We start from the raw sequence: 43,326 nt of genomic DNA, 5'->3' as shown, positions 1-43,326 counted from the left end.
AGAATTAGGGCAAAATAGTTCACAAATTCCCAGTTTATACGCTTATTTTGTGGAAGATGATCAATTTTATTTAGTGCAAGAATATATTGAGGGAAAAAATTTAGCAGAATTAGGGGTAATTAATTGTAGTCAATGTGAGTCTATATTGTCATCATTACTAAATACTATCAAATATGTTCACGGTAATAAAATCATTCACCGAGATATTAAACCAGAAAATGTTATTATCCGAGACTCAGACAGATTACCAGTTTTAATCGATTTTGGAGCGGTAAAAGAAAGTATGGGGGCGGTAAGTTTAAGTAGTGGTTCAACGGTAAGCTCTGTAATAGTTGGTACCAGAGGCTTTATTCCCCCTGAGCAAAGTTTAGGGCGTACGGTTTTTAGTAGTGATTTATATGCCTTAGCTTTGACGTTGATTTATAGTTTGACGGGTAAATATCCTATCGAAATACCTAGTAATCAAATTACAGGAGAATTAGATTGGCAAAGTTTAATCCCTAATTTATCGCCTAATTTAAGAATAGTTTTAGAAAAAGCGACAAAAATGGATATAAGTAACCGTTATCCTACCGCTCAAGCTATGTATCAAGCCTTACATAGTAGTGATATGCAAACTATGGCGGTTGTGCCTCGTGTTAATAATATTGATTTATCAAAAACTGTTACTTCTAATTCACAAGCAACGGTTTTAATTCCCAATTCTGCATCTAATTATTCTATTAGTAATGTTAGTCAAAATCCTGTTAATAATCCGCCCAAAAATAATTTTATACCTCTTTTAGTTACAGGAGTATTGGTTGCATTGGGAGTGTCAGGAGGATTTATTATTACCCAACAAAGAGCGGAAACTCTGGCAAAATTAGAAGAAGTTGAGAGAGAAAAAGAGGAAGCGGAAGTAAAACTGGCACAAGAGCAAGAAAAAAGAGAGCAGGAAGAAGTTAAACGTCAAGAATCAGAAAAAATGAGGTTAGAAGCTGAACAAGCAAGGGTTAGGGCTGAAGAATTACGCAGACAAGCGGAAGTAAAGGCTAAAAGTCAACCTCAAATTAGAACCGTTGTGGTTAATCCATCTTCTATGTCGTCTAATACTTCAAGTGATACGTCTTATGCTACCATAGCAGGTCAATCAGGAACTAAAAATATTCGCTCAGGACCAGGTACAAATTATTCGATTGTAGGACAAGGCTATACAGGAGAAACGATAGAAATATTAGAGAGTGGTTATGATCAAGGCGGTTATAAGTGGTATAAAGTATATCATACTCCTTCAGGTACAACAGGTTGGATTGCTGCACAGTTAATTAATTTTTAGCTTTAAAATTCAAAAAATATTATGAAAATCATCAAATCATTACTCTCTAATTTTCAAATACTTAACTTTTTTCTCGCTTCAGTTATTCTAGGTGGCATTTTCGGCTGGTGGTATATTCCTCAATCTTCTAAATCTTCAATTAAAGATAAAGAATTAACTTCTTCTGTCAAAAGTACTTTAGAAAATTCTTCAACTACTGAAAATAAATCCCCTGAAATTTCCTCATTACCTACACAACCAAATAATCAATCTCAAATCACTGAATCTCCTATAATTCCCCCTGTCATCGAATCTCAAAATACTACTGAAACATTCAAAATTTCTCCTGTTGATCAAGTACCAAAAATTGAGAATAACCCTCCTGAGACATTTACCAATCAATCATCTGCGACCACTGCACAATCACAAATTCCCTCAATTAATTCTCTTTTATCTAATACTTATTTTGGTCATTTTCCTTTTCAAGAAGCACGTCAACAAAGTTTAGTTAATATGGGAAATTACTATAATCGTACAGAATTTTTACACGAAGATGCAGGAGACGCTTTTAAGCGCATGAAAACAGATGCTAAAGCCCAAGGGGTGCAATTAGTCTTAATTTCAGGTTTTCGTTCTATACCAGATCAAACAAAATTATTTCAAAAACAAATTCAAAAACGAGGTAGTAAAGAAGCCGCATCGAAGTTAAGCGCACCACCTGGACATAGTGAACATCATACAGGATATGCCTTAGATATTGGTGATGGAAAACAACCTTCTCTTGATTTAAAATTTCAATTTGAGTCTAGTCAGGCTTATTCTTGGTTAACAAATAATGCTCATAAATATGGTTTTGAGTTGTCTTTTCCTAAAGATAATATACAAGGGGTGAGTTTTGAGCCGTGGCATTGGCGTTATGTGGGATCAAATCAAGCTAATTCTATTTTTGCCATGCCTAGAAATTTACTATATTTCAATAAAAAATAACACATCATAGTATTAAGTTTTGACGACAGTTTAACTTTATCCTGATTCTTTATATAACTTTACACAACAAAATGAAGTTAAAATCTGAAATAGAGAATAAATAATTAATCCCTAAAAATATCATCTTTATTTGATGTCTTCCATGATTGATTTTTTTACTAAATACTGTCCTTGTCTATATTTAGGATTGCAATAGTTTATGATTAATTATGAATTATTCATGATCAATTATTAATTATTCACCATGTTTTTAAGTTCTACTAACAATAAATGGCAACCTATATTCAAAGAATTAGAAGGAATTTTAGGTAAAAATGGTGTAGTTAAACGCAAAGACGAACTTTTAACCTACGAATGCGATGGATTAACGGAATATCGTCAACGCCCAAGGTTAGTAACATTACCGAAAACCACGGAAGAAGTTGCCGCCATTGTTCAAATTTGCAATAAATATGAAATAAAATGGGTTGCAAGGGGTGCGGGTACGGGTTTATCAGGAGGTGCATTACCTTTAGAAGATAGTCTTTTAATCGTTACCGCTAGAATGCGTCAAATTTTGGATATTGACTATGAAAATCAAAGAATTGTTGTGCAACCCGGCATTATCAATAATTGGGTAACACAAGCCGTTAGCGGTGCAGGTTTTTATTATGCTCCAGATCCTTCTAGTCAGATAATATGTTCTATAGGTGGTAATGTGGCAGAAAATTCGGGGGGTGTACACTGTTTAAAATATGGTACAACTACTAATCATGTTTTAGGTTTAACCATCGTTACCGCACAAGGAGAGATATTGAAAATAGGGGGAAAAGTACCAGAAATGCCCGGTTTTGATCTTACAGGCTTATTTGTAGGCTCAGAAGGCACTTTAGGCATCGCTACGGAGATAACCTTAAAAATTCTCAAAACTCCTGACGCTATCTGTGTTGTGTTAGCGGATTTTAACAGTATTGAAGAAGCAGGAAGTGCGGTTGCACAGATTATTCGTGCTGGTATTCTTCCTGCAGGTATGGAAATGATGGACAATTTTAGTATTAATGCGGTGGAAGATGTCGTGGCGACTGACTGTTATCCTCGGGATGCCCAAGCCATTTTATTGGTAGAATTAGACGGTTTACAAGTGGAAGTTGACACTAATAAGAAAAAAGTTGATGCTATTTGTCGCTCTTGTGGTGCTAGAAATGTTACCTCCGCTAGTGATGCCCCAACTCGCCTCAAGTTATGGAAAGGAAGAAAAGCGGCTTTTGCAGCCATGGGTAAAATTAGCCCTAATTATTTTGTACAAGATGGAGTTGTACCTCGCTCAAAATTGTCTCAAGTTTTGGGGGAAATAAATGCTTTAGGTGAACAATATGGTTATCGTATCGCTAATGTTTTTCATGCTGGAGATGGTAATTTACATCCTTTGATTTTATATAATAATGCCATAGAAGGCTCTTTTGCAAAAGTGGAAGAATTAGGAGGAGAAATCCTTAAGTTATGTGTGAGAGTTGGTGGTAGTATTTCTGGTGAACATGGTATCGGTAGCGATAAAAAATGTTACATGAGCGATATGTTTACGGAAACTGATTTAGAAACTATGCAATATGTCAGAAGCAGTTTTAACCCTAAAGGCTTGGCAAATCCTGACAAAATTTTTCCTACTCCTCGCACCTGTGGAGAAGCTGCTAATGCTAATAAGGTTGATTATAAAGGATCACAAGCATTTTAAATATTATTAATTAATGCTTTTGCTTTGAGTATTATTTCTTCAAATTCTTTGTCTGGTTGCGATAATGCCGTAATTGCACCTCCAACACCGATGGAGGTTCTTTCTTCGGTTACAATAGCAGTACGAATTACTATATTTAAGTCCATCGTACCATTGAGGGCTAAAAATCCGATACTACCTGAATAAATACCTCTTGCTTCGGTTTCTAATTCGTCAATTATCTCTAGTGTCCTCTTTTTTGGTGCACCTGTCATTGAACCACCGGGGAAACAAGCCTTAATACATTCTATGGGTTTTATTTCTTTCCTAATTTTTCCCTTGACTGTTGACACCATTTGATGTAAGGTTGCGTAAGTTTCAATAGCCATTAATTTAGGAACTGTCACTGTACCAATTTCACAAATTTTACCTAAATCATTACGCAATAAGTCCACAATCATTAGGTTTTCCGCTTTCTCTTTCTCACATTTTTTTAAACTATTTTTTAGTTGTTTATCTTCTTCTTTATTTTTACCTCTTTTTACTGTGCCTTTGATGGGTTTTGATTCTAAATTACCATTTTTTTCTAAGTGTAAAAATCTTTCAGGTGATGAGCAAATTATTGTTGTTTTTCCTAATTTCAAAAAACTGCTATAGGGTGCAGGATTTTCTTCTCTTAACTGTAAGTAAAAATTTAAAGGCTTATATATAGTAGGTAACAAAATCTGATTTGTTAAGCAAATTTCATAACTTTCTCCTTGGGTTATTTTTTCTAAGCAAGTTATTATATTATCTAAATATTCTTTTTTCTCTCGACTTAATTTATAAGACTGTTTTTCTTTATTTCTCTCTAGGTTATTTTTATCTTTTCTTTCTTTCTTATTAATAATATTTTTATCTTTAATTATCTTTACTTCATTATTAATTAATTGAAGTTTATTCTCTATTTCTTCAAACCATTGATTTGCTTTTTTTTCTTCCTTTACTTTATCCATAAATATTAAGTAAATTTCTTGACAAATATGATCAAATATGATCGAGCGATCGCCAAATATAAAATTAGCATCAGGCAAACAAGATTGATGTTTATTTTTATTACCTAATAAGGCTTTTAATTCATAACCAAAATAACCGATAAAACCACCATTAAAATTAAAAGGTAAATCTTGATTATCAAAAGTATAATTATCTAAAGTCTCTTGCAAAAATTGAAAAATATCACCCTTTAAAATTTTTATATTATTATTTTTAGTAACTTTAATTTCTTGATTATTAACGTCATATTCAACTAAAAAACTATGCTCACCTTCACTGTCTCCCATATAAGAAAACCTTGATAAACCTTTTGCTATCATACTACTATCTAACCAAAAACTAGAATTAGATTGACTATAAATTTTTTCAAAAACTAAAGCAGAATCTATAAATATATTTAATTTTTTACTATAAACTTTATAATTTTTATTGTTAGTTATTTCTATATTATTTAGTTGATTTTTTTTAGCTATTTTATCTTTTGTTTCATTTTTAAGTAAGGAGGGTAAATAACTAATTTTATTCACAGATTGATGATAGTCTTTTGTTAAATCACGGAAATTAATTAATAACTCTTTCCCATACTCAGAAGCGATAGATTCTGGATGAAATTGCACACCCCAAAAAGACTTATATTTATGTTTAATTCCCATAACTAAATTATCCTCAGTTTTAGCAATAACTTCTAAATCATTAGGTAAAGGATAATCAATTATTAAAGAATGGTAACGCATCACGGAAAAAGGAGAAGGAATACCTTTAAAAATACTGTGCTGATGGTGATAAATTTTACTAATTCTACCATGAAAAGGCTCAGGCGATCGCCTAATTTTTGCCCCATAAAAATAACCTAAACCTTGATGCCCTAAACATACACCTAAAATGGGAATATTTGCCTTTAATAAAACCTCACCACAGACACCAAAATCTTTTATATTTTCAGGATTACCTGGACCTGGAGATATAATAATATTATCAAAATTAAGCTCTTTTATTTCCTGCCAAGATAATTGATTATTAGTAATAACTATAGGCTCTTTTTGATTAACATCCGCCAATAATTGGTAAATATTGTAGGTAAAAGAATCATAATTATCAATAATTAAACTTTTCATATAATTTTCAAATTTATCAAGCTAACTTTAAATTATAAAACATCTTTATTGATAAGTATTGCCTTTATCTCCTATGCGCTACCCTTACAAAAAAACTTTTTTATTACACCCTAATTAATCACAAAAAAAAGGATAAATATTTATCCCTACAAATAGTTAAATTGATTTTACGGAGGGTTAATGCCATTAACCCCTACTTCTGTGATTATTCTGCAAATAATTTTTTACCAATAACCATTTCTTGAGCGTTACCATTAGTATCAATGCGTAGCTCGTGAATATTACGACTCATTTCTCTAGCTACATGATAACTCTCAATATCTCCTTGCTCAAAATAAAGTAAGGCAGCTTTGCGTAAATCATCCACCGCTTTTTGTTTCGCACCAGTATCGAGATAAAGTACCCCTCTTTTATGATAGGCTTTACTCAGGCTAGAATTTTTCTTAATAGCTTCTGTGTAATCTTCTATTGCACCAGCATAATTTCCTAATTTTTCGTAACTTAATCCTCTTTGATAGAAGAAATCGGCGGAGTCAGGCTGAGAGCGTAATTCTTGGGAAATATTTTCTAAATCTTTAATATTACTAACAATATTATTTAAGTCTTGATGTTGTAATTCAAGTCTTGTAATTTCACTCTTAATATCTTCTTTTTGTTTAGCTAAATTATCTTGCATAGATAACTGTAATTTTTCTACACGATTAGCTAAATCTGTTTGATTTTCTATGAGTTTAGTCGTTAATTCACTATGATTAACCTCTACTTTACCCATCAACTCATCAATTTTTTGTTGTTGAGTATTATGGGCTTCTACTAAACTATCATTAAATTGTTTACGACTAATAACATTACAACCCACCCCAACAGTTAAAAGTACGGAGGCTGGAGCTATATTATTAGTAATAACAGAAACTACCGCACCCAATGCCGAAAGTCCTAAACCTACATAACCGACTATATCTTGTTTTTTTTCCATGATTTTTTACCATCAATAAAAGATTAAAATTTATTATTCTAAAAAGTTTGTAGTAAAGGCTTTAGCCTTAAATTAGCTCCCATGAGCATGAAATTTTATTACCCTCAATGGTAAAACTACTAACTTTGTTTACACTAAAACTGCACAATTAAGCTCAAAAATTGGCAGGGCATATTTAGCTTCTTCTGGAGTTAAAAATTGTGGAATTACTTGTAACAAGACATCATAAGTATCATGATTGTCATCTTCAAAGTTCCAAGATTTAGAAATGGTTTGAAACCATAACAACATATTAGTGCGTAACCGTTCTAAATCATCAAATAATAACGCAGCAGCACAGTAACGAATTAAATCAATTAAATCCCGTTTACAAGTGGCATAATAATCTTTAAATTCAGGATTACGTTTATTTTTACCCACTTTTACAGCTTCTACGATAGCATCAGCGTTATCTCTAATTTTGATATAAGCACTCATTCTTATCTGTTGAGATTCTAAATAATCCTCTAAAAATTTTAACTCAAAATCTTCTGCATAACGCCCGTCAGCTTCGAGAGTTAAATCTGCAAATTGTTTTAACATTTTTCCAAACTCCTTATAATTTTAATAAAATTGTGTTAGACTGCATCACTGGTATTAGATAAATATTGGGCAACTTCTCCTTTCGTATTCTCTAATTGACTAATCATCGAGCGAGTAATTAACTTTCCTTCCTCTACTAAAATCTTGCCAGATATAGGGTGAAGAATATTTTGTTGAGCCCTTCTACCGATTAAGGATTCAATATCATCAATCTCGCTTAAATACATCCCCGAAGGCAATTCCACAACGACTCCTTCACCGATTACCCTAGCTTGACAAGCTAAACGAGAATTAAGTTTACAGGTTGTAATCACTTCTAAAGTCCGTTTTTCTCTACGATTAAGAGGAGATAAACTTTCCATGCCTTCTTTGATATAAACGTGACAAGTAGAACACATACCTCTACCGCCACACTCTTGTGAAACATTTAGTTGACTTTTCAGCAATCCTGATAAAAGATTATCATTAGTTTTAATTGCTGTATCTGTACCTAAAGGATCGAGTCTGATGGATTTTGCCACTATCTTTACATCTGATTTATTAAGGGATTAATTTAAGATTAGCGTATGTTTTTATGAAAATGAAAGATAGTTATCCGTCAATTTTCGATACATTTCTTAAAGTTACCTTTAGTTATCAGTAGAATTACTTTCTAATAAGCGATCCATAATGGTAGAATGATCGTGACCTTCTTCTGACAGTGCCTTAGCTAACTTAAGTCTTTCCTCTAAACCGATGACAAAATAATTTGATTGTGCCCCCATAGACTCGCAACTAAGTTGAACACATCCAAGTTCTTCCCCCGTCAACTGACTGAAAAATGAGCTTAAAATTCCCGCTTCAGGATGACAAGCGAAACCTTTATATTGAGGTGCTGCTTCAGCAAAAGGAGAATTAACGGTATTTACCACGATAAAACCTTGAGAATAATAGTCGAAATTAAAATTAACTACCCCCCAACCGTGAGTTTTCCAACATTGTTTTAAACAACTCAGAAATTGAGCCATTTCCATTTGTGCCAACGGCATTTCATAATATTCGCTGACTTCTTGGATAAAACGGCGATAAAAACTTTTGCCCCACCAACGTCCACAATTATAAAGAACAATCCCTGTAGCTTGACCAATTTCTTCGTCTAAACCAGCATAAATACCCTGTAAAAGAACTTCAGGTAAAGCGATTAATCTTGAGCCTAGTCTTGTTTCTAATAATCCTAACTCAAAATCTCCTTGTACATAAGCAGAAGGCGTAAAATAATTACCTTTTAAGGCTTTTTCTTGAACTAAATTAGCAACGGAAATCATGAATTTTTCCTCTTATTTTTGATATTTTTTTGGGCTTTAATTAGCTAAAATAGGACTATTAATTAAATAATCATTAGCTTGGGCTAAAAATGGTTGAATATGAGCTAATTCATCATTAGAAAGAACATTATTTAATTTAGTTATTAACAATGAATAAATAGCCGTAAAAAGATGTTGAGATTGATGTGCTTGAATTATATCTGTCAGCCATTCTAATAAACGATGTTCGAGAAATTCGTGGTTATTTAACATCATCGCCATACTGCAATATCTCATAATCACTAACCAGTGACGGATACTTGTTTCAATTTTCTTAGGATTTTCTCTAGGAAATTGGGCAACTAAATCATCGGCAATGTCTTGAAAAATGTTAATTTCTTCGTCTCGTAACAGTTTATAAGCGGGGATTCTATCTTTTAGAGAAGAAACCTCTAAGGAAAGTTTATTTAAGTCTTCCCCGTTTAAATATTGAAATTCCGCTTCGTGAATCAGTGCTTGTAATTCTGGATACATAATTTTTTCCTAAAATAAATCAGCTAAATCGTTAACATTCAATGATTGAGATTTAATGTTGGTAACATCAGACATTTGAGGCATAGAAGCGATATGGACTTTTTTATTGATGCCTTGATTTTGCCCATGCCATACCATGCGTTGAAAAAACTCCCCTACTGTCATAGTTAAACCGTAAGTAGGTTGATTTATTTCCCCTGATAATTCTTGATTTTCTTTCGTTACTCCTTGGTAGTTATGAAAAATACCTTGCCAATTATGTAAACCGAAAAAATCTTCTACCGTCAAACCTAAATGAATATTTCTGACTACCTTTTCTACTATCACCTCATCCATATCTGGGATGATTTTTAAACCTTGCCAGTTTGCTTTTTGGAAAAAATTTTCAACGGTGACACAGGTTGATGGTATCATTTTAGATATTCTCCATTGACTAATTTTTTCTGAATATCTTTTGCTCCTGCACCCTCATTTTGCCAGAAAGTCGCTGCATCAATACGATCTTGTTTCCCTAATAAAAATTTACAATAGGTTTCACCCATGGAATAACACTGAATTTCAATGCAGTTAAGTTGTTTTTGAATAAAGCGACTGAAAAAACCAGCCATTAAACCAGCGTAAATGTGACATACGGGTTTGCCCACATCCCCTAAAGTGCGCGCCACCGCCGAGTCAAAAATATTAACAAACATAAAGCCATTTTTTTGCTCACTTAAGTCCACATCCCAGTTACCCCATCCCTGAGTGGTAAAAGGCCACCACCACGCCTCAAGAACGTATAATAAATTCATGTCTTTAGGGTTTTTAGGATATTCATATTCAGTGTTAAACCATTGCTCAAAAAACTCAGCGTCTCTAATTCCCCAAGCCTTACCGATATTATACATTACTACACTAGAAGCAGAACCAACTTCCTCTTCTAAACCTTCGATTAATCCCACGATAAAATCTTCAGTTACAAGAACATTTCGAGATTCATTCCAGTCAGTAATATTTCCATTTTTAGTATCAAAATGAAAGAAGTCTTCTAAGGTGTAATGATCATGTTTTTTAGGGTATTTATTCTTCCAAAGATTTTTGGAAATTTTGTCCACAGTACGACTTGATTTTGTAGGTGTAAAAGTCATCTGGTTTTCAATCCTCTTATCGTTATTATGGTGATTAAATTATTAAATTAGTTGTAAATTAATTTACCTTCTGTATTTATTTTAACCAGTTTTTTTATTTCGATCTATTTTTTAAACATTTCGATACAATTCTGATATTATTTGTTATATATTTTATCGTTTAAATATGGTAGAATTAGACGACTAAAATAAATATTAAAAATTAGGAATTATTACTTATTACTTATTACTTTATTCTCAAGCGGCATTCTTTTTAATTAAATATTCTACGGTAAGATTTTTTTCTTCAATAATATTAGGTAAATCTTGAATAATTACGGAAGATTTTTTGATAAAAGCATTCGTCCATTTTTCAAACCATTTTAATTGCATCATGGTGGCTTGATTACTCATTGTACCGCCGAAGGAAATTTTACCTTTTTTATCCATAGAAAATTGTTGTAACCATTCTACGTCAGGGCGAGAATCTTCAAAGTTTTTAGCGGTAATTGTACCACCTAAATAATGACTTGTAATATTGGCTATGGTTTCAAAGTTAGTAATAACATCACCAATACTGATTTTTTTGAAGACAGAATTTTGAAATGAAGAAATTAAAGTCATTCCCAATGCACAAGGGTCAAAACCTTTATCAAATCTGGTACTATTATCATATACAGCACCTTGAAAAATAGCACCATTTAAGTGTGCACCATTCAAGAAAGTACCTGATAAATCAGCTTTCAAAAAATTGGCTTTGGTGAGAAAACTACCCGTTAAATATGCTTCTTTTAGAATTGCTTTTTTAAAGTCAACTTTGCTTAAGTATGCTTTAATTAAATATGCACCCGATAAATTTGCACCCGATAAATTTGCACCACTGAGATTCCCTTCATTGAAGTAGCAGTTACTCAAATTTGCGTTACTTAAATCAGCATCTCTTAAGTCAGCATAACTCAAGTCTGAACCTGACAAATTAATACTTTTAAGGTTACTACCTTTTAAATCTATTCTTCTTAATTGGAGTTTTCTAAAATCTCTTTCTCCTTGATTATATTCTCTTTGAATATCAACACTTCCTCTATTTCCTAACATTCTTTTCTCCCTAAAAATTAAGTGTTATTTTAGATAGCAATAGTATTAAATAAACGTAACTTTTATTATATATACATATATTTAAAAGCCCTAAAATATTTTTTAATTTCAGCTTTTAGTTACTTTATATTAAGCAGTTTGACAATCCATAGCTAAATTGTAACGATATTTCTGAAAAAAATGTCTTGTTTTTTTACAAAACTTTGTTAAAGTTTAATCATCTTATAAATATTTATAAAATAGTAAAAATACTGAGTATTTATACATACATATTTACGGTAAAACTTTTTTAATTTTTGTAAAGATTTCATAAAGTTTATATTTGTTGACTAAATATAAGTCACCAAGTAGTTAGAAATTAGTAATTAGAAATGAGGAATTAGAAAGGAAACGGGGAGAGAGGAAGAATTATTAATCTTAAGTTTCAGGATATTCTTGTCAATCTTTTAGATTATATTTGAAGTTGTTATGACTTTTTGAAAAGGACTTTATTGTATGTTTAGATACAGAAACTATTAAGTAAAAAGTATCAATATTTAACAGTTAATTGACGAGTCGAATCGTTAATTGTTCAATTCCTGTGTAGTTTTAGATCAAATCTATAATAATTAGTCAAATGATACTAATGTCTAAAAAAACAAATAGAAAAGCTAATCGGTTACAAAACCAAGATAGTTTTATACTTAATTCTATAGCTCGTGTTAAAAATTTATTTTCTCCTTATCAGTTAGCTTGTATCCCTTTAACTGCTCTTATTCTGATGGTGTGGAATAGTGCAGCTAAAGCTCAAGGATTTGGACAACCTGAAGATGTGGGACAACTTAAAATTGTATTAGATTCTGTTTTCTTGTTAATTACAGGAACTTTAGTTGTCTTTATGAATGCTGGTTTTGCGATGTTAGAAACAGGTTTCTGTCGTCAAAAAAATGCTGTTAACGTCTTAGCGAAAAACTTAATCGTCTTTGCCATCGCTTCTATTGTTTATTGGGCAATCGGTTATGGTTTAATGTACGGTAATGGTAACGGTTTTATTGGTTTAGATGGTTTCTTCTTTAATGGTAGCAGTCTTCCTTATAGTGACTCAGAAGCCTTTGAAGTCGCTAAAACAATGGTGGATGGTACAGAAGTTGAAGTTAAAACCTTAACAAAAGTACCTGAATCTATTTCTTTCTTTTTCCAATTAGCCTTTGCGGCAACGGCGGCTACTATCGTATCTGGTGCGGTGGCTGAGAGAATCCGTTTCGATGCTTTTTTAATCTTTAGTGTTTTATTAATCGGTATCGCTTACCCCATTACGGGTCATTGGATTTGGGATGGTGGTTGGTTAGCTTCCATGGGATTTCGTGACTTTGCAGGATCAACGGCAGTTCACTCTGTGGGCGGTTGGGCTGCATTAATGGGGGCAGCAATTTTAGGACCACGTCAAGGTAAATACACATCTGATGGTACAGTCCACGCTATACCCGGTCATAATATGAGTATTGCGACTTTGGGATGTTTAATTCTTTGGATTGGTTGGTTTGGCTTTAACCCCGGTTCAGAATTAGCCGCTACAGCTAACGTTCCTTATATCGCCCTTACTACTAACTTAGCGGCTGCCGCCGGTGGCATTACCGCTACGGCTACCTCTTGGGCAAAAGATGGTAAACCAGACTTATCCATGATTATTAACGGTGTATTAGCTGGTTTAGTGGGTATTACTGCTGGTTGTGCTGACGTAACTTATTTCGGTGCTATTATTATTGGTGCGATCGCAGGGGTAATTGTGGTTTTTGCTGTAGGATTTTTTGATAAAACTTTAAGAATTGATGATCCCGTAGGTGCAACTTCCGTACACTTAGTTTGTGGTGTTTGGGGAACTTTAGCTGTTGGTATTTTTAGCACAAATGGTCATAGTTTCGTTACTCAATTAATCGGTGTCTTAACTGTTGGTGGTTTTACCGTTGTACTTAGTTCTATTTTCTGGTACGCCCTTAAAGCAACTGTAGGTATTAGAGTTCATGCAGAAGAAGAAATCAAAGGTTTGGATATTTCCGAACATGGCATGGAGGCTTATAGCGGTTTTGTCAAAGAAGCTGATATTCTTTCTGGTGGTTTTTCCTCTACGGTGGGAGAAGTAAGTTCTGGTATAGAAATGTAATTAGGAATTAGAAAGGAAACGGGGAATGAAAAATGAGTCATAAGTTAACACTGCTTAATTATTTTGTCCGCTCCCTAAATTTCTTAATACGGCAAGACTTTGACAATTCTAACTCCCCCAAAGTTGGGGGCTGGGGGGCTTAGTCATTAGTAATTAAATTTTGTTTATTTTCCTTATCTTTGCCACAGATAGGGATTTTTTTTAGTTAAATTTAGGCTTTTAGGTTTAAAATTGACTAAAATTACTGTTATTTAACTTAATGATCATTAGTGCTGTTATTTGCTTAGTTTTATTAGTTTTTCAAAGTGTTTGTTTTTTTATCCTCCTCAGTCGTTTATTTCGAGGTGCAACTCGATTTCCTCCTTTAAAGCCTCAATGCCCTAATCCCTCTTTTTTAGCTAAAGTTAGCGTAGTTGTTCCCACTCTCAATGAGTTTGATCGCATCGATAAAATGTTAGAAGGTATTACCCGTCAAAGCTATGAAGTTAAAGAAATAATCATAGTTGATAGTAACTCTCAAGATGGTACAAGAGAAAAAGTGATGGAAGCCTCAAAAAAAGATCCTCGTATTCGTCTTGTCACCGATCCACCTTTACCTAAACAATGGATAGGGCGACCTTGGGCATTACATAATGGATTTTTAAATAGTTCATCTACCAGTGAATGGATTTTAGGCATTGATGCTGATACTCAACCTCAAAAAGGTTTAATCCCTAGTTTGTTGAATTTTGCTAATACCCATAATTATGATGTGGTTTCTCTTTCTCCTCAATTTATCATTAAATACCCTAGTGAATGGTGGTTACAACCAGCTTTATTAATGACTTTAATTTATCGTTTTGAGTCGTCAGGGGTGGATGCTAAAAGTGCTGAAACTGTCATGGCAAATGGACAATGTTTTTTAATTAAGCGCAAAGTTTTAGAAGCTATAGATGGTTATAGTTATGCTTCTAATTCTTTTTGTGATGATGTCACCCTTGCCCGTTATATCGCTAGTCAGGGTTATAAAGTTGGCTTTGCTGATGGTGCAAAAATTATCAAAGTCAGAATGTATGAGGGTTTAAAAGAAACTTGGACAGAATGGGGGCGATCGCTTGATCTTAAAGATGCAGCCTCAAAAAGTCAATTATGGGCAGAATGTGGCTTTTTAGCTTTAATTCAGGCTTTACCTTTACCCATAATCATTACAGGGTTTATATTTTGCTCCTCCCTTAATTTTCTCAGTTTTTATCTATTATTTATTCTTAATTGTCTTTTATTATTTATTCGTTTTGCTTTATTATTGGCGATCGCACCATCTTATAATTTCACAAAATCATACAAAGAATTATTGTTTTTCCTCTCACCAACAGCAGATATTTTGGCAGTGATAAGAATATTTTTATCGGCAATACAAAAACCCCGTCAATGGCGAGGCAGAATTTATAATTAGGAATTAGGAATTAGGAATTAGGAATTAAGAATTAAGAATTAAGAATTAAAAATGAGGAGAGATTGCATCATGTCAAAAATAGTTAATAAGCAAAAGTAGAAAAATCAATTTTAGTATAGTTTAAGTTAATTTTAATCCCTTTGCCCTTTATTTAAAACCTACAATATTACTATAATGAATTCAAGTAAATTATATCAATGGAGTAAATATTTTTTCATAGTATTGATAATTCTGTTTTTGCCATTATTATCCCCTAAAAAAAGTTATAGTGAACAAAAGCCGTCACTAGCGATTCAAGCAAACCGTTGTCGTTATTATTATATTCGTTCTCGTTCGGGAGATAGTTCTGCTAGATTTTTATTAATGACTAAAGATAGCGAAACAAATGGATTAAGTGGTTTAGAAAAATGTATCAACGTTATCGACAATTATCTCAAAGAAACCACCGTAACCACTCAACAAAGAGAAGTTTATGAAAATGTTAGAAATAATATGAGCTTTTTTGTCGAAAAACAATCCTCTGAGTGAACTTTAAAAATCTGCAAATTGCCCAAAACAAGTATTTTCAAAAGTTTTAACGAGGTATCTGTGTTGATTTGTGGGCAATGCCCACCCTACATTTAAAGATGCGTAAGTTTTATTGAGAATTTTTGAAGTATTAACAATTATCTCATCATTCTCTCTCTACGAGTTGGATTCCAATTATATCTAGGAGATTGGGATTGATTAACGGTTACTTTTTCTGAAGTATCATTCACCTTAGATATATTTTTTTCTTTGATAATTTCTTTTTGTGGTTGAATATCTGGGGCAACAATTTCTTGCATCACTCCTTGAGGAGGAATTTCTGAGGGTAAAGTAGTCGGATTATTACCTTCTGTTGGCATTGGCGTTATATTGGGTGCAGTAGTAGAGTCATAACTAAAATAAACATGACCTAATGGTTTACCTTCATAAGTTCTTTTGGTGAAACGCCATCCGGGGTTAAGCTGTATTTTCATGGGTTGACTATTCAAACCTTGGGCTGTACCGACAATAATAGGCGGTTGATTGCTATTTTTACGATTAATACCAATTAGAGTCAAATTACCATCTTTTTCGACTAAATTCAGCAAAATATCTAAACCGTAGTCTTGGCCATCGTAGCGAATAGAATAACCATTAGCATCAGTGCTACGACGACAGTGTCCACTAAAATCAAAGTTTAATAATAATAAATCCACATTGACAGGATTTCCTCCTGTTTCTTTCCAACAACTATTTTTATTCGGTATTTGTTCAATTACAATTAAATTATACTTATTTCCTCCATAGGGTTGTGCTATGGCGATAAAATCTGGTTGATTTACTTCTGATTCTTGAAAAGTTACGGCTTTGACTGCGTTGAAGGGTAAAAAACTAGAGAAGGCAGTTAAGGCTAAAATTGATAATCTGGTTGATAATAATGATTTAAGCATGGTTGGTATTTAAACTTTTTTAGTGACAATATTGCTTTAATTTATGTACATAGATAATTAAGCAGTTAAGGAATTTGTTCAATTTCCCTATTGAATGTTATATCACTTGACTTACAAATCATAAACCATGTTCCGATAATTTTTTTTCTTTATCTTATTAGACCTCTTCCAAAATAAAAAGTAAAATCTATTTTAGGATGGAAAACGTTAATTTCTTAACTCATTACTCATTACTTATTACTCATTACTCCACTTCTGCAAGAAGTCTATTGATTCCATCTCAATATTAAAGACAACCTCAGTTTTACCTGAAAGATGTCTCTAGGATTTTATATTTATTTGTATATTATTTAAGGTCTTTATCTAAGCTGACCTCAATTTATCTCAAAATTATATTCCCATGTTTATAAAGTTATATGGATTTTCTTAATCTTTTCTTTAGATTTTATTAATGAATATCTCAAATTATTACGAAATATTAACTTAAGGTTAACTTTTGTAAAGAGAAACTCCTAGTTTTTGGGATAACCACACTTCAAAATTTCTCAAAGAAAACTTTTTTTTACCTCCTGTTTCTACCATTGGTTCAACTAAAATAGTAAACATTCCTAAACGATTACCAGCTAAAACATCCGTAAATAAGCGATCGCCAACCATAGCAACTTGTTCGATAGGATGATTCATAGCCGTAACGGCTTGTCGAAGTTTACGACGAGAAGGTTTAGCCGCACCAAAAATAAAGGGTAAATCTAAGCTAGAAGCAATATTACTAATACGACTTTGACTCAGGTTGTTACTTACTAACCAAAGATCAGTAACTTGTTTTACTTCTGTCACCCATTCTATTAATTCAGGAGATAACTGTTTTTCTTTCCAAGGTACAAGGGTTTCATCTACGTCTAAAACTAACCCTTTTAAATTGTATTTTTGAATAAGACTAGGGGTAAGATGAATAACAATATCACCTAAAACTAAATCAGGCTGTAAAATTTTGGCTCTGGACATGATAAAAATAATTACGATCAAATATAAAGAAGTCTGTTAATAGTTTACTGTTCATTGTTGATTGTCAATTATTCATAAGTTTAAGTTAAACTGTTAGGAGCATAAATTAAGGTCAAAAAAACAATTATGGGTGACAATTTACCAGAAAATGAAAAAGTAAATGTGGCTAATCAAGAAGAAAATTTTTGGTTAGAAATATTTAAAACCGTCGCTATGGCTGTAGTTTTATCTTTTGGTATTCGCACTTTTGTAGCGGAAGCCCGATATATTCCTTCATCTTCCATGGAACCTACATTATTGATCAATGATCGCTTAATTGTGGAAAAAATGAGTTATCGTTTCAATGAACCAAAAAGAGGAGATGTTGTTGTTTTTAATGTAACGGACAAACTACGAGAAGAGAATTTTCAAGCCAATGAAGCATTTATTAAGAGAATTATCGGCTTACCCGGAGATGAGGTAATGGTGAAAAATGGGAAAGTGATCGTTAATAACGAAATGCTGAAAGAAAATTATATCAAAGAAAAACCAGATTATAATTTTGGCCCTGTTACTGTACCAGAAAATCAATATTTAGTCTTAGGAGATAATCGTAATAATAGCTATGATTCTCACTATTGGGGATTTGTACCACGAGAAAAATTTATTGGTCGTGCTTCTCTTCGTTTTTGGCCTCCTCAAAGAGTGGGTTTAATTGATGAAAAACCAACTTATATTGAAATGCCTAAATAAAAAGATTAATTGTTAATTATTTTATCTATTTATAACGGGGAATGACGAAGTAATGTAGGATAGAATTTGATGCAATTATTTATGTCTGATGGATAAGGATTAATGTTTATAATCTTGATTCACCTTAGAAATTAAAGCTGAAAGCAATATTAACCAGACTCGATGAGTAATACTAATTCTGTCGTTACCGAGTTATTAACCGCCTTTCCCCAAGGTTGTACTCAAATGTATTTTAAGTCTTCTTTAACGGCTCTTTCTCATGCCATGGAAGATCAAGTTTTGGCTAGTGACACTGAGGATGAACAGCCTTTAATTATTGCTAGTTTTCAGAAAGAGAGATTTTATCGTCAAGAAGCTCATCGTTATGGGCGCATTGGCACACTTTCTCCTCATGTTTATGTATTAGCTGCTCCTGAAACTGAATTTAGCAGTATTTCTGATGTCTATGAAAAGGTAGCTTTTACCGAAGATGATGCCTTAAGTCATGAATGGCATTTAGTGATAATTGGTAAAAATTATGCTACTTGCTTAATTTGTCGGGAAAAAACCCATTTACCCAAAACTCAGGCTTCAGAAATGGCTATGGATAATAGTCGTCGTTTTGAAGGTATTTGGACTTTTGATCGTCAAGTTAGTCAAAAAGCGGCAGAAATTTTATTACATCGTATCGCTGGTTATCGCCCTGAATTGAAAAAGAAAATTAATCAGGCTTTAAAATTATATTGTCAAAGTATTCCAGATAAATCAAATGTTCATCAATTCGATGTTTTTGATTCTCCGATGATTAATCCTGATCCTTTTGTGCAAAGATTGATCACTTATTTACAAGCAGGACAATACAAACTTATTAAGGCTAATCGCTTTTTAAGTGTTAAGGAAAAAAAAGAAAGGTTACTTAATTCTGTTACAGATGCCATACGGCGATCGCTCAATCCTCAAGAAATTTTACAAGTAGCGGTAGATAAATTAGGAGAAGGAATGGGAGTTTGTCGTTGTTTGATTTATCGTTGTCAGGAAACAGATTTAAACGCTAAAATTAATCATGAATTTTTGAATGACAAAATTAAATCTATTAAAGGAAAAACTTGGCCTTTAAAAAATAATCCTCTATTTCAAGAAGTTTTAGACGTGAGAGAGTCTATTAGTATTGATGATGTAACTATTGATTCTCGTATTCAAGATCATTCTTCAGCTTTATCGAAATTAATTACCAGTTGTTCGATTATTTCTTGGTTAATGGTGCCGATACTCTATCAAGGAAAATTGTTAGGAATGATGGAATTACACCATTGTGACGCTATTCCCATAACTTGGAAACCTGAAGATATTGCTTTAGTAGATGCCATTGCCACTCAAGTAGGTGTTGCTTTAATTCAAGCAGAATCTTACGCTAATTTAGAAAATCTTAACGAACAATTAGAAGCATTAGATCGTACTCGTTCAAATTTAGTAGCTATTACAGGTCATGAATTACGAACTCCTTTATCAACAATTCAAGTATGTTTAGAAAGTTTGGCTAATGAGCCTGAAATGTCGGAAGAGTTACGTCAAGTCATGTTAACGACGGCTTTACATGATGCGGAAAGAATGCGTAAATTGGTACAAGATTTTCTCACTCTTTCTCAATTAGAAGGGGGTACTGTAGAATGGAATTCTGAACCTTTATCCTTAGAAGAATGTATCGATTTATCATTATCTCATATTCGTTCTCGTCAAGATCAAAGTGTAATACCGACTATTAAAAACTTAGTAATAGATGAATTACCTTTAGTACAAGCTGATGGAGAATGGTTAGTAGAGGTTTTAACTAAATTATTAGATAATGCTTGTAAATTTACTGATGGTAGCGGACAAATTACTATACAAGTACAAGAAATAGATGAAGATACTTTACAAATCACCATCGCAGATAATGGTAGAGGTATTGAGCCTGAAAAACTAGATCAAGTATTTGATCGATTTTATCAGGAAGAAGGCGCATTAAGAAGATCTGCTGGAGGTACAGGGTTAGGATTAGCTATTTGTCGGCAAATCGTTAAAAATTGGGGAGGCAAAATCTGGGCTCAATCTGAGGGGAAAAATCTGGGGAGTAAATTCCATTTTACTTTGCCAAAATTTGATGCTTCTTCCATAAATACTAATCGAAATAAAAAAAACTCTCATCTCTCCTCTCAAGAAAGTTTAAAGTAGTTAGTAATTAACGCAAAAAAAATTATTTGTAGGAAAATTCCTAATTCATGTTTACCTTACACGCACCTTTTAAACCTACGGGAGATCAACCAACCGCCATTGCATCTATGGTAAAATCATTGCAATGGGGTAATCGTTTTCAAACTTTACTAGGTGCAACGGGTACGGGGAAAACTTATACTATTGCTTGTACTATTGCAAACCATCAAAAACCAACTTTAGTATTAGCCCATAATAAAACCCTTGCGGCTCAACTTTGTAATGAATTAAGGCAATTTTTTCCTCATAATGCCGTAGAATATTTCGTTAGTTATTACGACTATTACCAACCAGAAGCATATATCGCTGTTACCGATACTTACATCGAGAAAAGTTCATCTATTAATGATGAGATTGATATGTTAAGACATTCTGCCACAAGATCTTTATTTGAAAGAAAAGATGTTATTGTGGTGGCTTCTATTAGTTGTATTTACGGTTTGGGAATGCCCGTTGAATATCTCAAAGCCTCTATTCCTTTACACCTTAACCAAGAATATGATCCTCGTCAACTCCTTCGAGATTTAGTTAATGTGCAATATACTCGCAATGATGTTGATTTGCGTCGTGCTACTTTTAGAATCAAAGGAGATGTCTTAGAAGTTGTCCCAGCCTATGAAGATCGAGTTATACGAGTCGAATTTTTTGGAGATGAAATCGAAGCAATTTCTCTTTTAGACCCTGTTACTGGTCAATTATTACAAGAATTAGAGCAGATTAATATCTATCCTGCCAAGCATTTTGTAACACCACAGGAACGGGTAGAACAAGTGATCGCCGATATTAAAGAAGAATTAGAAGAAAGATTAATAGAGTTTGAAAAACAAGGAAAATTAGTGGAAGCACAAAGATTAAAACAAAAAACTAACTATGATTTAGAGATGTTAAAAGAGGTAGGATATTGTAACGGTGTTGAAAATTATTCTCGTCATTTAACAGGAAGAAAAACAGGAGAATCTCCCGATTGTTTAGTGGATTATTTCCCTGAAGATTGGCTTTTAGTAGTAGATGAATCCCATGTAACTGTACCACAAATTAGAGGAATGTATAACGGAGATCAAGCAAGGAAAAAAGTGTTAATTGATCATGGTTTTCGTTTACCTAGTGCGGCGGATAATCGCCCCTTAAAAGCTGAGGAATTTTGGCAAAAAGTGAAACAATGTATTTTCGTTTCAGCTACTCCTAGTAATTGGGAACTTGAGCAATCAAATAATCAAATTTTTGAGCAAATTATTCGCCCTACAGGCATTTTAGATCCTCAAGTTTTTGTAAGACCTAGCGAGGGACAAATAGATGACTTATTTTCGGAAATAAAAGAGCGAATTAGTAAAAAAGAACGAGTTTTAATTACTACTTTAACGAAGCGAATGTCAGAAGATTTGACGGAATATTTACAAGAACGAGGGATAAATGTACAATATTTACATTCAGAGATTCAATCTATTGAAAGAATTGAAATTTTACAAGGATTAAGAGCAGGAGATTTTGATGTCTTAATTGGAGTAAATTTATTAAGGGAAGGTTTAGACTTACCAGAAGTATCTTTAGTCATTATTTTAGATGCAGATAAAGAGGGTTTTTTAAGATCAGAAAAATCATTAATTCAGACTATGGGAAGGGCAGCACGTCATGTAAATGGACAAGCAATTTTATACGCTGATAACTTCACTCAAAGTATGGAAAAAGCCATCAATGAAACTAATCGTCGTCGAGAAATTCAGCTTAAATATAATCAAGAAAATAACATTATTCCTCAATCTATTATTAAAAAATCTGGTAACTCAATTTTAGAATATTTAGATATATCAAGAAAATTAAATCAACAGGAATTAGAAGAAGTTTCTACTTATTTAGAAGAAATAACTTTAGATAAAATACCTAATTTAATTAAACAATTTGAAGAAGAAATGCAAAAAGCCGCTAAAAACTTAGAGTTTGAAAAAGCGGCTGAATATCGGGATAAAATTAAAAATTTACGCTCGAAGTTATTGAGTTTGTAATTCTGAAAGATAAAGACGCTCTTCACTAGCATCATACTCGAATAATTCCCCATAACGTCCCCAATCTATGGCTGTCGCAAACTGACGTTCAGCTTCTGCTTTTGGGAAGTAATCATCCCATAAATCAAGGAAAAAATCTGCTCTCATTGAACCATTGCGTTTTTCTCGTAAAGTTTGTAGAATACTATTGAAAATTGGCACTCTTTTTAAAACTTGTTGTCGGAAAATATCTTTACTGCGTAATATCGTGGTGGTAGCGAAATCTTCCCCTATATCAGTAAGTTTAATATCACCGTCGGCTACTTCAGCAAAACCTAATAAAACAGCGCCATCGAGAATAGGTAATAAATCATCTACAGCTAATTGTAAACGTTCTGCTAAGATCGGAATATCATCAATGCCGTCTTTTTGTTCTACAATGAGTTCTAATAAACCACTAATTCCTCCTACTCTGACATGGGGTAACGGATAAGTATAGGGAGATTCCGTTATACCGCTTGTAGTGTCACTTGTTATGGTTTTTTGATCTATGACTTCAATTTGGGGATTCGTCATGGCAGTATAGATATAGTTAACCAAGTCTTTAAATTCTTCACTATTGCGATCGCGCGATCTTGGTAAATCCACTTTGACATCTCCCCTAATGATACCCGGATTAGAGCCTAGAATAATGATTCTATCAGCTAAAAATACCGCTTCTTCAATGTTATGAGTTACGATTAAAATACTTTGAGAAGGAAAAGTTTGGGCATTCCAAAGATCATCAATTTCACCCCGTAGGTTTTCCGAAGTCAAGACATCTAAGGCACTAAACGGCTCATCCATAAATAATACTTGAGGTTGCAAAACAAAAGCTCTAGCAAAACCAACTCTTTGTTTCATGCCTCCTGATAACTCTTTAGGGTAAGCACTTTCAAAACCATCTAAACCCACTAAATCAATGGCTTTGAGGGCTTTTCTTCCTCTTTCCGCCCGTTTAACTCCTTGTGCCTCTAATCCTAATTCTACATTTTCTTGAACTGTTAACCAAGGTAAAAGAGCAAAACTCTGAAATACCATTGCGACATCAGAATTTGAACCATGTAAAGGCACACCGTTACTTAAAACTCTACCCTGACTCGGTGGAATTAATCCAGCCATGATTCTCAATAAAGTACTTTTACCGCTACCACTACGCCCTAATAATGCGACAACTTCTCCAGAATTGATGGTTAAATTAATGTCTTTTAAAACAGTAAATTCTCCTTTGCCATCGGGTAAGGGAAAACTTTTCGAGACTTTTTCTACACTAATAAGAGTTTCAGTTTGTGTCATAATTTTGAGATTATTATAGATAATAATAAATGATTTAGTTTTTAACTATTGATTTTTATAAATGATATTTTTCTTCAGCCAATTTATAGAGTTTGCGCCAAAAGAAACGATTTATACCTACCACAAATAAACTCATGATAGCTATACCTAAAGCAATACGAGGCCAATCTCCCGTTTCTGTAGCTTCGGTAATATATGAGCCTAATCCTTCTGCAACTAAGGTATTTGATCCCCAACTAACTACTTCGGCTATAATACTAGCATTCCAAGCACCACCACTAGCGGTAACTCCGCCTGTCACCCAAGCAGAAAAAATACCGGGGATAATCAATTTTTGCCACCGTTGCCACCCTTTTAAGCCTATATCTTTAGACATTTCTCTTAAATCTGTGGGAATACTTTGAGCCCCTGCGATGGAGTTAAAAAGAATATACCATTGTGCGCCTAAAGCCATTAATAAGATACTACCCCAATCAAGACTGATGTTAAAACGGATAAAAAATAAAGTGGCAAAAGGAAAAATAAAGTTAGCAGGAAAAGAGGCTAAAAATTGAACTACGGGTTGTAAAAAGTTGGCTAATTTAGGATTAAAGCCGATGGCTACTCCTATGGGAGTCCAAATTAAGGTGGCAAAAATAAGTAAAAATGTTACTCTGAGTAATGTTAAAAATCCTAATCCTAACACTCGGAAAATTTCTCCTATGCCAACGGTGGAGATAATAAAGTGTAAGATTAAGGCGATTAAAATACCGAGAATTAACCATAAGGTGATGTTATAAATAGTTTCACTGTTACTCGAAACAGTTTTTTTGTCTTGTTTTGAAGGTTTACTTAATGCGGATAAAACTTCATTAACTCTATCGGTGAAAGGAGTTAGACTTTGTGCTACTAAGGTGGGAATTCTAGCGGTAGTTAAAATGTCATAAACCCATGATTCTATTACATTTACCGATGCACTCTGTTCCAATCGAAATTTATCTGACCAAGCAATTAATGGCCGCCAAAAGAATTGATCTACTAGAATAATCATTATAGTCATGGCTACTAATGCCTCTCCTAATGCCATCATATTTTCTTGGGCGATCGCCATAGCTAGATAAGAACCAATACCGGGTAAAGTGTATTCTTGATTTAAAACACTAATAGCCTCACTAGCTGTCACAAAAAACCAACCTCCACCAAAACTCATCATAGCGTTCCAAAGTAATCCAATAGTAGCTGAAGGCACTTCTAGTTTGACAAATTTTTGCCAACCCGATAATTGATATAAAACAGCAGCTTCTTGTAATTCTTTGGGGACAGTTTTTAAAGATTGATAAAAAGAAAAAGTCATATTCCAGACTTGGCTAGTAAAAATAGCGAAAATAGATGCGGCTTCTAATCCTAATAAACTACCCGGGAATAAAGCAATAAAACCTGTAACGGTGATAGACAAAAAACCTAAAACTGGTACAGATTGTAGAATGTCAAGCAGAGGAATCATGATTCTTTCCGCTTTAGCACTATTAGCCGCAATATACCCATATATTAAAGTAAAGACGGTAGAACAAAATAGAGCAATAAACATCCTTAAAGTTGATCTACCAGTATAATAAACTAAGTTTTCTACACCAAGATCTACGGTTGGCAATACATCAGGAGGGCGAAATGTTACTAAAGTTCCCTGCCCTAATTTTGCGATAATGGCTAATAGAACTAATGTACCGAGAATGACAACTATATCCGCCAATCCGAAAGGAAATCTTCGTAATGTTTCAGGAGTAGGAAAAGTTTTCATAAAAATGTGATAAAGATTACACTGAGGGGAATTATATCCCTAGAAATTATACTGCTTAGTTATCAAAAATCGATCCTCTGATTTATCTAACTCAGTAAACCATAAAATCTTACATAAGGATAGGAGATAGGAGATAAAAGGAAACGGGGGGAGATGGGAGATAAAAGGAAACGGGGAGATAGTAGATAGAAATTTACCCTTTGCTTATTGACAGTTTTCATCATCACAAAGATTTACTTCAATCAAAATATGAGATAAATTAGGTATATTTTTGAGTAAATTTTTATAATATTCAGGGGTTTGTGGATTATGAGTCACAAGGGAAATTGTCGCCGAGAAATAGTTTTCACTGATATTCCAAAAATGTAAATCTACAATGCGATTATCAGCATCTGATTCAATAATATTAGCAATTTCTAGTTTGGTTTTTTGATTGACAGTGCCGTCAAGTAACATAGTCGATGTTTCACCAATTAAACCCCATGCCCATTTACCAATAACTAGGGTAGCCACTAATCCCATGACAGAATCCATCCAAAGCCAACCCCATTCTCTGGCACTTAATAAGGCAATAATTGCTAATACCGAGGTTAAAGCATCGGCTAAAACGTGAAAATATGCTGCTTGAAGGTTATGATCATGGTGATCATTATGGTGATCATGATGGTGATGTTCTTGTAATAAAAAAGCACTTGCAATATTGACGATTAACCCTAAAATAGCTACATAAATAGCTTGATTAAACTGTATTTCTTGAGGTTGAAACAAACGAACTATTGACTCAATGCCCGTAATTAAAGCAATTACTGATAATGCGATCGCACTAGCAAAACCGCCTAAAACAGTAACTTTCCCCGTGCCAAAAGTATATTTAGGATTATAGGCATTAATACGAGCATAACGATAGGTTAATACAGTAATACTAAAAGCACCAACATGAGTGGCCATATGCCAACCATCCGCCAATAATGCCATTGAACCAAAAGTAGTTCCAGCAATAATTTCGGCTATCATGGTAATAAAAGTAATTCCCAAGACAATTAAAGTCTTTTTTTCGCCTTGATGTTGATCTTCTATGACAAAATTATGAGAATGTTGCCATTTTTCTAAAGTGTGATAGTGCATCTTTAAAAATTTTAAACTAAAAGTAAAAATCTTTTAGGTAAATTGAGAGTTTTTAATGAATTTATTATAGTATTTACGGTTATTACTTTATTTTATTAATTATAAATTATTAGTCAAAAAATATTTAGTTTTATTATGGATAAAGTTATTTTTCATTTAGCAATTCCTATTAATAATATTGAGAAAGCGAAAATTTTTTATAGTAATATTTTAGGTTCAAAAATAGGTAGAGAAAATCAACACGCTGTTATTTTTGATTTTTATGGACATCAATTAGTCGGACATATTACCACAGAAAATTTAACACCTCCAGCTAATATTTATCCTCGTCATTTTGGTTTAATTTTTACCAATGAATCTGATTGGGATACTTTATTAAAAAGATGCAATTATCATAACTTAGAGTTATATCAAACACCGAAATTAAGGTTTAAAAATGAATTAACCGAACATAAAACCTTTTTTTTACAAGATCCTTTTTATAATATTATTGAATTAAAATTTTATCGTCATTATGAAGCTATTTTTGGTGCTAATCATATTTTATCCATAGGAGATAGATAATTAGTATAAGAGTAAATTATTTGTGAGAATTTTTGCCCTCCTAACCCCTCATTTTGGGGGAATTAACTTATTATTTTCTTAGGATTCAAATAGGATTACTATAGAGATTATTTTCTATATTTAAGCGATAGGCAATAGGCATTTTCCAACCCGTACCAAATGCACGATCTGTTATTTTAAGTACAGGAGGAGCTTGTTTACGTTTAAACTCGGTACGGTTAACTAATTTTATTACTTTTTTAATAGTTTCTAAATTATGCCCGACTTTTTCAATATCATGAATAGATTGATGTTGAGTTATATAACGTTCTAAAATATCATCTAAAATATGATAAGGTGGCAATGAATCTTCATCTTTTTGATTAGGTTTTAATTCTGCACTTGGGGGTTTTATAATAATATTATTCGGGATTATTTCTTCCTTTCTATTAATCCATTTACAAATATTAAATACTTTTGTTTTCGGCACATCTCCAATAACCGCTAATCCTCCATTCATATCTCCATAAAGAGTGCAATATCCCACCGCCATCTCTGATTTATTCCCCGTTGATAATAATAAATGACCAAATTTATTGGCGATCGCCATTAATAAAGTGCCTCTAATTCTTGACTGCAAATTTTCTTCTGCAATGCCAAAATCTGTATTTTTAAACAAGGGATTTAATAATAAATCAAAACTATTCATTGCTTCTTGAATAGAAATTTTTTCACTTTTTATACCTAAATTATTAACTAATTTTTCAGCATCAATAACAGAATGTTGCGAACTGTAAGGAGAAGGCATTAAAACAGCAAAAACATTATCTTTTCCTAAAGCAGAAACGGCGATAGTTGCCACTAAAGCAGAATCAATGCCACCACTTAAACCTAAAATTGCTTGACTAAAACCACATTTTTGAGCATAATCTTTTACTCCTAAAACTAAGGCTTGATATATTTCTTTTTCTTCTGAAGTAATTAAGTTATGAATATAATTAGATGTTAAATCATGATTATTTGTTTCAAAATTTAGATAAGCTAAATCTTCTTGATAAGGTTGACATCTAGTAATTATTTCCTCTTTTTTATTAATAGCACAACTAAAACCATCAAAAATTAAGTCATCATTTCCACCTACTTGATTGACATAAATAATCGGTTTTTTATATTTAGTAACAAGATGTTTTAACATCGCTTCTCTTACTTTTTGTTTTCCCACAATATAAGGAGAAGCAGACAAGTTAATAATTAAATCTATATTCTCATTAACTAATTCTTGAATGGGGTTAATCCCATAACTTTTTTTACCCCAAAATTGCTCATCATTCCATAAATCTTCACAAATTGTTACCCCTATTTTGACATCATTTAAAGTAAAATAATTAACCTCATTTCCTGCACTAAAATAACGATCTTCTTCAAAAACATCATAAGTAGGTAAAAGTCTTTTATTATAAGTTTGTTTAATCTTACCATTATTAATTAAAACCACACTATTATAAAGGGGTTTTTTTCCTTCTTTTTGGGCAAGAGAATTAAAAGTTATTGTACCGATTAAAACATAAATTTCTGGAGGAATTTCTAAAGCTAATCGTTGTAATTTTGTTTCTATGGCATGAATAAAACTATGATTTAAAAGTAAATCCCTAGGAGGATAACCACAAATAGATAATTCAGGAGTTAATAGTAAGTTTGCCCCTTCTTTATTAGCTAATATTGCTTGTTTTTTAATTTTTTTTGCGTTATTTTCTATATCTCCTATGGTAGGATTTAGTTGAGCAATCGCTATTTTCATAGTTATAATTTAGTAAAATTTGACTTAAAAAAGTATCTATATAAAACTTACGCTTTTGCATTTTTAATCCCCAAGTTTAGGGAGAAAAGTCATTGAAATCCCCAGAATTGGGGGTTAGGGGGCGGAGAAAAAGTCATGGAGTTCCCCCAGAATTGGGGGTTAGGGGGCGGAGAAAATATTATTTCTATATAAATCTTCTTTTATAAAGGTACAAAAAAACATAAATTGTGACCATTATCCACCCTACTTAGATTTGACTTAAAATTTCTTGATCAAGAGAAAAATCTATGTCAATTTTATCTCTACCTGATGGTAAATAATCATTTTCAAAAGACTCTTTTAATCCTGACACTAAATCATATTTAGGTTGCCAATTTAACTCTTTTTGAGCTTTAGAAATATCTGTAAAAAAGTGTTGCATTCTAATGGGAAATACTTTTCTTTTACCTAAATTAAGTTTAGCAGGATCATAATATTTGATCTGTATTTCTTCTGGTTTTTTCCCCATTGCTTCTCCACAAGCTAAAGCTAATCCCTTAAAGGTAACATAGCGATCGCCAGAAACGTTATAAATTTGTCCGATGGCGTTACCATTACCTAATACTTTACTCATTGCCATAGCTAAATCTGATACATGCCCAAATTGAGTAATATGTAAACCACCATTAGGGATTAAAATAGGTAAATTACGCACTAAACGATCAAAAAACCACGCTTCTAAATCATTATAATTCCCCGAACCATAAATATAAACAGGGCGAATAGAAGTAAAAGGAATAGCCTGATTTTTGAGATATTCCTCCGTTTCATATTTACCCTTGTGACGACTTTGTGGATCAACGGGATCATTTTCACCATGGGGCATTTGTTCTGATGGTAAATAAACACCAGCCGAACTAACATATATAAAATGAGAGATTTTATCTTTAAATAATTCAACCAAAGGTTGAGTATCGCTTAATTCTCGCCCATTATTGTCGAAAATCGCATCAAATTTTTGTCCTTTTAACTTATCCTTTACTTGAGTTATATCTTGGCGATCGCAGTGAATTTGATTAACACCGTCAACGGGACAAGGTTTATTGCCACGATTAAACAAAACAACTTCATGACCTTGAGCCACTAAAACTTTAGTAAGAGAAACACCAATAAAACGAGTGCCTCCCATGATCAGAATACGCATAAATAAACTATTTTTAAATAAAATTTTGAACTAACTATCAATTATCTATCAATCGTGACTTTTTTCTAGCCTATCTCTTTTCTTATAATAAGGCTATATCAACAGTTTAATTATGACTATGTCAAAAAAACTTTTGATGTTAATTTATTAGGAGATGGTTTATTGGAATTCTTATCAGCTATTCAAAATCAGGTAGAAGTAACTTTAACTCCCATTATTCATTATTCAATCACCGCACTTCCTGTACCTTGAAACATTAACCACGACAGAAAAAAATTCGTCACAAAAATAGCAATCAAAGAAATAACCACCGCTTCAGTAGTCGATCGCCCCACACCTTTAGCACCGCCACTGGTAGTTAAACCCCAATTACAGCCGATAATAGCAATTAAAGCACCAAAAACCATCGATTTAATTACACAAACAACAATATCCCAAGTTTTGAGAAAATTTTTAACAGAATCGAGAAAAATCGAACTAGAAATATCATAAAGAGAATCGGAAATCATCAAACCTGCCGCCATACCTACGGATAATGAGAGAATGCTTAAAACAGGTAACATTAAAGCACAAGCAATGACTCTGGGAGTGACTAAATAGTCAATAGGATCAGTTTTTAAGATATATAAAGCGTCAATTTGTTCTGTTACTTTCATCGTGCCAATTTCCGCAGCAAAAGCACTTCCCACCCTTCCTGCTAATACCACCGCCGTTAAAACTGGGGCTAATTCACGGGTTAAGGCGATGGCCAATACACCTCCCACAGCGCTAGTTGCACCAAAATAGATAAATTCTCTAGCCACTTGAATAGTAAATACCATACCCACAGAGGCTGAAGTAATTAAAGCAATGGGTAATGATGCTGGTCCGACAAAAGCCATTTGCTCTAAGCTATTGAGACGATAGATTTTAGCTTGTAAGATATGTACTAAAATTTGTCCTGTTAAAAATAACCCTGATAGTAACCTTTCAAATACTTTATTCACTTTAAATAGGAGAATAGGAGATAGGAGAATAGGAGATAGGAGATAGGAGTAATTAATTCATAATTCATAATTCATAATTCATCATTCATAATTCATCAAAGATTGTTAATTGTTAATTAATTATTTCCCTTCTACTTTAAAACGTTCTACCGAAGAAATGAGATCTTTTGCAATACCCACAAGATTCTGTAACGAACCTGCAACCCGTTGAGATTCTTGAGAAGTAGCTTGAGCAGTCAATTCAACGGCCTGCATTACTTTGGCTACCCCTCTGGAGTTTTCTCTTTGTTCATCAGTATCGGCTGTAATAGAGCGTACTAAAGCATCAATACGATTCGATACTTGAATAATATCTTCGAGGCTTCGTTTTGCCTGTTCTGATCTTTCCGTAACATCTCGTACTTGCTGGATACCTTCTTCCATAGCCGTCATTACCGATCCTGTTTCCGTTTGAATTTGTAATACGATTTGCTCAATTTCTTGTAAAGATTTAGCCGAACGATCTGCTAACTGTCGAACTTCATCCGCAACGATAGCAAAACCTCTACCAGCTTCTCCTGCCCGTGCTGCCTGAATCGAAGCATTTAACGCCAGAAGGTTAGTACGAGAAGAAATTTGAGAGATAACTGCCACAATGGTAGAAATTTGTTGAGATGCTTCCGCTAATCGTTTTACTTTACGAGTAGTTTCTGATACCGTTTCCCTAATTTGTAAAATACCTGCTACAGTTCTTTCCACCGCATCCCCACCTTTAAGAGCTGTAACACTAGAAGAACGAGCCACTTCTTCCGCTTCCCTAGCGTTTTCTGCAACCCTTTGAATGGAGTCCGTCATCATTTGTACAGAATTAAGAGTTACTGCCAACTCCTCCGCCATTCTCAAGGCATCACTAGACTGATTTCGAGCGAATAGTTCACTATCTGTACTAGCTTTGTTTACTTGAACCGCCGCCTGTTTTACTTGTTTAACAATTTTCCGTAGGTTGGTAATCGTTAAGTTAAAAGCATCGGCCACTGCCCCTAAAACGTCCGCCGTTACTTCCGCTTGTACCGTTAAATCTCCCCTTGCTGCTCCTTCCACGTCATCAAGAAGGCGAATAACTTGACGTTGTAAATCTTCCCTCGCTCTTTCGGTTTCTTCCGCCCGTTTTCTTGCTTCTGTGGTAGTAGTATTGATCATTTTCGCCATTTGGTTAAATCCTGCGGCTAAAGTACCAAATTCATCTTGAGAATAAACCGTTGCTCTAACTTCATAATCACCTTGATAAACCGACTCAAATTGATTTTGTAAATCATTAATATAACGTTTAATATGGTTAGTCATTAAATAGCCCATCCCTACCGTTGTACCTCCTCCTGCTATACCTGCCATTAAACTTAAAAAGAATTTTTGAGCAAAAGGAAGTCCTTGAGAAGGGTTAACAACATTTTCCTTTTGTGCCTTGGGCTTATTTTCTGTAGATTTTGTAGGGGTAGTTTTACCTTGAAAACCACTGACAGTGAATACCACTAAAAACGTAATTAAACCAGTTATTCCACCATGAATTAATTGTTTTCTAAATAAAGGCAAATCAAAATATTTAGCCAGACTTCCTTGAGGAATTTCTACCTCTGGAGACGCATTTAAGGAAGAAGGAGCTGTGGATATATCTGATAGAGAAGATGAAACACTAATATCATCCTCTTCCATATCAATATTTAATTTATCGGTATCAAAACTGAAACTTCCCGTAATTTCATTATCAAAATCATTATCAAAAACACTATCATCAGCATCAATGACATTAGGAAAACTTTTCTCTTGTCGTTGTTCTTTTGTAAAGATACTAGATACAGGCAACTCATCAGCATCAATATCAGGAATATCGTCTAAATCATCAGGTGCAAAAAAGAAATTATCTTCCCCTTCAGATACTAAAGGATCATCATCATTACTCAATTCCGTTTTGAAAGACGAAGGTACTTGAGTTGTCGAAGTTAAAGGTTGTAACTCTGAACTGTAATCTCCAAAATCTTCATCAAAATCACCAAGAAGATTAGCACCTCCTGTTAACATTTGCTCAAAATCACTAAAATGTGGTTCTTCTGATGACACTACAAAAGTCGGAGTACCACTGTCTTGCATTCCATCATCATTAAAATCAGAATCATCATAATTAAAATCAGAATCATCAAAATTCATAGCCAATAAGTCATCAGACATAGGCGGTACATTAGAATTATGATTACTAGGTTTTTTGTAATTATCATCCATACTTGCGGCGGTATGATCATCCTCCTCGTCATCATCAGCAAATAAAGGTTGATCAAATATATGTTCTTTTTCTGAGGAAGAAGATTTTTGTTTCGGTGGAGTATTGGAAAAATCTTTCTGGAAAGGAGTATTTTGTTGTAAAGTGGGATCTTCTATTTCTTCTTCTTCTAAATCATCGGCATCCCAATCAATAGTGTCAAATTGAATGCTACTGGTCCAATTATCATTTGGTTCATCATCATCAATTTCTTCTATATCATCCTCAAAAATCGGTTCTTCTACTTCCGAGGGATAAAAATCTTCTAATTGTTCTTCTTCTTCTATTTGTGTTAAACCTTGATGAGCTATATTAACCAAATCTTGATGATCTGTTAATTCAAGGACTGTTTTATAGGTAGCTTTAGCAATATCATATTTTTCTTGACGTAAACAAATATGACCTTTGAGTAATAAAAGACTAGGTTCGTTAGGGTAATCTTCTATAACTGCTTCAGTAATACGACTAGCTGTTTCTAAATCACCTTCAAGATAAGCTGTTTGAGCCTGTCCAAATCTTTGTTGATAATCGGTTTCTGATGCCATTGTGTCTTCTCCGTCAATTGCTAAATTCTTTATTTAATGTTGGTGATTTATTTATCTAGTTTATGCTACCCAACGAGCAGAGCGAAGAATAGCAATTTGATCTAAAAGTCTCACATAGTGATTTTTTTCATTTACCCATTCTCCTTGAACATAAGGTGCAATATGATCAGGTACATTTTGAGGTATTTGTAAGGTATCCACGTCTAACCACTGCATAGCCCCTAAACTTTCTACCGCTAATGCTAAAATGGTTTCTTGTTCTTCTATGGCAATAACAGGTATTTCTGTTTTGTCCGTATTTAACATATTAGGATAACCCAAAAACTGCCCTAAGTCAGCTACCCAAATAATTTCTCCTCGAAGATTAATTGTGCCTAGTAGTAAAGGAGAAGCATTGGGAATCGGCGTAATTCTTTCAGGTTCTTGTTGCATTACCTCTCTGATCCCCGCCGCAGGTAGAGCAAACTCATCTCCTGAAGGCAAAACAAAAAGTAGATGTAGCTCACCTTCAGGGGCTTCTACTCCTTGATCTTCTAAGGCTAGAGGAATTTGAGCATTATTCATTGATTCTGAATAGTTTTGATTCTCAGCCATTTTCTCTTTTACTGTATGATTGATTTTTGGTGAGCATAATTAATTATTAAAGAAAGAAATATCATGACTAAATTTTCAATATTTTTTGACACTATTTAAAATGTCACTAAGATAAATAATAAAGGAATTTTCCCCAACAAAAATATAAATTTCTGATCTTGATCCAAAAATACTCTTTCATTATCACTTAATCTCATCATTCCATAAATTTACTTACCTATTTATTTTAACTTTATCTTTTCAACAATTGTTTAATGGTAGCAATTAGTTCTTTTGGTTGAAAAGGTTTTGCAATATAAGCATCAGCTCCTTGTTTCATACCCCAATAGCGATCAAAATCTTCTCCTTTTGAAGAACAAATTAACACAGGTACATTTTTTGTTTTTGGATTTGATTTAATATTACGACAAACTTCATAACCGTTCATTTTAGGCATAACTATATCTAATACCACAAGATCTGGACTAATGGTTGGTAATATTTCTAATGCTTCAACTCCGTCAACGGCCACCTCTACTTTTAATCCTTGTTTTATTAATAACTCACTAATCATTTTTCTCGTCGATAGACTATCTTCGACAAGCAACACTGTACTCATAATTATTACTATACTTATGCTTTTACCATAATTGTATATGCTGATTGACAATCTCTGATTTCTATCAAAAAAAATCAAGGAATAGAGGAGTAAAAATCTAATAAAACCTCAGTGCACCATAAAATTTTAGTGGAATAGGGAGATAGGAGATAGTAAGAAGAATTGATTTAAACTTATGATAAATTCATTTTTTACTATTATTTACCTTTATTTAATTATTTTCCGTACCTAAAATTTGAACACTTATTACGAACTAGCACTTATTCTAAAAGGTTTTTAATCTCGAACTCAGGTTTTATTATTATCAATTTTTAAATCCTAGTTTAGAAAACTATCTAAAAAATTTGACTTTTTACTAACGAAATAAGCTAGTAATTGCTCTACCAGTATTTTGTATTTTTAAAGCATCCATAGCCGCCGTAGGTTCATAACCACAATGTACCATACAATCAGCACATTTAGGATTACCACTTTTTTGACCGTAATTATCCCAATCAGTGTTATCTAATAATTCTTGATAACTTTGATAATAGCCTTCATTGAGCAGATAACAAGGTTTTTGCCATCCTAAAACGCTATAACTAGGACTTCCCCACGGAGTACATTCATAATCTTTTTCTCCCATTAAAAAATCTAAAAACAGAGGATTATGATTAAAATTCCAGTTTTTCTGGTTATTTTTCCAAGGATTTAAGATTTTTCTGAATAATTCTTTTGTTTGCTCTCGTTTTAAGAAGTGTTCTTGATCTGGAGCCCAATCATAACTATAACCGGGGGAAATCATCATTCCATCGGTATTAAGGGTTTCCAGAAAATCGAAAAATTCTTGCATTTCTTGAGGATTTGTCCCTTCAAATACAGTGGTATTGGTAGTTACTCGAAATCCTTGAGCTTTGGCGGTTTTAATGGCTTTAACGGCTGTATCAAAAACTCCTTCACGGTTAACACAATGATCATGGGTGTCTTTTAAACCGTCAAGATGTACACTAAAAGTTAGGTAAGGGGAAGGTTCAAATAAGTGTAATTTTTCTTCTAATAAAATGCCGTTTGTACATAGATAAATGAATTTATTTCTTGCTACTAAACCCTTGACAATTTCGTCCATTTGTGGGTGTAATAAAGGTTCACCTCCGGGGATGGAAACAACGGGAGCACCGCATTCTTCTACTGCTTTAAAGCAATCTTCAGGGCTCAAATATTGTTTAAGAATTTCGAGGGGATGTTGAATTTTACCACAACCCGGACAAGCTAAATTACACCTAAATAATGGTTCTAACATTAACACTAACGGAAAACGTTTTTTCCCTTGTAATTTTTGCTTTAATATATATGTTCCGACGGCCATCGCCTGTTGTAATTGTACTGCCATTTATTTTATAAGTAATGAGGAATACTGTAGAGGTGAATTGGTTTCACCCTCTTAATAGGAATTAGAAAGGAAATGGGGAGTTGTCAATGATCATGCTTGGTTTTAATAGCTTTTTGATTCTGATTCTCCGTGGTAATAAATCCTAATTACTAATCCCCTAGCGTTTAGGTGAAAAATTAGGGTTGGTAATGAGGGAGGCGTTGAATTTTTGCGCCTAAACCTTGTAATTTTTGCTCTAAATTTTCATAACCACGATCAAGATGCTGTAAACCTTGTACGATAGTCTTACCATCAGCCGCTAAACCTGCGATCACAAGGGCAGCAGAAGCTCTTAAATCCGTTGCCATAACAGGCGCACCTGATAACATCGGTACACCGCAAACAAGGGCAGAATTACCTTTAACTTTAATATTAGCTCCTAGTCGTTTCAATTCAGCTACATGACGTAAGCGATTTTCAAACACGGTTTCGGTAACTAAACTATTACCCTCACTAATGGTTAAAAGTGCCATAAATTGTGCTTGCATATCTGTGGGAAAACCCGGATGTGGTAAAGTTTCAACGTCACTAGCTTTCAATGCACCCGGAATTGTGCGTAAGGTAGTTTCATCTTCTCTTAATACTCGACAACCAATTTCCTCTAATTTGGCAATAGCGGGAATAAGGTGATCATAATTGATCGAGGTAACTAAAATTTCTGAATGGGTAATAGCTCCAGCGACAAGAAAAGTACCAGCTTCAATGCGATCAGGTATAATTTCATAATCAGTACTGTGTAATCGTGAAACACCTTGAATTATGATAGTGTCCGTACCAGCTCCAGTAATTTTTGCTCCCATACTATTACAGAAGTTAGCTAAATCAACAATTTCTGGCTCTTTAGCAGCATTTTTTATGACAGTTTCACCCTCGGCGAGGGTAGCCGCCATAATGATGGTTTCTGTAGCACCAACACTGGGATAATCAAGGAAAATATTTGCTCCTTTCAAACGCCCACTACTACCTTTTACGGAAGCATTAACTACACCATGTTCTATAATTACATTTGCTCCCATAGCCTGTAATCCTCTTACATGAAGCTCTACGGGACGTGAACCGATAGCACAACCGCCGGGTAAAGGAACTTGTGCTACACCTAATCGGGTTAAAATAGGACCAATTACAAAGAAACTAGCTCGTAATTGAGATACTAAATCATAGGGAGCTTTTACTGCCTTTAAATCACGGGGATTAAATTCCCAAGTTGAACCCGTTTTTTTGATTTTAACCCCAAGGGAGGCTAAAACTTGCCCCATAGTGTTAATATCTGCAAGACAGGGCATATTAGATAAACGACAATCATCACCACAAAGTAATGTACCTGCCATGATAGCTAAAGCGGAGTTTTTCGCACCACTTATTTTTACTTCACCGTTGAGGGAATGTCTGCCAATAATTTCTAATGCTGGTTGAGGAGTGGAGTTAGAAATGATGTTATTAGATATGAGAGTTTCTGTAGAAGTATTTATAATTTTGTCCTCCTTTTTTAATCCTTTTAATATAAACTTTTGTCACAATTTCGTCTTGATTCTACCTGATAAATCACCTTTTGTTACATTTTTCTCAGAATATTTCTCTCATACTCGATTGATTGATTAGTAAAAAATTGAAATAGACTGTAATTATTTTTTGTTAATTATCATCTAACCATTGTTGTAAAATTATAGCGGCTGCTCGTTTATCGATTAAGCCTTTATTATAGTGAGAAAATTTTTTACTCTCTCGAAGTTGCTCTTCTGCTTCAATAGAAGTAAGTCTTTCATCAACAAAATCTAAGGGTAAACCTAAAGCGTTACTTAATCTTTTGGCATATTTCATCACCTGTTTTGCCTGAAATCCCATTTCTCCATTCATAGTGTAAGGCATTCCTACTACTAATAAAGTGGCTTCTCTTTCGTTGACTATTTGACGGAAAACTTCTACATCATTTTTAAAGGAAGTACGAGTAACGGTAGTTAATTCCGTAGCTAATAATCCTAAACCGTCACAACCAGCGACTCCAACTCTTCTTAAGCCGACATCTAATCCTAATACTGCTATTCTTTTCATTAATAATTTTGGTTACTTCCACTAAATATAATAAACTTCTCTAAAGAAGTCAGGCAAGAGGTAAAAAGTAAAAGAATAGATGTTTTAGGATTTATGAGGAGAAATAATCAATTAGAAACTTATATTTTGAGAGAAGTATAATAGGATGTAAAAATAATTCTTTTTCTAGTTTAAATTTAATGACTACTATGAATAATCTCTAGTTGTGGTAATCCCCAACAACTATAACCCATATCTTTTGCCATCATTGCTAATCCTTCTGTTTCGATATAATGTTTATAACTAAAACTGGGAAAATTCAGCCCTTCCCTGTGAATTTCTGCTTTAATTAGTAACATTGTGCCTCCTACTCCATCTACTTCTATAATTTCATATTGTCTCAAATCTTCAAGATAAAGTCGCCCTTCTCCTTTTGGAGGTTGTATAATGTTGTCAACCAAATACACACTCCAATCTTTGTTAATGGCATCTGATTTAATTTTAAAGGTATTAAGATCATAAGTTCTACCATTTTTCTCAAATACACAATTAGGTACAATAATATCCTTCCCTGTTTCTAAAAATTTTTCAATAATATCAAAAGGGTAATGTTTGACATCTACATCTATCCATAGTACCCAATCTTCTTCTTTAAGAGCTTGATGACATAAAATATTCCGACTTTTTGCCATAATGGCTCGTCTTTGATATTGAATACTAACATCCCAACGGGGTTTTCTCAGATAGTAATTAAAATGTCGTTGATAAAGATGTACTTTTCTGAATTCCTTCTCCAGTTTTGAGATATAATCTTGTAAATAGGAAAATGTGCGATCGCAACTATCACTCTCCAGAAATCCCAAAGAAATTCTATCATGAGGGTAACTAAGAGTAAAAAGATTATCCATATATTGAGGTAAAAATTTTTCTCCATCTTTAACAGGAGTAAGAATTAATATCTTGGGTAAATCATTGTAATTTAAGGAAATACGCTCAATTTTATTATTAATAGCCTTTTCTACACTATCAATGGCTATTTTTTCTTTTAAACTTGATTTAACAAGAGATTTTGGCTGAAATTGATTGACTATTTTTCTAATAAAATTCATAGGTATCATTAATATTGTTATCTTAGTTGATTAGTCTTGTTCAAAATCTTCTGCTTGATCACAACTGTAAATATTTCCATGTAACCCTTCAATACCTATATGCTGAATCACAGAGGGTTTAGTCGATAATAATACTGATGTTTTAGGAATAGTAGGGGCGGTTTCCTTGAGACAACGCACTTTATCCGTTGTTTGTAATTCCCAGTTATAAAACTGATCAATCATGGTATGGTCCCAAGAGTAAGCAATACTATGATTTTCTAGTGCATTTCTAAAATATTTGTAATACAGGGACGTGTGAAGAAACATATTAACACCGCCGATGGTTTGTTTTACTACATAATCATCCTTTTCCCATAATGTTTGATGATTACTGGTATTAAATCCTGTTATAATTATTTGACGATCGCCATGAAGGTTGCTATATTTAATATATAAATTTTGAAGACTATCAAGCCATTGGGGTTTAACCAACACATCAGAATCTAAATTACATAAAAAATCACAATGATTAACTAAAAAATCCCAACCCCGTTTTAAACTATCTCCTATACCCTTATTTTGAGACTTAAAAATTTTAAAGACGGGAATATTTTCCATCATAAAACTGTTAATTAAATTGATAGTTATTTCATTATCACTATGATCGTCAACTAGATAAATTATACTGTTATTAATCTTGCTTTTTTTTACACTATCCAAAGTTAATTCTAAATATTGAGGACGATTATAACAACTAATAACAATACCCACAGAATACCATTTTTCTTTTAACCAATTTTCCCCTTTAATCTCAGTTTCGTTTTCTTTCAAGTTAATAATTATTCCTCGACTTTCTTGAGCATCTAAATTTAGTTTTTTTTGACCAAAAATATTTACATTCTCTTGTTTCTCAAGGCATTTTAGATCATTCTCACTTATAATAAATCTTTTTTGTAATTCTCTCAACATTTCTTCATAATAAATAGGATTAAAATTTTCACTGTTATTATTCCAATATTGAGAATATTCTAATTTTTTATCTCTTGAGATAACATCAACATATAATTGAGGTTGATCTAATAATGCTATGGGATATTTTTGTAAAAGATTTACCACTAAAGCACTATCATTAGTTATGTATTTTATGGGATCATCAGCTAATAAAGATTTAGCACAAAGTAAAGAATTATGCCAAATTCTACGGGGTGAAATAGCAAAAGATTTTTCTGATATTAACCAAAAAAAACAACGCTCTAATAAACAAGCTAAAGTATCTAATTTTTCTATTCCTATCATTTGTCGTTTTAACCTCATTGCATCAGCTAAATGACAATCATCCCATTGACAAATATAATCTCCCGATACTTTTTCCCAAGCGATATTTTGTAAATCATCAAAGGTGTAATTATTATTAATTAAATTGAGATAAATAATTTGAGAATGGTTAATTTTTTTTATATAAATTGGTAGTTGTTTATCGGCTAAATTATCAATAATTATTAATTCTTTATTGGGATAATTTTGGTTAATAAAACAATTAATTGATGCTTCCACTATAGGAAAACTACTTTTTCTAATTAATATACAAGATATAAGAGGATAATTTTTATTATTATCAATAATATCTCGATAAAAATAATGGTGAATTCCTGAATTAGGGACAACTTTACCTTGATGCACTAAAGAAGCATGAAAAACCCTTGAAGATTTGGCCCCATTAATGGCTTGAAAACGAGGGAAAAACTTACCATAATAAAAACGTAAATTACTTTTAAATTTATCCAGATTTACTAACATTTTTCAGACTAGATTAAGTGATTTTTGATAAGCTGAAATAGTTTCTTGTACTGATTTTGCCCAACTGAATTTCTCAGCTTGTTGTTTTGATTTTAGCGATAAATTTTGTCTCCAATCAGTATCATTATAAATTTTGAGCATATTGTCACAAAGTGCATCAACATCGGTAGGATTAAGCATTATCCCTGCATCTCCTACTACTTCAGCTAAAGAAGAAGTATTAGAAGTTATAACAGGAACTCCACATTGCATTGCTTCTAAGGGAGGTAAACCAAAACCTTCATAGAAAGAAGGATAAACAAATAATAATGCACCACTGTAAATCACTGCTATATCTTCATCAGGAATATAACCAGTCACAATAATTCGCTTTTGAAGATAACTATTCTCAGAAATAGTCTTAAAAATGTTGTCATAATTCCAACCCTTATTACCTACTAAAACTAAATATAAATCATCAATTTTTTCTTGTTTAATTAATTTCGCAAAACAACGAATTGTATGTTCAATATTTTTTCTCGGTTCTAATGTACTTAAACTTAAAATATAAGGTGCAGATGGGATGCTATATTTTTGTTGAGTTATAGCTATTTTTTCTTCATCTAAACAAGGGGTAAAAAGTTTACTTGCGGCAGGATAAATTACTAATACCTTATCTTGATCAATTTTTTCTCGAAGATAATTACATAAGTCATTTTTAGTCGAATTGGATACACATAAAATCCAAGTATCTTCATCGATGCTATCTAGTGACTCTTTCAGATTAAAATTGCTATCAAACTTTAATGATTGACCATTTATTCCTAGAAAATGTGGGTATAAAAAAGGAATTATATCATGTACAGTTATAAACTTAATAATATTCTTATTATTTTTAATAACTTGAGGAAAACCGTGATAAAAAGAATGATAAATATTGACTGATTTTAAGTCATTGGTATCTAAACAATTAAAATTATAATCGAGTAATTTTAAAAGACTATAAGGCAAAAATCTATCTTCAAACAAACCAAATTTGTGAACTATATTCATGACTTTTTTTCCTAATTGATACAGATTTCGCCGATAGTTTGTTTTTGTTGTTTGACTCACAAATAATATAGGATAAAAATCACGATTAGATTCTAAGTAATCTAATGATTTTATCCAAGTTTCAAAAGATAAACTACTACAAAATTTTAAGTTATAATTATGCTCAATTTTTATTTGACGGAGAAAACTTTCTGCCACTCGAAAAAGTCCAGATTTTGACCCATAATGGCCTATTCCTAACAAAGATATATCATATAGAATTTCCATAATGACTGATTAAATATTTTTAGATAAGTTAATAAACAATTCTTTCTATTAGATTATCTGTTCGAGATGAATATTTACCTTTATGAAAAGCACATCGGCGAGAAAAATATTGAAATTTATAACGGTACTTAAACAAAACGATAAAAGAAATTAGGTTATAATTTTTGTATTATAACGTTTTTAGGTCAAAATGAAAGAAACAACATCTTCATCAATGCCACCATGTTTTAATCGCTGGTGTCAAAAAATAGATCCAGT

36 protein-coding genes are annotated in these 43,326 nt (G+C 33.0%); 10 read left to right on the top strand and 26 right to left on the bottom strand.

Annotated features, from left to right (window positions below):
* The 3 genes from ACEW8E_RS11080 to glcD all read left to right on the top strand — a co-directional run.
* On the top strand, positions 1–1,315 hold a 1,315-nt coding region (locus ACEW8E_RS11080), incomplete at its 5' end, for an SH3 domain-containing protein (RefSeq protein ID WP_373480403.1).
* Between the two features lie 21 nt (positions 1,316–1,336).
* Complete coding sequence (locus ACEW8E_RS11075; protein ID WP_373480402.1) at positions 1,337–2,281, top strand: D-alanyl-D-alanine carboxypeptidase family protein; 945 nt, start codon at positions 1,337–1,339, stop codon at positions 2,279–2,281.
* Between the two features lie 244 nt (positions 2,282–2,525).
* On the top strand, positions 2,526–3,992 hold the full coding sequence (glcD, locus tag ACEW8E_RS11070) for a glycolate oxidase subunit GlcD (protein ID WP_373480401.1): 1,467 nt from the start codon (positions 2,526–2,528) through the stop codon (positions 3,990–3,992).
* On the opposite strand, the gene pabB is transcribed toward glcD, so the two are convergent.
* The 9 genes from pabB to ACEW8E_RS11025 form a co-directional block, all read right to left on the bottom strand.
* Positions 3,989–6,121, bottom strand: coding sequence for an aminodeoxychorismate synthase (gene pabB, locus ACEW8E_RS11065; protein ID WP_373480400.1), 2,133 nt, complete (start codon positions 6,119–6,121; stop codon positions 3,989–3,991). The two genes, glcD and pabB, sit on opposite strands and share 4 nt — an antisense overlap.
* A gap of 205 nt (positions 6,122–6,326) precedes the next feature.
* Complete coding sequence (locus ACEW8E_RS11060) at positions 6,327–7,097, bottom strand: tetratricopeptide repeat protein (RefSeq protein WP_373480399.1); 771 nt, start codon at positions 7,095–7,097, stop codon at positions 6,327–6,329.
* 129 nt (positions 7,098–7,226) lie between these two features.
* The gene (locus tag ACEW8E_RS11055; RefSeq protein ID WP_373480398.1) at positions 7,227–7,679 is read right to left on the bottom strand and encodes a hypothetical protein; all 453 of its coding nucleotides are present in this window, start codon (positions 7,677–7,679) and stop codon (positions 7,227–7,229) included.
* 35 nt (positions 7,680–7,714) lie between these two features.
* Positions 7,715–8,200, bottom strand: coding sequence for a 2Fe-2S iron-sulfur cluster-binding protein (locus ACEW8E_RS11050; RefSeq protein WP_373480397.1), 486 nt, complete (start codon positions 8,198–8,200; stop codon positions 7,715–7,717).
* A gap of 108 nt (positions 8,201–8,308) precedes the next feature.
* Positions 8,309–8,983 (bottom strand): V4R domain-containing protein, encoded by a 675-nt coding sequence (locus tag ACEW8E_RS11045; RefSeq protein WP_373480396.1) that lies wholly within the window; start codon positions 8,981–8,983, stop codon positions 8,309–8,311.
* Positions 8,984–9,019: 36 nt separating this feature from the next.
* Positions 9,020–9,496: a phycobilisome protein gene (locus ACEW8E_RS11040; protein WP_373480395.1), complete on the bottom strand. Its 477-nt coding sequence runs from the start codon at positions 9,494–9,496 to the stop codon at positions 9,020–9,022.
* A 9-nt stretch (positions 9,497–9,505) separates the two neighbouring features.
* Complete coding sequence (locus ACEW8E_RS11035) at positions 9,506–9,910, bottom strand: hypothetical protein (RefSeq protein ID WP_373480394.1); 405 nt, start codon at positions 9,908–9,910, stop codon at positions 9,506–9,508.
* Complete coding sequence (locus tag ACEW8E_RS11030; protein ID WP_373480393.1) at positions 9,907–10,623, bottom strand: V4R domain-containing protein; 717 nt, start codon at positions 10,621–10,623, stop codon at positions 9,907–9,909. Before ACEW8E_RS11030 ends, ACEW8E_RS11035 begins: the two co-directional genes overlap by 4 nt.
* A gap of 237 nt (positions 10,624–10,860) precedes the next feature.
* Positions 10,861–11,697, bottom strand: a complete 837-nt coding sequence (locus tag ACEW8E_RS11025; RefSeq protein ID WP_373480392.1) for a pentapeptide repeat-containing protein — start codon at positions 11,695–11,697, stop codon at positions 10,861–10,863.
* A gap of 625 nt (positions 11,698–12,322) precedes the next feature.
* On the opposite strand from ACEW8E_RS11025, the gene ACEW8E_RS11020 reads away from it, so the two are divergent.
* The 3 genes from ACEW8E_RS11020 to ACEW8E_RS11010 all read left to right on the top strand — a co-directional run bounded on the left by ACEW8E_RS11020 (position 12,323) and on the right by ACEW8E_RS11010 (position 15,797).
* A complete protein-coding gene (locus tag ACEW8E_RS11020; protein WP_373480391.1) occupies positions 12,323–13,837 on the top strand; it encodes an ammonium transporter in 1,515 nt (504 codons plus the stop codon).
* Positions 13,838–14,096: 259 nt separating this feature from the next.
* Positions 14,097–15,269 (top strand): 2'-O-glycosyltransferase CruG, encoded by a 1,173-nt coding sequence (gene cruG, locus ACEW8E_RS11015; protein ID WP_373480390.1) that lies wholly within the window; start codon positions 14,097–14,099, stop codon positions 15,267–15,269.
* 174 nt (positions 15,270–15,443) lie between these two features.
* Positions 15,444–15,797: a hypothetical protein gene (locus ACEW8E_RS11010; protein ID WP_373480389.1), complete on the top strand. Its 354-nt coding sequence runs from the start codon at positions 15,444–15,446 to the stop codon at positions 15,795–15,797.
* A 137-nt stretch (positions 15,798–15,934) separates the two neighbouring features.
* Here the strand turns inward: ACEW8E_RS11010 and ACEW8E_RS11005 are convergent, their stop codons facing one another.
* Both ACEW8E_RS11005 and ACEW8E_RS11000 read right to left on the bottom strand, forming a co-directional pair.
* Positions 15,935–16,726 carry a DUF3747 domain-containing protein gene (locus tag ACEW8E_RS11005; protein ID WP_373480388.1) on the bottom strand — a complete coding sequence of 264 codons (792 nt, stop codon included), beginning with the start codon at positions 16,724–16,726 and terminating at the stop codon, positions 15,935–15,937.
* Between the two features lie 489 nt (positions 16,727–17,215).
* Positions 17,216–17,731: a YqeG family HAD IIIA-type phosphatase gene (locus ACEW8E_RS11000; protein WP_373480387.1), complete on the bottom strand. Its 516-nt coding sequence runs from the start codon at positions 17,729–17,731 to the stop codon at positions 17,216–17,218.
* A gap of 126 nt (positions 17,732–17,857) precedes the next feature.
* Here ACEW8E_RS11000 and lepB point away from each other — a divergent pair, with 126 nt between their 5' ends.
* The 3 genes from lepB to uvrB all read left to right on the top strand — a co-directional run bounded on the left by lepB (position 17,858) and on the right by uvrB (position 22,692).
* Positions 17,858–18,463, top strand: coding sequence for a signal peptidase I (gene lepB, locus ACEW8E_RS10995; protein ID WP_373480386.1), 606 nt, complete (start codon positions 17,858–17,860; stop codon positions 18,461–18,463).
* A gap of 162 nt (positions 18,464–18,625) precedes the next feature.
* Positions 18,626–20,653, top strand: coding sequence for a DICT sensory domain-containing protein (locus ACEW8E_RS10990; protein ID WP_373480385.1), 2,028 nt, complete (start codon positions 18,626–18,628; stop codon positions 20,651–20,653).
* A 47-nt stretch (positions 20,654–20,700) separates the two neighbouring features.
* The gene (gene uvrB, locus ACEW8E_RS10985) at positions 20,701–22,692 is read left to right on the top strand and encodes an excinuclease ABC subunit UvrB (RefSeq protein ID WP_373480384.1); all 1,992 of its coding nucleotides are present in this window, start codon (positions 20,701–20,703) and stop codon (positions 22,690–22,692) included.
* On the opposite strand, the gene ACEW8E_RS10980 is transcribed toward uvrB, so the two are convergent.
* From ACEW8E_RS10980 to dmeF, 3 genes are all read right to left on the bottom strand, one after another.
* The gene (locus tag ACEW8E_RS10980) at positions 22,678–24,006 is read right to left on the bottom strand and encodes a nitrate/sulfonate/bicarbonate ABC transporter ATP-binding protein (RefSeq protein ID WP_373480383.1); all 1,329 of its coding nucleotides are present in this window, start codon (positions 24,004–24,006) and stop codon (positions 22,678–22,680) included. The two genes, uvrB and ACEW8E_RS10980, sit on opposite strands and share 15 nt — an antisense overlap.
* Positions 24,007–24,061: 55 nt before the next feature.
* Entirely contained in the window at positions 24,062–25,783 is a 1,722-nt protein-coding gene (locus ACEW8E_RS10975; protein ID WP_373480382.1) for an ABC transporter permease, read from the bottom strand.
* A 204-nt stretch (positions 25,784–25,987) separates the two neighbouring features.
* A complete protein-coding gene (dmeF, locus tag ACEW8E_RS10970; RefSeq protein ID WP_373480381.1) occupies positions 25,988–26,908 on the bottom strand; it encodes a CDF family Co(II)/Ni(II) efflux transporter DmeF in 921 nt (306 codons plus the stop codon).
* A 132-nt stretch (positions 26,909–27,040) separates the two neighbouring features.
* Here dmeF and ACEW8E_RS10965 point away from each other — a divergent pair, with 132 nt between their 5' ends.
* Positions 27,041–27,472: a VOC family protein gene (locus tag ACEW8E_RS10965; protein ID WP_373480406.1), complete on the top strand. Its 432-nt coding sequence runs from the start codon at positions 27,041–27,043 to the stop codon at positions 27,470–27,472.
* Positions 27,473–27,557: 85 nt separating this feature from the next.
* Here the strand turns inward: ACEW8E_RS10965 and ACEW8E_RS10960 are convergent, their stop codons facing one another.
* From ACEW8E_RS10960 to ACEW8E_RS10905, 12 genes are all read right to left on the bottom strand, one after another.
* A complete protein-coding gene (locus ACEW8E_RS10960; RefSeq protein ID WP_373480380.1) occupies positions 27,558–29,249 on the bottom strand; it encodes an NAD+ synthase in 1,692 nt (563 codons plus the stop codon).
* Between the two features lie 247 nt (positions 29,250–29,496).
* Positions 29,497–30,432 (bottom strand): NAD-dependent epimerase/dehydratase family protein, encoded by a 936-nt coding sequence (locus ACEW8E_RS10955; protein WP_373480379.1) that lies wholly within the window; start codon positions 30,430–30,432, stop codon positions 29,497–29,499.
* 221 nt (positions 30,433–30,653) lie between these two features.
* Positions 30,654–31,418 carry an MlaE family lipid ABC transporter permease subunit gene (locus tag ACEW8E_RS10950; protein WP_373480378.1) on the bottom strand — a complete coding sequence of 255 codons (765 nt, stop codon included), beginning with the start codon at positions 31,416–31,418 and terminating at the stop codon, positions 30,654–30,656.
* 120 nt (positions 31,419–31,538) lie between these two features.
* The gene (locus ACEW8E_RS10945; protein ID WP_373480377.1) at positions 31,539–34,253 is read right to left on the bottom strand and encodes a methyl-accepting chemotaxis protein; all 2,715 of its coding nucleotides are present in this window, start codon (positions 34,251–34,253) and stop codon (positions 31,539–31,541) included.
* A gap of 60 nt (positions 34,254–34,313) precedes the next feature.
* Positions 34,314–34,817 carry a chemotaxis protein CheW gene (locus tag ACEW8E_RS10940; protein ID WP_373480405.1) on the bottom strand — a complete coding sequence of 168 codons (504 nt, stop codon included), beginning with the start codon at positions 34,815–34,817 and terminating at the stop codon, positions 34,314–34,316.
* Between the two features lie 262 nt (positions 34,818–35,079).
* Entirely contained in the window at positions 35,080–35,445 is a 366-nt protein-coding gene (locus tag ACEW8E_RS10935) for a response regulator transcription factor (protein ID WP_373480376.1), read from the bottom strand.
* Positions 35,446–35,800: 355 nt separating this feature from the next.
* Positions 35,801–36,814 carry an adenosyl-hopene transferase HpnH gene (gene hpnH, locus ACEW8E_RS10930; RefSeq protein WP_373480375.1) on the bottom strand — a complete coding sequence of 338 codons (1,014 nt, stop codon included), beginning with the start codon at positions 36,812–36,814 and terminating at the stop codon, positions 35,801–35,803.
* Between the two features lie 176 nt (positions 36,815–36,990).
* Positions 36,991–38,283 carry a UDP-N-acetylglucosamine 1-carboxyvinyltransferase gene (murA, locus tag ACEW8E_RS10925; RefSeq protein WP_373480404.1) on the bottom strand — a complete coding sequence of 431 codons (1,293 nt, stop codon included), beginning with the start codon at positions 38,281–38,283 and terminating at the stop codon, positions 36,991–36,993.
* Between the two features lie 202 nt (positions 38,284–38,485).
* Positions 38,486–38,902, bottom strand: a complete 417-nt coding sequence (ruvX, locus tag ACEW8E_RS10920) for a Holliday junction resolvase RuvX (RefSeq protein ID WP_373480374.1) — start codon at positions 38,900–38,902, stop codon at positions 38,486–38,488.
* 176 nt (positions 38,903–39,078) lie between these two features.
* Positions 39,079–39,990, bottom strand: coding sequence for a hypothetical protein (locus tag ACEW8E_RS10915; RefSeq protein WP_373480373.1), 912 nt, complete (start codon positions 39,988–39,990; stop codon positions 39,079–39,081).
* A gap of 30 nt (positions 39,991–40,020) precedes the next feature.
* A complete protein-coding gene (locus ACEW8E_RS10910) occupies positions 40,021–41,769 on the bottom strand; it encodes a glycosyltransferase family 2 protein (protein ID WP_373480372.1) in 1,749 nt (582 codons plus the stop codon).
* Positions 41,770–41,772: 3 nt separating this feature from the next.
* Positions 41,773–43,068 (bottom strand): glycosyltransferase family 4 protein, encoded by a 1,296-nt coding sequence (locus ACEW8E_RS10905; protein WP_373480371.1) that lies wholly within the window; start codon positions 43,066–43,068, stop codon positions 41,773–41,775.
* Between the last annotated feature and the right edge of the window lie 258 nt (positions 43,069–43,326).

It is taken from the genome of Geminocystis sp., assembly GCF_041753295.1.
GTDB lineage: Bacteria > Cyanobacteriota > Cyanobacteriia > Cyanobacteriales > Cyanobacteriaceae > Geminocystis.
This window is presented reverse-complemented; position numbering and strand designations above follow the sequence as displayed.

Coding starts and splice junctions, on each gene's coding strand:
- pabB (WP_373480400.1), bottom strand. CDS start 6,121: ATGAAAAGTTTAATTATTGATAATTATGATTCTTTTACCTACAATATT.
- ACEW8E_RS10990 (WP_373480385.1), top strand. CDS start 18,626: ATGAGTAATACTAATTCTGTCGTTACCGAGTTATTAACCGCCTTTCCC.
- ACEW8E_RS10915 (WP_373480373.1), bottom strand. CDS start 39,990: ATGAATTTTATTAGAAAAATAGTCAATCAATTTCAGCCAAAATCTCTT.
- cruG (WP_373480390.1), top strand. CDS start 14,097: ATGATCATTAGTGCTGTTATTTGCTTAGTTTTATTAGTTTTTCAAAGT.
- ACEW8E_RS10955 (WP_373480379.1), bottom strand. CDS start 30,432: ATGCGTATTCTGATCATGGGAGGCACTCGTTTTATTGGTGTTTCTCTT.
- ACEW8E_RS11025 (WP_373480392.1), bottom strand. CDS start 11,697: ATGTTAGGAAATAGAGGAAGTGTTGATATTCAAAGAGAATATAATCAA.
- hpnH (WP_373480375.1), bottom strand. CDS start 36,814: ATGGCAGTACAATTACAACAGGCGATGGCCGTCGGAACATATATATTA.
- ACEW8E_RS11020 (WP_373480391.1), top strand. CDS start 12,323: ATGTCTAAAAAAACAAATAGAAAAGCTAATCGGTTACAAAACCAAGAT.
- ACEW8E_RS11040 (WP_373480395.1), bottom strand. CDS start 9,496: ATGTATCCAGAATTACAAGCACTGATTCACGAAGCGGAATTTCAATAT.
- glcD (WP_373480401.1), top strand. CDS start 2,526: ATGTTTTTAAGTTCTACTAACAATAAATGGCAACCTATATTCAAAGAA.
- lepB (WP_373480386.1), top strand. CDS start 17,858: ATGGGTGACAATTTACCAGAAAATGAAAAAGTAAATGTGGCTAATCAA.
- ACEW8E_RS10905 (WP_373480371.1), bottom strand. CDS start 43,068: ATGGAAATTCTATATGATATATCTTTGTTAGGAATAGGCCATTATGGG.
- ACEW8E_RS11055 (WP_373480398.1), bottom strand. CDS start 7,679: ATGTTAAAACAATTTGCAGATTTAACTCTCGAAGCTGACGGGCGTTAT.
- ACEW8E_RS11005 (WP_373480388.1), bottom strand. CDS start 16,726: ATGCTTAAATCATTATTATCAACCAGATTATCAATTTTAGCCTTAACT.
- ACEW8E_RS11045 (WP_373480396.1), bottom strand. CDS start 8,983: ATGATTTCCGTTGCTAATTTAGTTCAAGAAAAAGCCTTAAAAGGTAAT.
- ACEW8E_RS11030 (WP_373480393.1), bottom strand. CDS start 10,623: ATGACTTTTACACCTACAAAATCAAGTCGTACTGTGGACAAAATTTCC.
- ACEW8E_RS11035 (WP_373480394.1), bottom strand. CDS start 9,910: ATGATACCATCAACCTGTGTCACCGTTGAAAATTTTTTCCAAAAAGCA.
- ACEW8E_RS11075 (WP_373480402.1), top strand. CDS start 1,337: ATGAAAATCATCAAATCATTACTCTCTAATTTTCAAATACTTAACTTT.
- ACEW8E_RS10975 (WP_373480382.1), bottom strand. CDS start 25,783: ATGAAAACTTTTCCTACTCCTGAAACATTACGAAGATTTCCTTTCGGA.
- uvrB (WP_373480384.1), top strand. CDS start 20,701: ATGTTTACCTTACACGCACCTTTTAAACCTACGGGAGATCAACCAACC.
- ACEW8E_RS10980 (WP_373480383.1), bottom strand. CDS start 24,006: ATGACACAAACTGAAACTCTTATTAGTGTAGAAAAAGTCTCGAAAAGT.
- ACEW8E_RS10935 (WP_373480376.1), bottom strand. CDS start 35,445: ATGAGTACAGTGTTGCTTGTCGAAGATAGTCTATCGACGAGAAAAATG.
- ACEW8E_RS11000 (WP_373480387.1), bottom strand. CDS start 17,731: ATGTCCAGAGCCAAAATTTTACAGCCTGATTTAGTTTTAGGTGATATT.
- ACEW8E_RS10910 (WP_373480372.1), bottom strand. CDS start 41,769: ATGTTAGTAAATCTGGATAAATTTAAAAGTAATTTACGTTTTTATTAT.
- ruvX (WP_373480374.1), bottom strand. CDS start 38,902: ATGAAAAGAATAGCAGTATTAGGATTAGATGTCGGCTTAAGAAGAGTT.
- ACEW8E_RS11010 (WP_373480389.1), top strand. CDS start 15,444: ATGAATTCAAGTAAATTATATCAATGGAGTAAATATTTTTTCATAGTA.
- ACEW8E_RS11060 (WP_373480399.1), bottom strand. CDS start 7,097: ATGGAAAAAAAACAAGATATAGTCGGTTATGTAGGTTTAGGACTTTCG.
- dmeF (WP_373480381.1), bottom strand. CDS start 26,908: ATGCACTATCACACTTTAGAAAAATGGCAACATTCTCATAATTTTGTC.
- ACEW8E_RS10945 (WP_373480377.1), bottom strand. CDS start 34,253: ATGGCATCAGAAACCGATTATCAACAAAGATTTGGACAGGCTCAAACA.
- ACEW8E_RS10960 (WP_373480380.1), bottom strand. CDS start 29,249: ATGAAAATAGCGATTGCTCAACTAAATCCTACCATAGGAGATATAGAA.
- ACEW8E_RS10940 (WP_373480405.1), bottom strand. CDS start 34,817: ATGAATAATGCTCAAATTCCTCTAGCCTTAGAAGATCAAGGAGTAGAA.